The sequence below is a fragment of the Bacteroides sp. LFL-34 genome, from assembly GCF_027257075.1.
In the GTDB taxonomy this organism is placed as follows: Bacteria; Bacteroidota; Bacteroidia; order Bacteroidales; family Bacteroidaceae; genus Bacteroides; species Bacteroides ovatus.
On record NZ_JAPQKZ010000030.1, the window covers coordinates 1 to 57671 of the forward strand.

The window sequence follows — 57671 nt, forward strand, 5'->3', positions numbered from 1 at the left end:
GTGGATTGAAAATAAACTCAATAATCGACCTCGTAAAAGACTTGGATACCTCACGCCAAACGAAAAATTTAAACAAATTATTAATCAGAATTCTGTTGCATTTGCAAGTTGAATTCAGCTATGGTAAATTCTAAATATCTTTATTCTTATTTTATCTATCCTTTAATGAAATGACTAACTTAATCGTTATGGAAGAGTTTCTTTACCAATCTCCCCAGTCTCCCCAAGGATCATCATCATCGCCATCTCCTTCATCAGTTTTCGGTAGTTCCGGATAAGGTTTAATATCCCAATCTTCCGGTCCTTTGGCGATAGCTTCCAAATCAATATTATATTTTTTTAGATAGTTTGTCACAAAATCGAACTTAGTGCTTAGAAATGGATAGGTTGCCGAAGGAAACATTACTTCCCGTTCTTCTTTGGTATGACGCATGGCTATTTGCAGATAGCCGATAAATGTTTCTTTGGCTGTTGGAGGATTATCGGAATCGGGTTTAGAATGTTTACCTGATAATGAATTTACATTACCAGGATAGCCTCTTTTAAGATAATAATTAGGATCGGCTTTACTTTCGATGTCTTCACTTCTGACAATCGGAGTTAAATGGTCAAATCCTGCATCAAATTCATCTTCGGGTATGATAATATTTCCGTTGGCGATAGCTGTATTTATAACTTCATCAATTATTTTGAAGCGGCGTATGGTAAAACTATCCTTATTGCCGGCAATAGGAGTTTTCCATCCTGTGATTGGGTCATCGTAAGTACTGTGGGCTTTATCTCCCCAGAAACAAGTTATCCAGCAGTCGGTTTGGCCGTCATCATGCTCGGGCAGTGCAACATAATATTCCAGTACTCCCGGTATAATGGAAGTAAATACAGAATAATTGTATACCATATACCAGTACATGGGAAATACTCTATCCGTAACTTCCCGGTTGAGGTAAGGAAAAATGTGGTTCTTCATAAAAGTAATATAAAATGCTCCCATTTCGTCATTGAGACAATTCTCGAAGACTCTTGATGAACTACCGACTCCACCATTAGTCCAATTTTTATTGAGATCTTTTTCTGTGATATCTTTATATATTATTTTCACTCCGAAGTCTTGGTAGATTTTCATAACATCATTGTCCCATGAATTATTTCCCTGCGGAAACTCAAATCCTCCGGCAAGTGCAAGTGGATCTGGTGTCGGGTTGATAATATCTTCATTATAACAGGACGAGAATGTGAGACAGAATAGTAATATCCATACATTATATATTGGCTTCATGATTCTCTGTTGTTTAAAATTGACGATCATTATTTCTTATATTTATAGTTATTTTGTAACAGGAACTCCAGTCCGTTCCGGTCCGAACGGATTTTGTTCCAATAATAAGTTTCTTTGCAACACTTCTGTAGGAATAGGTAATACGTATGAAGGATCGTTTTTTGTTAGTGTATAAACTTTGCCTTCCCATTTGTGCTGTATGGAAGGCATACCATATCGACGTAAGTCGAACCAGCGTTGTCCTTCGTAGCAAAGTTCTTTTCTGCGTTCTTCACGTATTTGGGTGATCAAAGCATCTCCGCTCAATCCGGAAAAAGACGGTGCGTTTCCTCTATCATATCGTTTCTCCAGCAATGTATTCATAGCGGTGATGGCATCTCCTTCGGCTTGGCTCATGGCAGCGGCTTCTGCATAGTTTAGATAAGCTTCTGCTATTCGGAAGGAGAGTGCAAAATAATCACTGCTTCCGGAAGTGGGGACAGAACGTAGTGTCTTATATTTGCCATAGGGGAGATAAGTATCATAAAATGTGCTGTTCTCCGGAACCGCCTCGTTATATTGCATTTCCCTAGTAATATAACGGTCTTTGCGTAAGTCACCTTCTGAGAAACTGTTGATTAACCCGTCTGCTGCTTTGAACATTCTTCTGGTCTTTTCTTCATCGCTGTTTTCATCTTTCTTATCGATATAACCTTCGTATTCACCTGTCAAGTCTCTGATAGTTCCATAACTCCAGATGACTTCCGGCGAATCATATGTATTGAATGTGTAATAAGGTTCTTTTATACCTGCTTCCGGTGCAGGAATAGTATTCAGATCGCGTAGTGAGAAGTTCCAATCTTTGATAACTTTCTCCGCATACGTTTTAGCTTCTTCCCAATTTTCCATATATAGAGCTACACGTGATTTTAATAATTGTACCATAGGTAAACTGACAAGGTAGTTCGGTTCATATTGTTGTGTGGCGGAGAGAGTTAGGAATAAACGTTCTGCTTCGTTTAGGTCGGTAACAATCTGTCGGTATACTTCTTCTACCGTGTTCCGTCTCATCAATATATTGTCATCATCTCTCATTTTACTGTCCAGCTTGAGAGGAACTCCCAATGATTCTTTGTTATAATTATAGGGAAGTCCGTACTGATTGACTAACATATAATAATAAAAAGCCCGTAGGGCATAGGATTGTGCCTTAATATAATTCTTTTCAATTTCTGTACCGGATACTTCGTCAATATAGTCAAGTGTGGCATTAGCTCCTAAAATATATTCATAAAGGTTCTCCCAAGTATTGACTGTTTGTTGTCCCAATTTTTCTCGTATTTCGAACATATTGGGTTGCCAGCTATACAGTATCTCAAATATTTCCATATCTGCTTTGTCGTTTTCTGGGAATTCGTAACCTTCCACCTGATTCTGCTCGACATCATCTGCGAGTATTTCCTGATAGTTGAGAAATTTGGTATCCTTTTGTTGGGGATAGGCTTCTCCGATAAGCATCTCTTGCAATGCATTAGCGTCTTTAGGTATATATTGGCTCTGTGACTTTGGCTCTAAGAAATCTCCGCAAGCGGTGAGGCCGGTCAGTGTAATTGTATAAATTAAATATTTAAGTTTCATATCTCTCTTTGTTTATTGTTTAAAATCCTATATTAAGTCCCAATGAGAAAGAACGTGGCATGATGCTGTTTTCTAATTCCGGATCAAAACCATTAAAACGTTTGCTGGCTATTACAAATACATTGTCCATATTAAAGTTAATAGACAGGTTTTTAGCATGTATCTTGTCGCACCATTCTTTTTTCATCTGCCAGGATAATCCAATGTTACGGCAACGCAGGAATGAAGCGCTGACTACCATAGCATCTGATTTTTCCCACATATAAATGGGTGATTCTGCGGTCTCCGTGTTAGGCAAAGTCCAAGCGATCCCTAATGGCCATATCGGCAACCCGGGGATATTTGTGTAAGCTTCGTCTCCTGTTTTTTGCCAGCGATTCAATAAATCGCGGTTTATATTCTTGGTTGGATCGGGCATCATATTATGTTCTCCTCGGAAATCATTGTAAGGTGACGTCAAACGCTTTTTGCTACCTAACAAAAGGGAAAAGCTGGTATTTAGTGACAAAGATTTGTAGCGGAAACTCAAACCGAGACCTCCGGTGAAATACGGCTCTTTTTCTCCGGAATATACAAGGTAAGTGGTCGGGTCGATGCCTTTACTTTTTTCTTCTTCCGGGACTTCAACATAGTTGAACATCGGTTTGCCGTTACTTCCATCAAGACCGGCAAAGGAATATGACCAGAATCCGCTTAACGGATATCCTTCTTTTAATATCTGGGTGTTGCTTCCGGTCAAGTACATCCCCGTGGTTCTGTCAATCGTGGTTTCTCCGCCTTTGTTCCAGTTTTTAGAGGCATTCAGGTTAATATTCAGGCTGAAATCACGTTTCTGAACAGGTGTGAATGATAACGTGTATTCAATTCCCCGATTGTAAATAATTCCGCCGTTACGTTTCATGTCGTTAATTCCATATTCGAATGGTAAATCTACGGTGATTACCGCATTGGAACGTCGGGTGTAGTATTCCAGATTCATATAAAACATATGAAACAGTTCCAGGTCCACACCGAAATTCCAGTTTTTGGTACGTTCCCAGGAGAGATACGGATTGGGGATCTGGCTAATAGTGGAGTAATATCGATTATATCCTGCTTGTACTCCGTTCTGACTTAAGATTAGTTCAGGACTTTCACGTGTCAAAGCGTTTCCCTGAATACCAAATGTTCCTCTGAAATTGAGTGTTGTGATCCATTTCAGATGCTTTTGGAAGAAAGCTTCTTCCGATGCTCTCCAGGAAAAACCGAATGAATAAGTCGGGTCGATACGGTGATTGATATCCTGTCCGAAAACGTTGGAAGCATCATTTCGTACATTGGCATTGACTACATAGCGATTCTTGAATGAGTATGCAAAAGTAGCGAAGAACGAAAGGAAGTTGTTGGTATTGTTTGTTCTTTTCCAACCTCTGTCATAAAGTTCTTTTAATATTCCCCAGCCTGTTGGACTTCCGCCCGGTGATACTACTTGGCTTGGTATGGTAGGCGCTACAATACGTTCACCTCTGTCCGGTACATATCCCCAAACTGTATTGGCTGTTCCTTTAGCTGTAGACGAGCGAAGTTCCATACCCAATAGCGCATTCAATCGGTTATTAGGATTGAATGCTTTGCTGAATTGTAGCTTGTTCTGGATATTGTAAGAATACTGGTTATTGTCGTTTGTGTACAATCTACCTCCGAATGGAAGCTGTGCAGCTTTAAAATCGGCACTGGTGGGAGTAACAGAATTAAAATCGTAACCACGATACAGGTTGGCAATGTGGTACGTGTGTTCGGTAGCCCAGCTTTCATTTGTACTGTTATTAGTCGAATAACCGCCTGTAAATTGATAAGTTAACCAGTCAAGGACATGCCAGTTGACATCTAAGGAAGCGGACATGAAGTTGGAGCGTGCTTTTGAACCGCTGTTGTCCCGTTCATTGATAAAATTGTATGAAAGGGTTTCTTTATTTCCTGTTTTATAATAGTATCCGTTTTCTTGCATATAATAAGCATCCGGGTCGATGATACGGTTTGTATTGGTAGCATAACCCATTGGATTGATATCGTCGAAAAAGCCGTTAGTAGTAGAAACGCTACCGTTTAAAGTCATACTGATAGTCAGTTTTTCTATCGGACGTAACATCAGAGCGATGCGACCTGTCATACGTTCGTTATCATTGCCTATTTCCTGACCTTCGCTGTTGTTATATCCCATAGATGCCGAATAACTAAACTTGTTCGTTCCACCGGAAACACTAACGTTGTGACTATGGCTGAACGAACGGCGTGTCAGGCGTTTGAACCAGTCAGTATTGCGGGTTTCCATGTCGTTGTAAAGTTTTCTATATTCGATATCAGAAATGTCATGTTCCTGCAACATCCGTAATATACCTTCATAGGTGTTAGGATCCTTATAAGGCATTGTTGCGTAAGTGATTCCTGCATCGAACGCCTCTTGTGAGAAACGGATGCGTTCTTGAGAGTTCATAAAGTTGAACATTCCATAATTAGGGCGTTGCCCGATGTTAAAGTTGGCGGAATAGTTCACAGTCAATCTGTCAGTGGTATTCTTTTTGGTTGTGATTTCGATTACACCGTTAGATGCTTTTGAACCATAGATAGCAGTGGCGGAAGCATCTTTCAAAATTGTGATGTTTTCGATGTCAGCGGGGTTTAGCCATGAAATCTGGTTGCCGATGATATCCTTTAAACTTTTAGTCATCAGTTCGCCGCTATCTAGTGTTACTTGGAAATCTTCCTGAATAATACCGTCTACTACCCACAATGGATCACGATTTCCTTGTAGCGTACTGGTACCTCGAATCTGGATCTTAGGCGCCGTACCTACACGACTACTTGAGTTAGTAACCACCATACCTGCTACACGTCCTTGTAACATTTGGTCGATAGTAGTGTAGGAAGGTATTATAATGTCTTTCGCTTTTATCGTAGTAATGGAACCAACAAGGTCGCGGCGTTGAATATTCTGATAACCGGTAACCACCACTTCGTCAATTTCCGTACTGGAACTGGTCAGAGTGACATTGATTGTTTTCTTACCTGTATATTTCAACGTTTTCTTTTCCATTCCGATAAAAGAAAAAGTTAGAATCAATCCCTCTTGTGCCGGAATATTAAAAGTATAATGTCCGTCCAATCCGGCGATGGCTCCATGTTTGGAGCCTCGAATCGTAACAGTGGCACCGGGTAATGCTTCGCCACTGGCATCTCGAATCCAACCACTGATTGTAACTTTCTGGCTTTGCTTTTTCTTTATAACAATTGCGCTACCAGAGATTTCGTAAGTCAGGTTAGTGCCTTCCAGACATTCATCCAGAATTTCAGTAATTGTCTTATCTTTTGCCTTGATGGTGATATCGGTCACATTAGCAATGTCTTCCGTTCCATACATAAAGACAAATTTCGTACGATTCTGCAGATACCAGAGTGCTGCTTCCAGCGTTTCTCCTCTCAAGTCGATGGAGATTCTCTGATTGTCCTGTGCTTGAATCATGAGTGAAGAAAGGGAGAATATCCATAAAAGACAGAACTTCACAAAGTTTCTGCTTGCATAAGATACCACCCATGGCAGGGATTTTACTCGTTTTTTCATAATGCGTTAGTTATATTATGTATTATTACTGTTTGTAGGAAATGTGCAGGATGCCCTCCCGTTGTTTGATATTGACCAGATTTAATTCTGTAATCATGTCGATAATCGGGTTCATGTTGGCGTAGCGGTTAAGGTAAGCTCCGATACGCACCTGTTTGGCTGCTTCGTCTTCAAAAGAATATTGGAATCCATACCATTTGGACAGGTATGACATCACATTCTCAAGAGGGACATTTAAAAAGATAAATGATCCGGATTCCCAAGATGTATACAAATCAGTGTTTACGTTGGCGACGGTATTTGTACCGGTATTTTTATTATATGTATAGTGCTGGTTGGGAACTAATTCGAATTCTTCATTTCCACTGTTGATTCTTACTGTTCCACTGATTAAGGTTGTACTTTCCGTATCTTCATCAGCGTAGGCTCTTACGTTGAACGACGTTCCCGTTACCCGGATAGATGTATGCGATGTTTTTACGATAAACGGATGCTCCTTGTCCGGGGCAACATCAAAATAAGCCTCCCCTTCAATTTGCACAATACGTTCTTTGCTGCTGAAACAAACCGGATAAGTCAGCCGGGTTTCCGCATTGAGATGTACCCTCGTGCCGTCGGAAAGCGTGATAAGACATTCCATCCCCTGCAATGTGCGTAGTGTGTTTTGGATTTCTTTTACTTGCGGTTTGTTGGCGGGAATCTGATAGTTGATCCCTTTAGAATCGATCACAAATGCTCTGACTGCATTCTCAGGAAGATTATTGTCGGAAAGATTGAAAGATTTGCCGTCACTCAAGATCAGTTCCCCACCAAGGGTTCCCGGAGTGATGTCGCTAATCGTTTCTTCGGATATCCAATGATAGATAAAGTAAGAAGCAGGTACTAATAACAATAAGATGAGAGCTGCATATTTCAGACTCTTTTTCCACGAAAAAACAGTACCCGATTGATTGCCTCCTAATAACGGATAGACTTTCTCCCACGCTTTTTGTGAAGAGAAGCTTCTTATTAACCGGCTGTTTTCTTCATACGTTTCCTTATTTAATATCCGGTCGGCTATCTTTTGATGTTCCGGGTTTTCATCCAACCATGCACGATAGTTCTTTTCCTCTTCGGGGGTAGACGAATGAGTGAATAGAGAAGCTAAGATTTTTGCAATTTTAAATTTTTCTTTAAATGAATTCATCGTTTTTTCGATTTGTTATATAAGTAAAACAATCCAATCGAAAAAACGGGGTAATCAAAAAGTTACTTTATTTGCATAAAAATAGTAATAAGGTGTAATTTATGCCTTTGAGACTTTCGCGAAGTTTGCGATAGGCGAATTTCTTTAACGTATGGACAGTGCCTTCTGAAATTTGCAATTTGTCAGCAATCTCATGGTTTTTTAACCCTTTCATAGAATATAAGATGATATTTCGCATTTGGGTAGGCAATTCTTCTACCGCTTTGCGAACCATGTGGAATGTTTCCTGTTCGATAATGGCAGCTTCGAAGCCACTATCGAACTCTTCCTGTCCAGAAAAATAGGGAATATCTAATTGCTCATGTTTTAAGTGATTCAGACATTTATTTCGGGTGACGGTATAAAGGAAGCTTTTTACTTTCAAAATGTCGTCAAAATCTTCTTTCCGTTCCCAATAAGCTAACAATACATCTTGTGCGATGTCTTTGCAAACTTCTTTGTCTTCAATATAGTGGGATGCGAACACGCAAAGAATAGGATAGTAGTCATCAAATAGCTTTTTGAAAGCCTGTTTGTTGCCACGTTTTATGTCTGCAATTATATTTTCTATATGTATGTTCACTATTTAGGGTGGAACGATTGGTGCAGAAACTCTCTTACCCAATCTTGCTTATTTTCTTCAGCTTTTCTTCTTCGATGATTTTGATTTTTCTTCCGTCGATAGTAATCAGTCTTTCCGTAGCGAATTGCGACAAGGTACGGATAGCGTTCGAAGTAGTCATATTGGAAAGATTTGCCAGATCTTCACGTGAAAGATAAATGCTCAACGTAGAACCGTCTTCTTCCAGTCCATAACTTTCTTTCAGGAAGATGAGTGATTCGGCCAAACGTCCGCGAATATGTTTTTGTGTCAGATTAACGGTACGTTCGTCAGAGATACCCAAGTCAATGGAAAGTTGGCGGATAAAGAACATGGCCAAGTCATTATTTTGGGCAACCAGCGTAGTGATGGCACTCATAGGAATCAGGCAAACAACGGAAGGTTCGAAAGCTGCTGCGGCAGTTACAAAATCTTGTTTGGCAAAATAAGCACGATATGCAAAGTATTCGCGTGGTTTAATCATGCGGATAATTTGACTTCTACCCCCCACACCATCTTTGAAGATTTTCACTTTTCCACTGATGAGACACATCAGATGATGTGGCGTTTCTCCTTCACAGTAGATGGTTTCATTCTTTTTGTAGGTTTGTATCGTATAATTATTCATCAGAAACTCCTTTTGCTCATTGTTTAGAGGAGCTAACATATCGGATAATGGTTCCGAAATATCGATGTCTGACATATTCATTTTTACCATGAGTGCTACAAAACTGTGTTATACAGCACAAAAGTAAAAAGAAAAAATGAGAAAATGAACGAATCTATAAAAAGATTGCACAAAAGTGGGAGCTTTCGTGCAATCTTGCAGACATTTTATTTGGTAAACAACAGTTCTCTATATTTAGGCAACGGCCATATTTCGTCATCCACTTCCATCTCCAGGTGGTCGATGTGGTCGCGGATTTGGTCAAGATACGGGCGTACTTTTTCTTCGTATGCGAATGCCCTTTCTTTGTAGTTTTCCATGTGGTTGGCTACTTTTCTTGCTTCGGTCATGTCGCGCACGAGTACTTTGATAGAAGTGACCCGGTGTGAAATCTCACGAATCAGTTCTTTACGGTCGGCACTTAATACTTCATATTCTTCAGCCGGGAATATTTCTTTCAGTCCGCGAAGATTTTCGAGCAAACGGTTCTGATAGGCAACGGCAGTTGGTACGATGTGATTGATGGCGAGGTCGCCCAATACACGGCCTTCGATTTGCACCTTCATGGTGTATTTCTCCAGTTCCACTTCCAGACGGCTGTTCAATTCGGTCTCGTTGAAGATACGTTCGCCGATAAGTACTGATTTGGATTGGTTATCAATATAGTGCATCAGGGCTTCCGGTACGTGGCAGATATTAGTCAGTCCGCGGCGTGCAGCTTCTTGTTTCCATTCTTCGGAATAACCGTCCCCTTCGAAACGAATCGGTTCGGAGGCGATAATTGTTTCTTTCAGCAGGCGGAAGATAGCTTCGTCTTTGCCAACTCCTTCTTCCATCAGCTTTTCTACCGATGCCCGGAATTCGTTCAGCTGGTTTGCCATGGCCGCATTGATTGCAATCATAGAGGCAGCACAGTTGGAAGAAGAACCTGCGGCGCGGAATTCGAAACGGTTTCCGGTGAATGCGAAAGGAGAAGTACGGTTGCGGTCGGTGGTATCCAGTAAAATTTCGGGGATACGTCCGATGCCTAACTTCAGTGTGGTTTTTTCTTCCGGCGTCATTTTCTCATTTCCTACCTGGCGGACAATTTCGTCGAGAGTAGACGAGAGTTGTGAACCCAGAAAGCAAGAGAGGATGGCGGGAGGAGCTTCATTGGCTCCCAAACGATAGCTGTTGCTGGCGCTCATGATGGAGGCACGCAATAAATCCTGGTTTTTATAAACCATCATTAAGGCGTTTACCAGAAATGTGAGGAATAGCATATTGCCTTTCGGATTCTTTCCGGGAGCGAACAGATTGATACCGGTATCTGTGCAGAGTGACCAGTTGTTGTGCTTGCCCGAACCGTTTACTCCGCTATATGGCTTTTCGTGCAGGAGTACATTAAAATGATGCTTCCTGGCGATACGCTTCATCAAATCCATGACGAGCTGGTTGTGATCGTTGGCAAGGTTACAGTTTTCGAAAATAGGGGCCAACTCAAATTGGTTGGGAGCTACTTCGTTATGACGGGTTTTGGCAGGAATACCGAGTTTGTGACACTCGATTTCGAGTTCTTTCATAAATGCAGTGACACGTGGAGGGATAGAGCCGAAATAATGATCCTCCAACTGTTGGTCTTTGGCAGAAGAGTGCCCCATCAGTGTCCGTCCTGTCAGGCAGAGGTCGGGGCGTGCATTATATAAGGAGGAGTCTACAAGGAAATATTCCTGTTCCCATCCTAAATTGGTATATACGCGTGTGATGTTCTTGTCGAATAGCTGACAGACTTCCGTTGCTGCTTTATCTACAGCGGCAAGTGCTTTCAACAATGGAGTTTTGTAATCCAACGCTTCACCTGTATAAGAAATGAAGATAGTGGGGATACAAAGAGTGGTATCTACTACGAATGCCGGTGAAGAAACATCCCAGGCTGTATATCCTCGTGCTTCGAAAGTGTTGCGGATGCCGCCGTTAGGGAAAGAAGAAGCATCCGGCTCTTGCTGGATCAGTAGTTTTCCGGAGAAGCGTTCAATCACTCCGCCATCTTCGCCGAATTCGATAAAGCCGTCATGCTTTTCGGCTGTTCCGTCTGTCAGAGGCTGGAACCAGTGTGTGTAGTGAGTGACGTTGAGTGACTTAGCCCAACTTTTCATACCGTTAGCAATTAAATCTGCTATTTCACGGCTGATAGGCGTACCTTTTTCGATAGCGTCGGTTACAGCTTTGTAAGCTTCTTTGGGAAGATACTCCTGCATCTTCTTGCGGTCGAACACGTGGCTACCATAATAATCAGAGAGTTTGTTGGAAGGGGCAATAACTTCCAGAGGTTTCCGGTTGGAAAGCTCTTGTAAGGCAAAAAAACGCATTTTTGACATAAATGGTCTATTTTTTTATCGGTTGATGGCGCAAAATTATATGTTTTTTCTGAAAGTACCCCTATTTTAGAGGGGGTATTTTGAAAAATAATGTGTTTTTCTAAAAGTACCCCCTCTGTTGATTCTCCAACTTCTATTCTTATTGTTGCTGTTCGTTGATTTCTTTAGCCATCTGTTTAACCAAACTTTCCACTTGGATATAATGGTTGTGATAGTTCTTGAATAACAGTTTGAACACTGGGCTGTTCACAGCCATTTGGGTAAGAAATTGTAGGTGTTTACCCATAGAGGTGTTCATCTGCATACGCTCTTTTTTGCTCAAGTTGTCTTGTAGGGAGTAAACACCGCATGAAATTTGGATTTCTGCAATGCCTTCATCCCAAGGATGGGTGTTGAGGTGAGTCAATGCTGCCAGGATTTTTTTCAGGTCTTTCAGCAGAATGTTTAAAAGTTCGAATTCGGTGCGGTTTATGGAGCAGGAATCCGGGTTCAGGAGGAAAGCGAATTTAAGGTAGAAATCCTTTAATTTTTCTTTAGGAATAACAAATGAATCTTTGGAAGCCTTTATCATGCCTCCCACCGCTGGTTGAACGGTAACTTGTTTTGTTTCCATAATATAATTATGAATAAGGTGGTAGGCGAAGATTTTCTATGAAATAAGAGCGGTTCCGCCTTTCCCGTTACTCTTCACCAACCAGGCAGTGGGTGCATTAACACTCCACACGGGGGTACGAAACCGCCATATGAAGCATCAGGACAGGCATAAAAATGCCTGCCACGAAACGAGGCAGGTTCCCTGCCTGGTTGATATGAAGAGTATCGCAAAGATACGACAATTTTCTTCTTTGTCAAGAATAAAGTGATAAATAAAAAGATAGAAGGGTTGATTTAGTCATTAATATGTTTTCAGGGGGCTCTTATATTTACAGATATTGGAACTTTGTATTTTTCCCATTATTGTTGAAATCCCCTTCATATTATAACTTCTTCCATACAGGTTTTATTAATTCCTCTTTCAACCTATCACCGCTCTGTAAGTGCGATGAATAAAGAGTTTTAGAAAGGTGGTGATAGGTTGAAAGAGGATTTTCGTTTTTTATATATGAAGAGAATAACAGAATATGCAGAGCTTCCTGCATTTATTTCGAGACAACCGCGCCAAAGATTTAGTTCATCTCCATGTTATTTTGAATAATGTGAAGGTTTTCTTCTGATAACTCTTTTTAGTGTCCAACTTCTCTTGCTTTTCGATATTCTTTTTTATATTTGCCTACGTTAATGAAGGAGATACGACGATTGAGAGATAAAATATTGATAGGATGCATATTGTGTCTGTTCTCTTTTATACCAAAGGGGACAGCCAATAATTATATAATGAATCCTTATACCCATCAGGAAATCTCTGCTGACTCCATTATAGAACGTGTGATGACTTTTGCACCTTTGTATGAAACGATAGTCAGTGATTATCGCGCGAACCTATATATAAAAGGTAAGATGGACATTCAGAAGAAGAATTTTATTCTCCGTTATGTACCTTCTATGTTTCGTTTGCAAAAGGGTGTTCGCGAATATCTGCTTGAAACATACAGTGACCTTCATTATACGGCTCCCAATATTTACGATCAGAAAGTTAAGGCCTCCCAGGGAACTGTGAGAGGAAACAGGGGATTGCCTGGATTGCTCGAATACTTTAATGTAAATATCTACTCCTCTTCTTTATTGAATGATGAACGCTTATTGTCACCACTGGCTAAAAACGGACAGAAATATTATAAATACCGGATAGACAGTGTGATGGGAGATCCTAACAATCTGGATTATCGGGTTCGCTTTATCCCCCGCACCAAGAGCGATCAGTTGGTGGGTGGATATATGGTGGTCAGTAGTAACGTTTGGAGTGTTCGTGAAATTCGTTTTTCGGGGAGATCGGAACTGATAACATTTACCTGTTGGATTCAGATGGGAGATGTAGGCAAGAAAAATGAATTCCTGCCGGTGCGTTATGACGTAGAAGCTCTTTTCAAATTTCTCGGAAATAAGGTGGATGGTAATTACACCGCTTCTTTAGATTATAAATCCATCGAACTGAAAGAAAAAAAGGTGCGCAAGAAAGAGAAGAGAAAATATAATCTTTCGGAATCTTTCTCTTTACAGTGTGACACGAACGCTTATAAGACGGACGCCTCTACCTTTGCTATCATGCGGCCGATTCCTTTGAATGAAAGTGAGAAAAAACTATATCATGACTATACGCTTAGACGTGACACGACAACGGTAGAAAAGCCGTCCAAGAGTCAGGCCTTTTGGGGAACGATGGGTGATTTGATGGTAGAAGATTATAAATTCAACTTGTCCAACATCGGAAGCGTGCGGTTCTCTCCGTTTATCAATCCGCTCTTATTCAGTTATAGCGGAAGCAACGGTTTGTCTTATCGACAGGATTTCCGTTATAACCGTCTTTTCAGAGGGGATAAATTACTTCGCATTGTGCCTAAACTCGGATACAACTTTACGCGTAAGGAATTCTACTGGTCATTGAATGCCGATTTTGAATACTGGCCGCAGAAACGGGGTTTCTTCCGGTTGAATGTGGGTAACGGTAACCGTATTTATAGTAGTAAAGTGCTGGACGAACTGAAAGCTATGCCGGACAGTATCTTCAATTTCGATTTAATTCATCTCGATTATTTCAAGGACTTGTATTTCAATTTCCGTCATACCGTTGAAGTAGTCAACGGACTCGATATCGGTTTGGGTTTCTCTGCCCATAAAAGAACAGCGGTAGAGCCTTCCCGTTTTGTGATTACCGGTGACTATCCGATGCCGCCCCCGGAATTTATGGATAAATTCAAGAACACTTATATCAGTTTCGCTCCCCGCATCCGGATAGAGTGGACTCCGGGACTCTATTATTATATGAACGGAAAGCGAAAGATTAACCTCTATTCTTTATACCCGACTTTCTCGGTCGATTATGAACGGGGTATTAAAGGAGTGTTCAAGAGTACGGGCGAATATGAAAGAATAGAATTCGACCTTCAACATCAAATCCGGATGGGATTGATGCGTAACATTTATTATCGTTTCGGATTCGGAGCATTCACCAATCAGGATGAGTTGTATTTTGTGGACTTTGCCAATTTCTCCCGGCATAACCTTCCGGTGGGCTGGAATGATGAAATCGGTGGAGTGTTTCAGGTGCTTGACTCACGTTGGTATAACTCCTCCCGCCGTTATGTACGGGGGCATTTCACCTATGAAGCTCCGTTTCTTATTCTCCGGCATCTGATGAAGTACACCCGTTATGTGCAGAATGAACGTATTTATATCAGTGCCCTCTCTATGCCGCACCTTCAGCCTTATCTGGAAGTAGGATATGGCATCGGTACGCATATTTTTGACGTAGGAGTTTTTGTGAGCAGCGAAAACTGGAAATTTGGAGGAATAGGCTGTAAGTTCACGTTTGAGTTGTTCAACCGATAGTTTTCTTTGTTCCGATAGTTTTTCTCCTTCCGGTTGTTTTATCGAAAGATTTTAGTTATCTTTGTATAAGAGAGGATGAGGGCAGAATTTAGCATCAAAGAGGTGTAGTCGCCTCATAAGCACAGGTATTTTCCTAGAAAATAAATTCTAAGGTATAAATACCTAAATTTATTTTAGTAAATAACTCATCCTCTCTTCTCTCTTTTTTATATGTATATACAAAATGGACGGAATTTTAATAACGATCATTGTTATCACCGCTTTCCTGGTTTATAAGATGATTTCCTCAAGCAGGAAACAGGAGGGGTATAAAAGATGGAAAGCAACAAGCAGTGGTAAGGAAGAAAAAACTACTAAGATAAAATGGGAGCACGGAGCCTGGTTGAGGCATGCTATGGGGAACACCGTTCCAAGAACGCAGTATGTTCAAAAGTTTGATGAATCGGCTGTTGTTTGGTGCGCCAACTTGTTGGGAGTGGAAACGGCACGGTTGAAGGAAATTCTACGGGATGTTTCCGAACATTACCGGGAGTTCTGGATGAGAAAAAGAAAGGGAGGTTATCGGATGATTTCTGCTCCTGACAAAGAATTACAATCTATTCAAACCATTATTAATTCTCGAATATTATCATCTGTGACAATGATTCATCCGGCGGCAGTAGGTTTCCGGAGCGGTCATTCTGTGGTTGATAATGCCAGTCCCCATCTGGAAAAACGGTATGTCTTGAAAATGGATATTCATGATTTTTTCTTTTCGATACGGAGCCGGAGGGTGAAAAAGACATTTGAGAAGATTGGTTATCCGGAAAATGTGTCTAAAGTATTGGGAGTGTTGTGCTGCTTGTACAGGCACTTGCCGCAGGGAGCGCCTACAAGTCCGGCGTTAAGCAATATCGTGGGGTATGAGATGGACAAGAAATTGGCGGCACTGGCAGCGGAATACGGACTGACTTATACCCGCTATGCCGACGACCTGACTTTTTCGGGAGATGTATTCCCAAAAGAACAAATCATTCCCCGGATCAAACAAATCATCCGTGATGAGAAATTCGAACCGAATCATAAGAAGACCCGTTTTATCAATGAGTATGGCAGGAAGATTATTACAGGAGTATCTGTTTCTTCCGGTGCGAAACTGACAATCCCTAAAGCCAGAAAGAGAGAGATCCGGAAGAATGTCTATTTTATCCTGACAAAAGGCTTGGCGGAACATCAGCGCCGGATTGGCTCGAGTGATCCTGTCTATCTGAAACGGCTGATTGGAGAACTTTGTTATTGGCGGTCAATAGAACCGGACAATGCGTATGTATCCGATTCTATTAACCGTTTGAAATGTTTGGAGAAAGGGTATTAATCTAATTGGCAATCGTTACCCGTTCATTTTCTATCTTGGCGTAATTCCTTTTCACAGCTTCGCGAATACCTCTTTGCATGGCAGCGTCTATGTTCGATCCCATACGGGCAAAGCCGAACTGTTGTGCGCATGCTTTTATCAAATCTGCCGCAGGCAGGCTGATGGAGTCGGTCAATAGTTGCCGGATGGCATTGGCTATCTCTTCAGGTGGTATGTCTGTCGCTTCCCGGTCGGAAACCGGGCGATAGATTGAATAGGAAGCGCATTGCTCTTTGTCGTTCCAGCAGAAGACAAGTCCTTCGTATTCTGTGCGATAGATATTCAATGTGTCGAGTGCTGTTTCTATCTGTGCCTCTACCCGTGTTCCCAAGCGGCTGATTCCCCATTCGGACAGGATTTTCTTACAGAGCAGGGATTTACTGATTGGCGCCTCGCTTTCCATAATCTTCCGTATTTGGGAGAGGAGGATAGAGTAACTGTCCGTAAAGAAAAAGTCTTCCGGTGAATAACTGTATGGGGTAATCTTTGCAAACTTGTACTTTTGTTCTATCCGGTTTTGCGTAGAAAGAACGGAAGCAGCTTGCTTTTCAGGGGCAGCAGGCGATGCCTTGAGCACGAATGAAATTTCATTGTTGGTTATCTGTGCCGTCGGTGCAGGTGCTGCCACTTCTGTCGGAGTTGAGTTAATTCCGGCTGTTGTCATAGAGCCGACCTTTGAACTCTTTTTTCGGGCGATAGCCTCTTGGATAGTTGCTATTACTTCGTCCGGCTTTTCCCACCAGTCCATTGTCCATATCCGGTAGATGTCCCATCCGAGTGCTTTCAATACATTATTCTGCACAATTTCCCGGTCACGTGCGGTCTTGGTACGTTTGTAGTTTTTGCCGTCGCAGATAATACCTAACTGATAGTTAGAGGTGTTCTCGGTGTCGACGATACCTATGTCTATCTTGTATCCGGAGCAACCTATGTCTGTATGCACGGTGTAACCCAATGAGCGCAGTCTGTCGGCAATGATCGTTTCGATGGAGACTGTTGTTTCCGACAGTTGTCTTGTCACGCTGTTGATGGTGCTTCGGGTTCCCTTCTCCGCATATTCGAGGAAACGTTTTAGTCCGGCCACTCCAATGGAAGAAGTCCGGTTCAGGTCGATCATATCCGACCTTAGGGTGGAATAGATAATCATCTCATACCGGGCACGGGAAACGGCTACATTCAATCTTCTTTCGCCGCCTGCCCGGTTCAGTGGTCCGAAATTCATGCTGACGCGCCCTTCTGCATCCGGCCCATAGCCCACAGAGAAGAGAATAACATCGCGTTCGTCTCCCTGCACATTCTCCAGGTTCTTGATAAATAACGGTTCGTCGCATTCCAGCGCAAGAGTTTCCAGTTCGGGGTAAAAGATAAAAAGGTCGGATAATAAGTCTTCTATCAAGGCTTGTTGGACAATGCTGAAAGTGACTACACCGATACTTTTCTTTCTTAATTCCTCGCTTCTCAATCTTCTGGCTATTTCGTCCACCACAGCTTGAGCTTCCGCCCGGTTCTGGCGCGACTTGCCTTTATCATAGTAACCGTTGATGTTGACTATCCTGACTTTCGATTCAATGTTGTCCGGTGAGGGGAAAGTCATCAGTTTGTTATCGTAATATTCGGAGTTGCTGAAAGCGATGAGGCTCTCATGTTTGCTTCGGTAGTGCCATAATAAATATTTGGAAGGGATAGACAGAGCGAGACAGTCGTCAAGGATACTCTCCAAATCTTCCATTTCAATGTTGTCTTCATCAATGGTGTTGACCGAGAAGAAACTGGTAGGAGGCATTTGTTTCGGGTCGCCTACGATAATGACGTTTTTACCCCGTGCAATGGCGCCCACCGCTTCATAAGTAGGCATCTGTGAGGCTTCATCAAAGACAATCAAATCAAATTTATCAGCGTCCGTATCGATGAATTGAGCGACGGAAAGAGGACTCATCAGCATACACGGGCACATGCGCGACAACAAAGTGGGAATTTGGTCGAATAGCTTGCGAATAGATATGCCGCGGGCATTGTTGCGGATATTCTTTTGAAGGATACCCACTTCGGAACTTTGGATGGCTTCGTGAGTGAAAGACGGAATGTTGGAGGCCAACCGGGCAAATAATTCTCTTTGCGTCGTTTCTTCGAATTTGGCGGATATTTGTTTGTATTTAGCAATGATGTCATTGAATATCTTACCGTTGAATAATTCCAGAGTCGGCTCTTTGGCAATGATATACCGGATAGCTGCCTGATAGAAACTCTTGCGGAAGCTGTCTGTAAGTTGGCTGGTAGGAATATTCTTTTCCTTATATTCCGTCGCGATAAATCCTATTCCCAGGCTATGCAGGGTTTGGTAGGCTTGTAGCCACTGATACCAATCTTTGAGCTTGTCGAGGTTCTCTTTCCAGGTTCGGGCTTTTGACAAGGCAATCGTTATCCAGTCGGCTGAATCGGTATAAAGTTCTTCGATCGAGATACCCAACATGCCGGACAATTTCTTTTCGGTGGCTGTGAGTGTATCTGCGAGCTGATACAGTTCATTGAAAGAATGAGCATGAATATCTCTGAATGTTTGAATTCCTTCTGTGAGTTGTACGGACAAATTCTGCTTGATTTGCGAAACTTTGGCAATGTCTTTTGTGTAGTTCAACAAATGCGAGTGGAGGGAAGTCATGTCGTCGATTATCTGCTCAATGGTGTTCCAATCCTCGTTCTTGCCGGGACGTCCGAATAGGGAGGGAAGTTGCCCGGTGTATTTCTGGACGGCTTCAGCTTCTTCCTGATACCGGATAATGCGGTGGAGCAGAGGTTTGATATCTTCTGTTTCAATCGTTTTTAAAGTATATATGTTGATTGCCTTTCTGATTTTTCGCTGTCCGAAATATCTGGGAAGGAACCATTGGGCGGATACCCGGTTCCATTCGGCTATCATCTGCTTGGCGTTGATAGACAGGATTTCTTGTGTGAATCCGGTTTCTATCTCTTTCCTTTGTTCATCCCGTTTCTGTCCGTGAACCACTACTTCCCGGTATTCATTCAGTGTTTCGTTGAGCAACGGCAAAGTCAGCAATCCGGGAGTCAGTTCCGGAATGTCGAGTATTCTCCGGATGATGTGGGCGATTGTCTGGAAATCCTTGCGTGTAGGGTGTATATCTGTATCTTTTAGAAGTACGGAGAATACATCCTGCTTCTGCCGGATGGTGGTCAACAGGTCGATAAATCCGGTGAGCAGCTGGGAGGACTCCTCCTTAACGGCTGATGAATATTCGGTAATCGAGATGCCGGTTAATGGATGCTGATAAGGGTGTCCGCACGCATTGGCCGTCCGGACTAACAACTCGATGGCATCTTCCCATTGGGCGAATGTGTCTTTATCTAATGTATCCAGATAAACTTGTGGAATATCAAAACAAGATTCGACGTCCACGGATTGATAATGAATAATGGCGTCATATAATGAAACTCCGAACGGGTATTCTTTATGCAGGGCTTCGATATATTGATTCAATTCCGCCCGTAAATTCAGCAGGCGTTCCGCTTCCTTTCTGAATTCTTCGGGAGGTGTCTGCCTGATAATTTCCGTGGTTTCTTTCAGTTGAGAGATAACGGCGGATTTCTTTGTCTTGTTGGAATGAATTTCCAGACAGAACGGAGCCAGGCCGATAGCTGCCAATCTGTTTTGCACAACGGAGAGGGCAGCCATCTTTTCCGCTACAAATAAAACACGTTTTCCTTTGTAAAGTGCGTTGGCGATAATATTGGTAATCGTTTGCGATTTTCCTGTTCCCGGAGGCCCGTGCAGGATGAAAGTCTTGTCGTGTACGGCTTCGTAGATGGCTTCCAGTTGCGAAGAATCGGCGATGATGGGTAATACAATGTCTGCGGGCGACACTTGTTTGTCCATATCCGTTGCATCTATTTCCTCTGTGGCGGCTTCCCATTCTATCTTTCCGTTGATGAGGCTGGACACAATCTTGTTCTGAACCAGTTTGTTGGCATTGTTGTGAATGTCATTCCACATAATGAACTTGTTGAAAGAGAAGATACCCAGAATCGCTTGCTCTTCCACGTCCCATTTACGCTGGTTCTTAATGCTGTTGCGGATAATGGAATAAATCAGCTTGACGTTTACGCCGCTTTCGTCGGTAGGCAACGGGTCCAATCCTGATATGGTGATTCCGAAGTTTTGGCGAAGCATTTCCAATAAGGTGATGTTCATCATTGTTTCTTCTTCTCGGGAACGGATTACGTAACCTTTGGCTGCCGATTTGCGGATAATTTCAACCGGTAATAGCAAGATGGGGGCATATCGGGGGCGTTCGCTGGAAGGTGTCTCATACCATTTCAAAAGTCCGAGAGCCAGATAGAGCGTGTTGGCTCCATTCTCTTCGATAGAAGTACGCGAAGAGCGGTATAAGTGAGTCAGTGCCTTACCTAAATCGTTTTCGGGCAGATAGAAACGTAACCTTTTCTGTGAAAGTTCCGAGTTGATGAAACCAACCATGGGATCAGACTCCGGTATGGAGGAATAAATCCCGAAATCCATCGCCGGACTTTCCCAATCGGCAGGGCGGTGGAGGATGCGGAATTCTTCTCCGTCGGCCAATGCATCTTCCAGACAGGATAGATTAGCCGGGATGAGTTGGAGCGTGTTTTTGGTAATCCGGATATTCAGCAGGTTGTTGCGCAGGCTTAAATCCAGCAACCGTCTTTCCCATAACAGTTGTTTGGTAATCACGGCCTGGGTTTCATTGCCCGATAAATCATACGGATTGATACTTTGCGGAGTGGCATGAACGGCACTTCTTTGAATGTCGGTCTCCTTTTCTTCTACTTCCCATACCTGCCCGTGCAGAGTGCGTTGGGGGATGGGGCGGATGCCCGAATGTCTCGCTCTTTTCACATCTATGGCAAGAATGAAACTGTTTCCATCCGTCAGCTTTCCGTTCGCTTTCTTCACTGCATTGTCGAAATCGGACGAATGTCCCATGTTCATGCAGGTCGTTTCAACTAAAGTAATGTCGTATATTCCTTCGGCTGTCCGTTTGGTTAACAGGGAAACATCGTCAATGGTAGGATCCGGAAAAGTCTCCGGCACTAGCCAGGCTCCCGCAAAAGCATGCCCTTGAGTGATGATAATGAGTGCATTCAGACCGATTGCTTCCAGGCAGGAAGCATAGAGCAAGGCCATATCCAGACAGGTTCCCAGTTTTTGTGCCATTACGGAGTCGGCTAGCCGTACACGTTGCCCATATTCCTCGAAGCTGGCGGGGATGGTGCTGTATATAATCTGTTGTTCCGTGATAGCCGTGTAGATGGCGGCCATCTGTTTCCTTACCCGGTCCGGAGTGCGGCTTTGATATTCGTCGAGGGACGGATTATCAGTCCATTGTCCCAGGATGGAAGCGGCTCTCTTGATGATTGGCACAATGGCTGTATGATTGGGGGTGATGAAAGCGGCCAGCATTTCGGGCAATACATTGAGCCCTCCCCATTGGTCGTATGCCAGAATGTCGATAGGGTAGGTTTGGCAGAATACGGATTCTGCTTCGGAAGTAATTTCAATTTTCAGATTGCCGGATAAACGTTCGGTCAGCTGTGTGAAATAGTTGGCGGACAAAGTGAGATTGAATGACGACAGGCATATCGATTCATTGGGCGGAATCTGTGCCACAGCTATCGGAGCGGCGTTTCCGAAAGTCGGTTCTGTCGTGATTTGTACCTGAATGTCCTTCAGCGGGGCAGGCGTTGTATTCTCAATAGAAAGCTGATGAATGATTGATGCACCGTTTTGTTGTATCGCAAAATTAATAAGCGGTAAATAGTCGCATTGCACCTTGACTTTGTCCAATCTCTCGTCCATGGCAAAAACTGTATAAATTAAAGATTGCAATATTACAAAAAATACGGATATAATTCTCTTTTCTTCTGCCATTCTTTTGTCAATCAAGAAAATATTCCTACCTTTGCGCCCGATTTATAGATAATATAATGTCTTATTTAATTAAAGTATTAAACAATTTATTTATTAATGGAAAACTTAAAGAACGTAGCTCCTATTGAAGATTTCAACTGGGATGCTTATGAAAATGGCGAAACAGTAACCAACGTTAGCCACGATGAACTGGAAAAAGCTTACGACGGTACGCTTAACAAAGTGAACGACCGTGAGGTTGTTGACGGAACCGTAATCGCAATGAACAAGCGTGAAGTAGTTGTGAACATCGGTTACAAATCAGACGGTATCATCCCATTGAATGAGTTCCGTTACAATCCGGATCTGAAGATCGGTGATACTGTAGAAGTATACATCGAAAATCAGGAAGACAAAAAAGGACAGCTCGTTCTGTCACACAGAAAAGCTCGCGCTACTCGTTCTTGGGATCGCGTTAACGCTGCTCTGGAAAATGAAGAAATTATCAAGGGTTACATCAAGTGCCGCACTAAGGGTGGTATGATCGTAGACGTATTCGGAATCGAAGCATTCTTGCCGGGTTCTCAGATCGACGTTAAACCGATCCGCGACTATGATGTATTCGTTGGCAAAACAATGGAATTCAAAGTGGTTAAAATCAACCAGGAATTCAAAAACGTTGTTGTATCTCACAAGGCTCTTATCGAAGCTGAACTGGAACAACAGAAGAAAGAAATTATCGGTAAACTTGAAAAAGGACAAGTTCTTGAAGGAACTGTTAAAAATATCACCTCTTACGGTGTATTCATCGACCTTGGCGGCGTAGACGGTTTGATCCACATCACTGACCTTTCTTGGGGACGTGTTAGCGATCCGAAAGAAGTGGTTGAACTGGATCAGAAGCTCAACGTTGTTATCCTTGACTTCGATGATGAAAAGAAACGTATCGCTCTTGGCTTGAAACAACTGACTCCGCACCCATGGGATGCTCTTGACACTGACTTGAAGGTTGGTGACAAGGTGAAAGGTAAAGTGGTCGTTATGGCTGACTACGGTGCATTCATCGAAATCGCTCCGGGCGTAGAAGGTTTGATCCACGTTTCAGAAATGTCTTGGAGCCAACACCTGCGTTCTGCACAAGATTTCATGAAGGTAGGCGACGAAGTAGAAGCTGTTGTGCTGACACTTGATCGTGAAGAACGTAAGATGTCTTTGGGTATCAAACAACTGAAACAAGATCCATGGGAAACTATCGAAGAAAAGTATCCTGTAGGTTCTAAGCATACTGCAAAAGTTCGTAACTTCACTAACTTCGGTGTATTCGTAGAAATCGAAGAAGGTGTTGACGGCTTGATCCACATCTCTGACCTTTCTTGGACTAAGAAAGTAAAACACCCATCAGAATTTACTCAGATTGGTGCTGACATCGAAGTTCAGGTATTGGAAATCGACAAAGAAAACCGTCGTTTGAGCCTTGGGCACAAACAACTCGAAGAAAATCCTTGGGATGTATTCGAAACTGTGTTCACTGTAGGTTCTGTACACGAAGGTACAATCATCGAAATGTTGGATAAGGGTGCTGTTGTAGCTCTTCCTTACGGTGTAGAAGGTTTCGCAACTCCGAAACATCTTGTAAAAGAAGACGGCTCACAAGCACAGTTGGATGAGAAACTTGAATTCAAAGTGATCGAGTTCAACAAAGACGCTAAGAGAATCATCCTGTCTCACAGCCGTATCTTCGAAGATGTAGCTAAGGCTGAAGAAAGAGCAGAAAAGAAAGCTGCTTCTGGTGCTAAGAAGTCATCTTCTAGCAACAAGAGAGAAGATTCTCCGATGATCCAGAACCAGGCTGCTTCAACTACGCTGGGCGATATCGACGCTCTTGCTGCATTGAAAGAACAGTTGGAAGGAAAGAAATAATCTGAATAAAATATTTTCCAATGAAAGGCGCTCCCGTTTGGGGGCGCTTTTTTTATTCACCACAGATTTAAGAAATGAAGATAAGAGGGAATTTAATTCAGACATAAGAACAAAAGAATAAAAAATAAAATAGCAGTTCAATAAGCAACAGACATAATTTTCAAAGCGCTGCCTTTATGTTCTTTTGTTCTTATGTCTAAAAATAAATTATCAAAATCTGTATTAATCTGTGTAACCCTGGGGTGAAATATTTCCTTTTCCTTTGCAAGATTAAATGTGAAATGTCCTATCTTTGCATACCATGGAAAAATTTGAGTTACATATATTGGGATGCGGTTCTGCTTTGCCTACTACGCGACATTTTGCGACCTCTCAAGTCGTAAACTTGCGTGAAAAACTATTTATGATTGATTGTGGCGAGGGAGCACAGATGCAATTACGCCGCTCGCGACTGAAATTTTCCCGATTAAATCATATCTTCATCTCTCATCTACATGGTGACCATTGTTTCGGATTGTTGGGACTGATCTCTACATTCGGATTATTAGGGAGAACTGCTGATTTACATATTCATTCTCCAAGAGGACTGGAAGAGTTGTTTGCGCCGATGCTTGCTTTCTTTTGCAAGACTTTGACTTATAAGGTGTTCTTCCATGAATTCGAAACGAAAGAACCGATGCTCATTTACGATGACCGTTCGGTGACTGTAACCACAATCCCTTTAAAACATCGAATTCCCTGTTGTGGTTTCCTTTTTGAAGAAAAACAGCGTCCTAATCATATCATCAGGGACATGGTAGACTTTTATAAAGTCCCGGTCTATGAACTGAACCGCATCAAGAACGGAGCGGATTTTGTAACTCCCGAGGGAGAAGTAATACCCAATTTACGTTTAACCCGCCCTTCGGCTCCGGCGCGTAAATATGCTTATTGTTCCGATACAATCTATCGTCCGTCCCTTGCTGAACAAATTAAAAATGTAGATTTGCTTTTCCATGAGGCCACCTTTGCACAGACCGAGCAGGCACGCGCTAAGGAAACTTATCATACCACTGCTGCGCAAGCTGCGCAGCTTGCTTTGGATGCCAATGTGAGACAACTGGTGATCGGACATTTTTCCGCCCGTTATGAAGATGAATCTGTCTTACTTCATGAAGCGTCCGCCATTTTTCCACAAACCATTTTAGCGAAAGAAAATTTGTGTATTGACGTTGATGGAGGGACTGTCTATGAAAAGTAGTCGACTGCTTTGGGGAGTAATCATCCTGCTCTTCGGTTGCTTGGCAGCCTGTAAAAAAGAGAAACCTCAATCTCCGATACCGGATTCTTTGTCTTCCCTCCAGGAACTGTTCCATCCTGCTTATCAAATAAATGCAGACAGCATTCATCAGATGATTCGTATTTGCCTGAACGAAAATCCGGTAACTCCCTGGGATTCGGTTTTGCTGGCACATTATCAGGAAAAGGATGAATTCTTTTGGCTGAACGATTCTCTCATATCCGATAAACCTGCCGTACAGGTGGCAGACTCGATGTTATTCTGGTTAGGAAACATTTCACAACATGGAGTTAATCCGAATCTGTATCCTGTCGATAGCATCCGTGAGGAATTGCAACAGATACGAACCTTGAAACTGCGTGAAGGGAAAACGATGAACCGTCTGCTGGCAGACGTGGAGTATCAGTTAACAGCCGCCTATCTTTCGTATGTGTGTCAATTGAAATTCGGATTCTTGCCTCCGGAGCGCAGATGGAATGATTCGATCGACCACATTCCTTTAAAACAATGTGACGTGAAGTTTGCAATGGCCGCTCTCGACTCTTTGCGTGCAAATCCTAACGCCGCTTTTCACCGGGCGCAACCCGCTTCCCCGCTTTATCATAAGATGCAGGAAGAGCTGGTTCGTGTGAATGGCTGGGGAGTGACAGATACTACGGATTATTATCGCGACCGCCTATTGGTAAACATGGAGCGGGCACGTTGGCAATATGCATTGGATAAAGGACGAAAATATGTGATAGCTAATGTGGCGGCATTTATGTTGCAAGCCGTCAACGAAGAAACAGACTCTATCCTGGAGATGCGTATTTGTGTAGGGACTGTGAAGAATAAAACTCCTCTATTGTCAAGCAGGATTTATTATATGGAACTGAATCCTTACTGGAATGTGCCTCAAAGCATAATTCGGAAAGAGATCATTCCTACTTACCGCAGAGATACGACGTATTTTACCCGTAACCGCATGAAGGTATACGATAAGAATGGATTTCAGGTAGATCCCCACAGTATTAAATGGGCGAAGTATGCAGGAAGTGGCGTACCTTATACGGTGAAGCAGGACAATAAAACAGGGAACTCCTTGGGACGTATCATCTTCCGTTTTCCCAATCCTCATTCCGTATATCTGCATGACACTCCGTCACGGTGGGCTTTTACACGGAATAATCGTGCGGTGAGCCACGGTTGCGTCCGTCTTCAAAAAGCACTCGACTTCGCGTTCTTCCTGTTGAAAGAGCCGGATGAATTGTTGGAAGACCGTATTCGTATTGCAATGGATATCAAGCCGGTGAGTGAAGAGGGAAAGAAGCTGCCCATCAGTGCGGCTTATCGTGAATTGAAACATTATAGTTTGGAACAATATATACCTTTATTTATAGATTATCAGACGGTTTATCTGTCTGCCGATAATAATTTGAGGTATTGTGAGGACATTTATAAATATGATCCGTCCTTACTAGAGGCGATGAATAACCTGAATTTGAAACCATAAATAAACATACAGATACGAGAGATTATGATTCCTTATAACGAACGCGAAGTTCTGAAACTCCTTCAGGAGGAGAGTACACAGCGGAAAGGATTTGAAATGATTGTGGGGCAGTATAGCGAGCAATTGTATTGGCAAATCCGCCGGATGGTACTGTCGCATGAGGATGCGAACGATCTCCTGCAAAACACTTTCATCAAGGCATGGACGAATATCGATTATTTCCGTGCCGAGGCGAAGCTGTCGACCTGGCTCTATCGCATCGCGCTGAATGAGTGTCTTACCTTTCTGAATAAGCAGCGTGCCATGACTACCGTGGATATTGACGATCCCGAAGCAGTAGTTGTGCAAAAGCTGGAAAGTGACGCCTACTTTTCGGGCGACAAGATACAGATGTGCTTGCAAAAAGCCTTGCAGACTTTGCCCGAAAAGCAGCGTATGGTGTTCAACCTGAAATACTATCAGGAAATGAAGTACGAAGAGATGTCGGAGATCTTCGGCACGTCGGTCGGTGCACTGAAAGCATCTTATCATCATGCGGTGAAGAAAATTGAGAAGTTTTTAGAAGAAATAGATTAAACCTTTTAAATGAGACACTGTCTAATGAAAAGAGAGGAGAAAAACGTATGAAAGAAGAAGATATTTTATTGAAGAAGCTTGGAAAGGAAAATTCCTTCAAAGTGCCCGATGGTTACTTTGAGAACCTGACTTCGGAGGTAATGAATAAACTTCCTGAAAAAGAGAAAGTTGCTTTTAAGGAAGAACCTGTCAGCACATGGACAAGACTGAAACCATTGCTCTATATGGCAGCTATGTTCGTAGGGGCGGCCTTGATTATCCGGGTAGCGTCAACAGATCATAAACCTGCTGCAGCAGATGATGTAGCGGTGACAGAAGTGGATACTGAAGTAGTCGTATCTGACGAAATGATTGATGTAGCAGTGGATCGTGCCATGCTGGATGATTATTCGTTATATGTTTATTTGAGTGATGCAAGTGTAGAATGATTTATAAAAACTGATTGAATACAGAAAATGAGAAAACTTATCGCATTGGTCGTTTTGTTATGTGGCTTTATGCCTGTTCTTTGGGCTGCTGATGGATGTGATCAGCATTTATCCCGGGAGGAGTTCAGGGCAAAACAAAAAGCTTTCATTATCGAACAGGCTGGATTGAATAAAGAAGAAGCAGCCAAGTTCTTTCCCGTTTATTTTGAACTCCAGGATAAAAAGAAGAAACTGAATGATGAGTCATGGGATTTGATGCGCAAAGGCAAGGATGATAAAACGACGGAAGCTCAATATGCAGAAATCAATGAGAAGGTAGCCAACAACCGTATTGCTGCCGACCAGCTTGATAAAACTTATTTGGGTAAGTTTAAAAAGATTCTTTCAAGCAAGAAGATTTTTCTCGTGCAACGTGCAGAGATGCGTTTTCACCGCGAAATGATAAAAGGTATGAATCGTAGCAAAGACAAGGGAGACGATTCAAAGAAGAAATAAAGAAAACAGAGCGTCCGATTCGTATGAACAGACGCTCTGTTTGAGTAAAATGGAGGCTCTGTCCGGTGGGAATAGAGCCTCTGTTTTTTTATGTCGGTAAGGAAGTTACAGTCCTTTTTTCTTTGCTTCATTCCAAATGGCATCCATCTCTTCGAGAGACATATCTTTCAGACTTTTTCCTTCCTTGATGGTGTGCTCTTCCAGATAATTGAAACGGCGGATAAACTTCTGGTTGGTAAGTTCTAGTGCATTATCGGGATTGATTTTATAAAGGCGTGCCGCATTGATGAGGCTGAACATCACGTCGCCGAATTCAGCTTCCGCTTTCTCTTTATCCATGTTGGCCACTTCCTCCTGAAACTCACCTATTTCTTCTTTCACTTTATCCCAAACCTGTTCCCGTTCTTCCCAGTCGAAACCTACATTGCGGGCTTTGTCCTGAATACGGTAAGCCTTGATAAGCGAGGGCAGGGCAGCGGGCACACCGCTTAATACACTCTTATTTCCATCTTTCTCTTTAAGTTTCAACTGTTCCCAGTTCTCGGAAACTTGTCCGGCTGTATCTGCTTTCACCTCTCCGAAGACATGCGGATGGCGGAAAATCAGCTTATCGCACAGCTTGTCGCAAACATCTTTGATGTCAAAATCTCCTGTTTCCGAGCCTATCTTAGCATAGAAAGCGACGTGCAATAATACGTCTCCCAACTCTTTGCAGATTTCTTTCTTGTCATCCCTCATCAGGGCATCGCAAAGTTCGTAAGTCTCTTCTATGGTGTTGGGACGCAGACTTTCATTCGTCTGTTTACGGTCCCAGGGACATTTAACACGCAGTTCGTCGAGAATGTCCAGGAAGCGTCCAAAGGCTTCCATCTGTTCTTGTCTGGTATGTGACATAAATCTATCTATTTAATTCATTTTTTTCCATTCCTGGTAAGAAATCAATAACCCTACTACTTCCGAGTAGTTCTGGCGGCCACTTTCTATCTTGTTTCCTTTCAGGTAAAGATCGTATATCCAATCCTGTACGGCTCCCACTACCGGGCTATACTTGGCAGCCCAATAGGCTTGATTATTCTTGGCTAATTCAATAATTTCCGGTCGGATGCGTTGAAAGAGTTTTGCATATTCTTCTTCTGAAAGTAATCTTTTTGCATTCCCCAGTACATGCCCCAGTACAGAGAAATATCCGGAGAAACGGATACCCATTGCCTGTGAACGGGTACAAACCTGATAGGCATAGAAATTGGCTTCCGCTTCGCTGGTGATACCTAACAAGTGGGCTAGTTCATGAGCATAAGTGGCGGGATAGTTGGCGGGAAGCAAATCTCCGTTAAGGGTGAATTCGCAGAAGAAAGGCCCCATGCTACCGGTTACTCCTACCATGGAAATGAACGGAGTAAACAACATGGTCTTTACTCTCGGATGATCGTGTGGAGGTCGGTGCACGCCCAAGCTATCACTTAACTGATTATAGATTCGTACGGTTTCTTCCCGTATCAAATCCTGGTTGATACTATTTACAGGGGTGTACGAACGATTTAATTGGGTGATATAGTCGTCAACGAACTCCTGAAAATTTTCGGGAGTGTAGGCTGTATACGGGATTTCGGTTCGTTGGTAAAAGTTCTTTTGAGAATAATTCAGTCCCCAAGCCAGATAGAACCATACATAAATCCACAACAGATATTCGCCGTCGCGCAATAAAACTTTCTTCCAAGGCAACTTTTTGCGGAGACGGGCATAAATAGGATAAATAATCACGCCCGCGATACTAAGGAAGATAAATAAGTCTCCTATCGCAAAAGGAAATAAATTGGAAAAAAACGACAAAACGTAAGAGATAAAAGGGTAGATTGTTTGCGAATAGATTGTTGCCAGAGCAGGAATCCATTGCGTTAGCCACACCAGGATTAAGATTGCTCCTAAGGCTAAATATCTTACATTTGGCTTCTTTTTCATCATTTGTTTAATATCAGTCAACAAAAATATGCATTAAATAGACGTCGCGCGAAAAAATACCTCTATATTTGCAAAAAATCTGTTAACAATGGCTTTATAACTTGTATAATAGGGAAAGTCATTCAACATAAACCGGATAAAAGATGGCTACATCAGAAGAAATTGAAAAGTATTGCCGGAATTGCGTATCACGTGATTTCGTGAATGGTAAAGGTCTTGTTTGTAAGCGCACCAGAGAACTTCCTGCTTTTGAAGAAGAATGTGAAAGTTTTGAGAAAGATGAAGAGCTGGAAAGATTAGCCCCTCCCAAGCCGGAAGACTTCCCGGTATCTATGACAGAAGAAGAAATGCTTGCCGAAGAGAATCTCTCCAAAGGAGTACTGTACGCAGTCGCTGCCTGTATTGTGGGTGCGGTGGCATGGGGACTGATATCTGTTTCTACGGGTCGTCAGATTGGATTTATGCCCATTGCTATCGGATTTATGGTTGGCTTTGCCATGCGGAAAGGGAAAGGAATACGTCCCATTTTCGGAATTATCGGTGCGGCATTATCCCTGATTAGTTGTGTCCTGGGTGATTTCTTTTCCATTATCGGGTATATTTCCCAGGATTATGATATGTCCTATTTCGACGTTCTGGTAAGTGTGGACTATGGAGAAATATTCTCTATTATGCTGGAAAATGTGATGTCAATGACTGCTTTATTCTACGGATTCGCTCTTTATGAGGGGTATAAATTCTCTTTCCGTGCACAGAAACACCCCGAGGGTGGTAAGATTTGAATTTAAATTATTAATTTTGCACCCGTTATTTTTAGAATATACATTATCATATATACATAAAACAATATGGAATTAGCAAGTAAGTACAATCCCGCTGACGTGGAGGGAAAATGGTACCAGTATTGGCTGGACCATCATTTATTCAGTTCGAAACCCGATGGCCGTGAACCTTACACCATCGTCATTCCGCCCCCGAACGTCACCGGTGTGTTGCACATGGGACACATGCTTAATAATACCATTCAGGATATTTTAGTTCGTCGTGCCCGTATGGAAGGCAAGAATGCCTGCTGGGTACCGGGAACTGACCATGCTTCTATTGCTACTGAAGCTAAAGTAGTAAACAAACTTGCTGCTCAAGGCATCAAGAAAACCGACCTGACTCGTGACGAATTCCTGAAACATGCTTGGGATTGGACAGACGAACACGGAGGTATCATCCTGAAACAACTTCGTAAACTCGGTGCATCCTGCGACTGGGATCGTACTGCTTTCACTATGGACGAGAAACGCAGTGAAAGTGTACTGAAAGTTTTCGTAGACCTGTTCAATAAAGGATTGATCTACCGTGGTGTCCGTATGGTAAACTGGGACCCGAAGGCATTGACCGCTCTTTCTGACGAGGAAGTGATCTACAAAGAAGAGCACGGAAAACTATATTACCTCCGCTATAAAGTAGAAGGTGATCCGGAAGGACGCTATGCCGTAGTGGCAACTACCCGCCCTGAAACAATCATGGGTGACACAGCGATGTGTATCAACCCGAACGACCCGAAAAACGAATGGCTGAAAGGCAAGAAAGTGATCGTTCCGCTGGTAAACCGCGCCATCCCTGTGATTGAAGATGATTATGTAGACATCGAATTTGGTACAGGTTGCCTGAAAGTGACTCCTGCTCATGACGTAAACGACTATATGCTGGGTGAAAAGTACAACCTGCCTAGCATTGATATCTTCAACGATAACGGTACATTGAGCGAAGCTGCCGGTATGTATATCGGCATGGATCGTTTCGACGTTCGTAAACAGATAGAGAAAGACCTCGAAGCTGCCGGACTGCTGGACAAGACAGAAGCCTATACAAATAAGGTAGGTTACTCGGAACGTACCAACGTAGTGATCGAACCGAAACTATCTATGCAATGGTTCCTCAAGATGCAGCATTTTGCAGACATGGCATTGCCTCCGGTAATGAACGATGAACTGAAGTTCTATCCTGCAAAATACAAGAATACCTACCGTCACTGGATGGAGAACATCAAAGACTGGTGTATCAGTCGTCAGTTGTGGTGGGGACATCGTATCCCTGCTTACTTCCTCCCGGAGGGCGGTTATGTGGTAGCTGCTACAGCAGAAGAAGCATTGGCAAAAGCGAAAGAGAAAACCGGCAATGCCGCCTTGACAATCGAAGATCTCCGTCAGGACGAAGATTGTCTGGATACCTGGTTCTCTTCCTGGTTGTGGCCTATCTCTTTGTTCGACGGAATTAACAATCCGGGTAACGAAGAAATCAACTATTACTATCCGACCAGCGACCTTGTGACAGGACCGGATATTATCTTCTTCTGGGTAGCCCGTATGATTATGGCAGGCTACGAGTACGAAGGACAGATGCCGTTTAAGAACGTTTACTTCACAGGGATCGTTCGTGATAAACTGGGACGTAAAATGTCCAAGTCACTCGGTAATTCTCCCGACCCGTTGGAGTTGATCGAGAAATACGGAGCCGATGGAGTACGTATGGGTATGATGCTTTCTGCTCCTGCCGGAAACGATATTCTTTTCGATGACGCACTTTGCGAACAGGGACGTAACTTCTGCAACAAGATATGGAATGCTTTCCGTCTGATTAAGGGCTGGACAAATGCTAAAGGTACTATTGAGATTCCTACCGATGCACATCTGGCAGTTCAGTGGTTTGACCAAAGACTGGATGCGGCAGCTGTTGAAGTGGCCGATCTCTTCTCCAAATATCGTTTGAGCGAAGCGTTGATGCTGGTTTACAAACTGTTCTGGGATGAATTCTCTTCTTGGCTGTTGGAAATCGTGAAACCTGCTTATGGACAGCCTGTTAATGGCTTTATTTATAGTATGGTTCTTAGCTCTTTCGAGCGTCTGCTTGAATTGCTGCATCCTTTTATGCCATTTATCACAGAAGAATTGTGGCAACAACTGCGTGAGCGTGAACCGGGTGAAAGTTTGATGGTTACTCAACTGTTTGAACCGGTCGGAGCAAATGAACAATTCCTGGCAGAGTTTGAAGTAGCTAAGGAAATCATCAGTAATGTCCGTAGCATCCGTTTGCAGAAGAACATTGCTCTGAAAGAAGAACTCGAATTGCAGGTTGTAGGCACTCATCCGGTAGAGAAATTGAATCCGGTGATTATCAAGATGTGTAACCTGTCTTCCGTAACAGTGGTAGAAAGCAAATCAGAAGGTGCTTCTTCTTTCATGATAGGAACGACCGAATTTGCCGTGCCATTGGGTAATATGATTGACGTGGAAGCCGAAATCGCCCGTATGGAAGCCGAATTGAAGCATAAAGAAGGATTCTTGCAGGGAGTGATGAAGAAACTTAGCAACGAGAAATTCGTCAATAATGCTCCGGCTGCCGTTCTTGAACTGGAACGTAAGAAGCAAGCCGATGCAGAGAGCATCATTAATTCTTTGAAAGAAAGTATTGCGGCTTTGAAGAAATCATAATCCTTTGATACTTAATTTTATATAATAAAGGGCATCTCAATTCGTTTTGGGATGCCTTTTTTTTGCACTAAAGAAATTAATACTATCTTTGCTTCCGCTATTTATAGAATACCACAAATGAAACAATCGTTACGGATCATTCCATTCCTCCTTGGATTATTCCTTTTTATTGAAGGGTTCTTATCACCTGCGTCAGCCCGAACCGAAAATACAAATAAAGAAGTACTGGTTTTAAACTCGATTAATTTCAATCTGCCTTGGGCTAAAAACTTTTATTGGTGTCTTCATGATGCTCTTCAGAAACAAAGAATTTCTGTGAAGGCGGAATCGCTTTCCGTACCTGCTCTGGTGAATGAGATGGAGGCGAATGCCGTAGTCACCCATTTGCGTCAGAAGTATCCGGAACCTCCCACTGCTATCGTGATGATTGGAGATCCGGGATGGATTGTTTGCCGCGAATTATTTGATGATGTATGGAAAGAAGTTCCGGTAATCGTGACAAATGCCCGCGACCATTTACCTGCTTCTCTTGAGGTCTTATTATCTCATGCCCCGTTGACGGAAGCCAATACAGTTTCCGGCGATGAATGGAGGCGGGGATATAATATAACTATCTTGAAGCAATATTATTATGTAAAGGAGACAATCGATTTAATTTATAAACTGATACCTGATATGGAACGTCTGGCGTTTATCTCCGACGATAGGTATATCAGTGAAGAAACTCGCGGAGATGTAAAGGAAGCTGTAGAAGAGAACTTCCCGGACTTGAATCTGGATTTACTTTCCACCACTCAATTATCTACAGAAATGTTGTTGGATACTTTACGTTGTTATAAACCGAATACGGGAATCATTTATTATTCTTGGTTTGAGTCGCATAACAAAAATGATAATAACTATCTTTTTGATCATATTCAGGAAGTGATTGTCAATTTTACTCCATCTCCATTGTTTTTACTTTCTCCCGAAGACTTGTCGAATAATACTTTTGCAGGAGGATATTACGTTTCGACGGAATCGTTCTGTAAATCTTTGCTGGAAATACTTGGTCGTGTCTTGGATGGAGAACAGGCACGTGATATTCCCGGTGGGGCGGGAGGAGAAGGAAGTGCCAATCTCTGCTATCAAGTGTTGAAATCCTACAATATACCTTCTTCCCGCTATCCAGACGATGCGGTTTATGTCAATGAGCCCAAGACTTTTTTTCAACAGTATTACATTCAAATACTTTCCTGTTCATTCTTTTTGTTGATTTTGATTGTTGCTATCATATATTATATCAGCATTCTTCGGAAAGCATATAGTCGCCTGCATGAAGCAATGGAAAAAGCGGAACAGGCCAATCAATTGAAATCCGCATTCCTGGCTAATATGAGTCATGAGATACGTACCCCCTTGAATGCCATTGTAGGATTCTCCAATATGCTTCCTCATGTAGAAAACCGTGAAGAAATGTCCGAATATGTAGAACTCATTGGAACAAATACGGATTTGTTGCTCCAGTTGATTAATGATATTCTGGATTTGTCGAAGATTGAAGCCGGTACATTCGATTTCTATCCTGCCTTGATTGATGTGAACCAGACGCTTGAAGAAATCGAGCAAAGTATGCAGCTACGTCTTCGGCACAATAATGTGACTTTCACATTTGCGGAGAGACTGTCCCAATGTACATTGTATACGGATAAGAACCGTTTGATTCAGCTGCTTGCCAATTTTGCAGTTAACGCCATCAAATTTACAGAGGTGGGTACTATCCGTATGGGATATCGTTTGCTTGATCCTGAAACGATTTATTTTTATGTGTCGGATACAGGCTGTGGAATGTCTTCTGAACAGTGTATTCATGTCTTCGAACGGTTTGTGAAGTACAATTCCTTTGTGCAAGGTACCGGACTGGGACTTTCTATCTGCCATACGATTGTAGACCGCTTGGGAGGGAAAATAGGAGTGGAGTCGAAAGAGAACAAAGGATCTACTTTCTGGTTTACCTTACCTTATCGGCAGAATTAATGCTTTACTTCTTTCCAATCTATCAGTAGATAAGTTGCTATACTCTTATTGCAAACTTCCTTTCCCTTATTGGATAAGTTGTCTTTGACCAAGAAGAAACTATAAACGCAAGTTCTGATTGTATAATTGCAAGTTGCATTTATATAACCGGAACTTGCAGTTGTATAAATGAAGCTTGCAATTATAGTTTTCTCGTAGCCAAAAAGAAGTTTGGCAGTAGGGGAATGCAAGTTTACCTCTAATACAACGGAAGTTATCTATTAGTACTTTAATAGACAGATAGTAATAGATAAGAAAATAGATGGTTGGTTTTAAGGAAATAGAATCGGTAGTAATAATGGCAGATAATCCTTTAAATCTACGCGTAGTTGCTTTAATGCTTGTTGAATACGGTAATCTACTGTTTTGGGAGATATTCCCAGAATTTCCGCTATTTCTTTATAACTCATATCCCGGAACCTATGCATCACAAAAGCTTCCCGATAACTTTCCGGCAATGTGGCGATGGCATCCTTGATGCGTTGTGTCAACTCTTCAACTTGATAAAGATCCGTATCTTGCAGCATCTCCTGCATCTCTTCATAAAATCGAGTGTCGGCACGTTGGGTGGCATCAATATGTGCAAGCTTGTTCAGAGCTTTGCGGTATATCATTTTAAAGAGGTATGAACTAAGTGAAGTTTCGATAATCAGATTTTCTCTGTTTTCCCAAATCCATAAAAGAGAGTCCTGCACAATTTCTTCCGCATCTTCCAGATCTACAAAACGATGACCATAAGCACACAGTGCCGGATAATACCTCCGAAACAGTGCATCAAATGCTTTTTGGTCGCCTCGCTGTATAGCAGATAATAGGAAATTGCTTTCTGACAGGTGAACTTCTTTCATGTATTAGTTTGATATTTCACTGCAAATATAGCTTTTTTATAAGAAAACAAAGATTTTCTGAAAAAAAATGAGATTTGGTTTAGGAATTCCACAAGTCTCTCTTGTCTTATAGTAAAAGGCAATAAAATACGAATATGGATAAGACTGATAAAAATACAATAGAAGAATTGCTTCCCCGTTATTGTGAGGGACTGGCAACGGAAGAAGAGCGTCTGCAGGTTGAGATGTGGATGGATGAGTCGGAAGAAAACCGGCGGATGGCCAAACAGATACATGCTCTTTATCTTGCTACAGATACCGTTCACATCATGACGAAAGTTGACACAGAGAAAGCATTGACAAAGGTGAAAAGTAGAATGACAGGTAACAGACAAAGGAAAACGACATGGTGGGAATGGGCGCAACGTGCGGCAGCAGTGCTGTTCATTCCACTTCTCGTTACTCTGATGGTACAACATTGGGGAGGAAGCGAACAGGAATTGGCACAAATGATGGAAGTGAAAACAAATCCCGGAATGATGACTTCTCTGACATTGCCCGATGGCACATTGGTTTTCCTGAATTCCGAATCTACCTTGAGTTATCCCTCACGCTTCGATAGCGACACGAGAAATGTAACATTGCAGGGAGAGGCTTATTTTGAAGTAGCCAAGAACCCGGAAAAGAAGTTTATAGTTTCTACTTCCCACCAATCACAGATCGAAGTACTGGGAACTCATTTTAATGTAGAGGCTTATGAAAAAGAAGACCGGATTGCAGCAACATTGGTTGAAGGAAAAATAGGTTTTATTTATTCATCTGACAATGGTTCGAAAAAGGTGCTGATGGATCCCGGACAGAAGCTGGTCTATGATACAAGAGACAGTAAAGTGCAGCTTTATGCCACCTCCGGTGAGTCGGAAATAGCTTGGAAAGAGGGAAAGATTATATTTAGAAATACTCCTCTCGAAGAGGGATTACGAATGTTGGAGAAGCGGTATAATGTGGAATTCATTATTAAAAACGACCGTTTGAAAGGAGACTCATTTACAGGTACGTTTACAAATCAACGCCTCGAGCGTATTCTGGAATATTTCCAGCTTTCTTCTCAAATCCGTTGGCGTTATCTTGATTCGCCGGATATAAAAGATGAAAAGAGTAAAATAGAAATATATTGATTGATTAACCTTAAAACAAAAATGCAATGAAAGACAGACCCCCTTAAACAAAAACATACGGGAGGATATTGGCGTATCTTCCCGTATGGAAATCGGTAAATCTTTTTGATGCTTGTTTGGCGACAAGCTTAGATAAACTTTTTATTAACTTTAAGTCATTACAAAATTATGCAAAATTATTTTAGCATCCAATTTTTATGGGTGGTAAAGTCACTTTGGCTAACCTCAAAAAAAATCCCATTATCTATGAGACTATTGGTTTTGTTCTTAGTATGTTCTATTGGGCTGACCTATGCAGCCGATAGTTACGCTCAAAAGGCTTTAATCAGTATTGATGTACGTAATCAGCGGGTGGAGGACATTCTAAAAGAAATTGAAGAGCAGTCTGATTTTGATTTCTTCTTCAATAATAAGCATGTCGATTTGAATCGTCGCGTATCAGTTTCTGCTGATAAAAGCAACATTTTTAGTGTGTTGAAAGAAATCTTTTCCGGTACTAATGTAAAATATTCGGTACTAGACAAGAAGATTATATTATCCATTGAGGCACAGTCTCCTGAACAAGAAAAGAAAATAACCGTATCCGGTACTATATCAGATGCACAGGGGGAGCCGATTATCGGAGCCAGTGTATTAGAAAAAGGAGTACAGGGTAACGGTACGATAACAGATATTGACGGGAACTTCAAAATCTCCGTCTCTTCATCGAAGGCACAGCTCGATATCTCCTATATCGGCTATCAGTCTCAAACGGTTGCCGTGCAACCCGGAAAAAATATGAAAATCATTTTGCAGGAAGATTCCAAACAACTCGATGAAGTGGTAGTGGTGGGTTATGGTACACAGAGCAAGAAGACATTGACCGGTGCCGTTTCTATGGTAAACATGGGAGATGTGGAGATGAATACCGTACCGAATGTATCTCGTGCGTTGGCGGGTAAAGCAGCGGGGTTCCGTGTGAACCAGGTTTCTGCACAACCGGGTGGTGAGGCGAAGTTTCGTATTCGTGGAGAAGCGTCTACCGGTGCTGGTAATGAACCTTTATTTGTAATCGACGGCTTCCCGGTGTCTTCTACTTCCAATTTAAGTTCTGGTAATGGTTTCTATGAATCGGGTAATATTGATAATGTACTGGAATCATTGAATCCGGATGATATTGAATCCATTTCTGTGTTGAAAGATGCTGCTTCCACAGCTATTTATGGTGCGCGTGCCGGACATGGAGTTGTTTTGATTACCACTAAACGTGGTAAAAGTCAAAAGCCCAGAGTGACTTATTCCGGTATGGGGTCGGTGCAGGTAGCTCGTTCCAACTACAAGATGCTTGATACTCGTATGTATATGGATATGTATAATAAACAGATGCATGAAGAGTGGTTAAAGTTGAACGGAATGGGTATTTATGAAGGATATGTTGAGAAGCAGGACACTCCGCCTACTCAATATAAACCCACTTTCAATAATGATGAAATATTGACTGCTAGCGGTACCGATTGGTTGGATGCGGTGATGCGCAATGGATATACGCAACAGCACAATCTTTCTGTGAATGGTGGTACGGAGAAAACTCGTTATCTGGCTTCTGTCAACTATATGAACCAAGAAGGAATTGTCAAGAATAATGGTGTCAGTCGTTTTTCTGCCCGTTTGAATCTGGATCAAGAATTGAGTGAATATGTTTCTTTCGGACTGACTGCTACTTACTCGCAGAATAAGTATGACAATGTTCCTCTGGGAGACAATGCCAATGAATATTCCGGCGTATTGACCGGTGCTATCCAATCCAATCCTACAATTCCTATCTATGACTCTGAAGGAAATTATTTCATTGATCCGAAACGTCCCTTCGTTGCGAATCCGGTGTCTTTGTTGGATATTAAGGATAATACGGTAAAAGACCGGATCATAGGATCTGCATTCGTATCCGTGAAACCGTTGAAAGACTTGGAAGTGAAGTTGCAGTTAGGTGTCGACCGTAGTTTCCAGAAACGTTCCAGCTATTTGCCTAAGACAACTTTGCAGGGAAAGACCAAAAACGGAAGAGCGGATATTTCGCAGGAAACAAGTACTGCCTATCTGATGGAGCTGACAGCTCAATACTCCAAGAGCTTTGGCGATCATAACGTGAAAGCTATTGGTGGTTATTCGTTCCAAAAATTTAAAAATGATGGATTGAGTGCCGGAAATGAAGATTTTCTTGTAGATGGCTTTGGATATAATAGTTTGGGTTCAGGAAATTACAAGAAACCATCTGTAGGTTCATGGGCTTCTATTAACAGTATTGCTTCTTTGTTTGCCCGTGCCAATTACTCGTATAAAGGCAGATATTTACTGGAAGCTACAGTTCGTGCTGATGCTGCTTCCAATTTCGCCCCGGAAAATCGTTGGGGTTATTTCCCGTCCGTATCAGCCGGTTGGATGATAAGTGAAGAAAATTTCATGAAAGGGGCTTCAAACTGGTTGTCTATGTTGAAGTTAAGAACTTCTTATGGACAGACGGGTAACTCTAATGTCGGTTATCGCATTTACGACTATTATGAAGTGGGAAGAAGTGCCATTATCGGAGGTGCAGAATCAACAGGAGTATATGCTTCGGATTTGGGCAACAGGAGCCTGACTTGGGAAACGACTACGGAATTTAATGTAGGTGTGGATCTAGGTATACTCAACAACCGGTTTAAGTTGACAGCCGAATATTTCAAACGTAAGATTACAGACTTGTTGGTGACAAATAAACCATTGCCTTTTTATAATGAAATAAATAAAATAGCGGGTAATATAGGATCAACACAAAGTCAGGGTGTGGAAATCACTGTGAATACGGTGAATATCGTTACTAAAGATTTTGAATGGGATACGACATTAACCTTGTCACATTACAATGACCGTTGGCTGACACGTGACCCGAACTGGAAACCCAAACCTTATGAAAAAGAAAATGATCCGATTCGTGCATGGTGGGAATATGAAGCGCTTGGCATCCTGCAACCGGGAGAAAAAGTTCCAGACGCTCAAAAAGACTTGGTTCCGGGTATGATGAAGTTGAAAGACCGCGATGGAAACGGAGTATTGGGAGATGAGGATAAAGTATATATGGGTAATGGTGATCCTAAAATTATCTACGGTCTGAACAACTCGTTCAGATATAAGAACTTCGACTTGAATATCTATTTCTATGGAGAAGCCGGCAGAAAGAGAGGAGCCAGTTATTATGAGGGCTGGACACGTATGGACAATGGTATCAATGTTTCTACTTATGCCCTGAAAGCTTTTAATAGCAATAACCTGACAGCCACAGATCCGACATTTGTCAGAGGTGGAAGCGGATGGGGGGATTACTATGTGAAATCTATCTATTACGTTCGTTGTGGAAGCATTACATTAGGATATAAAGTGCCTATCAGCCAGAAGATTGCCAAGAATCTCCGTGTATATGTAGACGTGAATAATCCATTTGTGATTACTAACTGGACAGGTCTGGACCCGGAAACGGACAATGGAACCTATGCATATCCGAATGTAACCTCATATAATTTTGGTGTATCAATATCTTTCTAATAAGTGATGAATATGAAAAAGACAATTTATACTGCAATAGCAACTCTCTTGTTCCTCATTTCGTCTTGTACGCTGGAGCAGGAAGTATATAATAAAATTAATCCGGGAATGTTTCCCCAAAATGCTGAAGATGTAAATGCTTTGGTCAATTCGAGTGCTTATTATGTGTTTTCTCCGTGGGGAATTTTTGAAGTAGCGGCAGGCTATGTGACGACTTCGGAAATGGTAACCGATTATGTGGAAAACACTTGGGGATGGACTACCGTATACAATTCGTATGAAGCTAATGACTGGCATATCGACGGTGACTATCGTCGTGTGTATGACTATTCCCAGTATTTGGCTTCCATGACTTTGACAATGGATCGCATCAAGGACGTGAATATGGATGAAACCTTGAAAGCTCGCTATATGGCGGAATTGAAATGCGGACGTGGTTTCCTGGCTTTTCTGATGTATGATATGTATGGTCCGATACCTATCGCCGATCTGGAGACTTTGCAAAAACCGGAAGCAGAGATTGTTATTCCACGTTTGTCGGAAGAAGCTATGCGTGAATACATTGTTTCCAACTTGAAAGATGCAGCTAATGTGTTGCCCTATAAGTATGAAGATACAAATTACGGACGCTTCACCAAAGGATTGGCCAATACATTATTGCTGAAATTCTACATGATGACCAAGCAATGGGATGAGGCGGAGAAAATAGGACGTGAATTGACAAAACCGGAATACGGTTATAAATTGGTAGACGATTATAACTCTCTGTTCTCTTTATCTGGTGAAAAGAATTCGGAAGTCATATTCTCATGTGTGGCCGAGGCCGGTGTGATGGAACAGAAATGGTTCGCTCACGTACTGACTTCTGACTATCCGCTTCCTGCCGGAATGTCGGTGACTGCCTGGGGAGGATTTAAAATATCCTGGCCTGCATACGAATCTTATGATCCTAAAGACAAGAGACGTGAAAGAATTATTGGTGAATATACAGGTACAGAGGGCGTACACCATAGCCGGGCGCTTGACCGTGACGGTGGTACGACAGGTATACTCTTCTACGGTGCAATTCCGGTGAAATATAAAATTGAGGGGGTAGTAGGTGAGAAGTGCGAAATAGATATGCCCATCTATCGTTATGCGGATGTATTGACTTTACTTTCGGAAGCTATCGTTCGCAATGGAAACAGTATCACTCAAGAGGCGATTGGCCTGTTGAATCAGGTGCGGGTTACTCATGGTGGACTAAAAGCTTATCAATTGAGTGATTTTTCATCTGTAGAAGATTTTCTGGATAAATTGTTGGAAGAACGTGGACATGAATTTTATTTTGAAGGAGTGCGTCGTCAGGATTTGATCCGCCACGGAAAATTTATTGAAGCAGCACTTGCCAAAGCAAGATTTGCTGGACAGCCGACAGGTAAAATAGAAACGAAAGTGGATGGACAATATAAATATGAGAAATTCCCGTTGCCTACTCATCTGATTACTGAAGGACAAGGCATTATAATTCAAAATCCCGGTTACTAAAAAATAGATAGCATTATGAAACATTTATTATATAGTCTATTAGGAATCTTGTTGCTTGCCGGATGTAAGGAAGACAAGTACAATGTAATCATTCCGATGTCGGATATTTACTTGAGCGCGCCTCAAGATGGAGCGATCATTGATTTGAATGATTTATCGATTGAGAAATATAGTTTCTCTTGGGAGAAACCTCTGGAAAATGGAGCAAAGCTACTTATTTGTACTGACAGGAAATTCAAAGAACCGGTGATAATTGATGCAGGAAAATCGACTTCTGTTGCGATATCTGCACTGACTGCCGATCAGAGTTTTTCTCAATTGGGAATTAAAGCGGGGCAGGAAGCGGTACTGTATTGGACAGTCAAAGAAACCGGTAATATAACCGCAGCAGCTTCGGAAGCACGCACCATTCGGGTGAAACGTATGACTAGCAAATTAGTGCAGCCGGAAGATTTGACTAAGATTTCTTTGGCTGAAAATGCCCCGGAGACTGCTGTGCAGTTTGAATGGGATACCCAGGAATGGCCTGAATCTACCTCGTACTCGCTTTGTTTCTCACTGGATCCTGAAATGAAACAGACGGTTGCCGAACATAGTGTGGGAGTTGTGAATGGTAAATCATCATTGACTCATGAAGAACTTCAGGCACTGCTCGATAAACTTTCTATCAAACGTTGGACTTCCAATTCTGTGTATTGGAATGTGAAGACTGATGATGGGCAATGGGTGTCACGTTCTTCCGGAGTACTGAATATGACAGAAATGATGCGCTTCATAGATGTTCGTGGAGATGAAAAGATTACTTATCGTGTTGTTCGTATATTTTATAGTGACAAAACATCATTGGTTTGGTTGGCAGATAACCTGTGCGCAACTAAATATGCTGATGGTACAGATATTGAAGCGAATAATTTCAAAAAGACACCTGCATCGCTCGGAGAAGGTAGAGTGAAAGCCTATGGAGTGCATTATCATTACGATATTCGTGATAAGATAGCACCTAAGGGATGGCGTTTGCCGACCATACAGGAATATAAGAATTTGTTTGCAGAAGCCGGAACTGCCGAAGGTCAATGGAATGTATTGAAAGATCCTGAATATTATGAATCAGTAAAAGGACAGGCGCATTTGAACGACTGGAAATTCAATTTGTGTGCTTCCGGTCAATGGAGCGGTGATGCAATCACTAATCATACCGGACCGTACTGTTATCTGTTGGTCACTGATGATATGTCTCATCAATGTATTCTTCATGATGGAGGGGCAACATTGTGGAGTCCTTGGACAACCGGTGCTCCTGCACGTTTTATCTACAATGAAAATTAATCGGGTGAAAATTAAAAGTATATCAATCATGTTAATCAATATAAAGAAAACTATGACCATATTATCTACCTTATTATTAGGTATTATGTGTAGCTTTTGTTCTGATACAATAGATGTATATGCGGGACAATATGGAGAAGAAGACGGAACGAGTGAACCGGAAACTCCGGAGGTAACAGGAAATATTGTACCGATCGAGTCGCTAAGGAATCCCGATAGGGGATTCCACTTGGAATGTAATTTGCTTGCCGACCAAATGAAAAGTCCATATAATGATTATGAGGTTTATGGCAATGATTTGTATACGAAGAAAGTAGAGCAATTTGATGCAAAGGACGACAACCTGACTCTTGTACAGCAATATATCTACTTAACTAACTGGGTGAGTAAAGACCTGGATGCTGAAGCTCTGTCGAATATCCGCAAGATATTCGAGTTGATGAAAGCGCAGGGGTATAAAGCCATTCTTCGTTTTGCATACAATCACGCCGGACTGAATACTTCCGGTGGCGAATCCAAACAATGGATTCTTCGGCACATCGAGCAACTTACTCCTCTTTTGAATGAATACATTGGACAAATTGCTACCATGCAGGTTGGTTTTATCGGTGCTTGGGGAGAGTGGCATACTTCTCCGTTGATGAATGACCAGAGTGCGAAGAATGCAATCGTCAGTGCTTTATTGAGAGCCTTGCCTGCACCTTATTGTGTAGAAATGCGTTATCCGAATCATAAGAAAGCGTTGACACTGGAACAGGAAGGATCTCGTGGACGCATCGGATATGCGAATGATTATTTTACAGCCGGCGAACATCCGCTTGCACCGGGCAATGACTTTGTTCCTAATACGGATGATTACAAGCAGATAACGGAAGAGGTGAAAGTGAACAATTTCTATATGAGTGGTGAGATCCCTTATAATGAGGATACAGAATGGGGATTGGCAGAGTTGATTAGTCCGATAAAATCACTGCGTATTTTGCGCGAACACCGTTACTCGGCATTTGATGTGACGCAAAACTATGATTTGAATATCATGAGTTGGAAACGGGTAAAGGTAAATCCCGCTTTATTAAATGATAATCACATTCTGTTTGATGAGAGTTACTTCAAAGATGAGGAGGGCAATGAAGTTGTCCGTTCATTCTATGATTTTGTACGCGACCATTTGGGCTATCGTCTGAATCTTCAAAGTGAATCGAAAGTAGAAGCAAAAGGTGGAAACTTGGAATACGATCTGACGATTACAAATACCGGTTTTGCTACGGTGATTAATCCGAAAGAGGTATATCTCGTATTGGTTTCCGAAAGCGGCCAGGTAGTGAAAGAATTCAAACTGGATGTGGATCCTAAAACCTGGATTCCGGCTACCGAACAGGAACCGAATCAGGCTGCGAAATACACTATCAAAGGAAGTGTGGCAGCCGGTGTGAGCGGAACCTATAAAGTGGGAATCTGGATGCCCGAAAAAGTAGCCGATTGGAAATACAATTCGGTATATGCCATTAAGTTTGCTAAAACAGAGAATGTGACTCATTGGTATGATGATGCAGACAAATATGCCGTGAACCTGTTCGGAACAGTTACATTCTAAAAATAAATTGATGAATACTTCCGACCGTATAGAACAGATCTCATGTTGCGGTCGGAGTATTTGAAACTCACATCTTATTTGAATGAAGATGAACAAAAATCATAAAACCGTACTTGTTATACTTAACATCATAGTATCATTTCTAATTTCATCCTGTTCCTCCCCCAAGGAACAGGTTAGAATAGGAAATGGTACTTTTACTATCGAGGGAAAGGATATTCAGTTGATTTGTGGAGAAATGCACTATCCCCGCATTCCGCACGAGTATTGGCGCGACCGCCTGAAGAGAGCGCGTGCGATGGGTCTGAATACGGTGTCTGCCTACGTCTTCTGGAACTTCCATGAACGTCAGCCGGGAGAGTTTGACTTCAGTGGACAGGCTGATATTGCGGAATTTATCCGTACGGCACAGGAAGAGGGACTGTATGTGATTCTTCGTCCCGGTCCGTATGTATGTGCAGAATGGGATTTCGGAGGTTACCCGTCGTGGCTGCTGAAAGAAAAGGATATGACTTATCGCAGTAAAGATCCGCGTTTTCTGTCCTATTGTGAACGATATATCAAAGAGCTTGGCAAACAACTGTCTCCTTTGACCATCAATAATGGAGGTAATATTATTATGGTGCAGGTGGAGAATGAATATGGATCGTATGCAGCGGATAAAGGGTATCTTGCCGCTATCCGCGATATGATTAAAGAAGCAGGGTTCAATGTTCCGCTATTTACCTGCGACGGTGGTGGACAAGTGGAAGCCGGACATACTGAGGGCGCACTGCCTACATTGAACGGAGTGTTTGGTGAAGATATATTCAAAGTGATAGATAAGTATCAAAAGGGCGGTCCCTATTTTGTAGCGGAGTTTTATCCGGCCTGGTTTGATGAGTGGGGCAGACGACATTCCTCTGTTGCTTATGAACGTCCCGCCGAACAGCTGGACTGGATGTTGAGCCACGGTGTTTCTGTCAGCATGTATATGTTTCATGGTGGTACAAACTTTGAGTATACCAATGGAGCCAATACCGGAGGCGGTTATCAGCCCCAGCCCACAAGCTATGATTATGACGCTCCCTTGGGTGAATGGGGAAATTGTTATCCCAAATATCATGCATTCAGGGAAGTGATTCAGAAATACCTGCCTGCGGGAACAGTACTGCCGGAAGTTCCAGAAGATAATCCGACTACCACTTTTGCAACAGTCGAATTAAAGGAGAGTGCTTCATTGAGAACTGCATTTCATCAGACTACCCAGTCCGAAAATGTGCTGTCGATGGAAGATTTGGGAGTTGATTTCGGATATATTCATTATCAGACCACACTTCAAAAAGCGGGAAAACAGAAACTTGTCATACAGGATTTGCGTGACTATGCTGTGATCCTGATAGATGGTAAGCAGGTAGCCAGCCTGGATCGTCGTTACAATCAGAACAGTATGACCTTGAATGTGTCGAAGACACCTGCCACACTGGAGATTCTGGTAGAAAATACCGGACGTGTCAACTATGGCCCCGATATACTGTTTAACCGGAAAGGTATCACCAGCCAAGTTTTGTGGGGAAATGAAAAGTTGACCGGATGGTCTATTACTCCATTGCCTCTGTATAAAGAAAAAGTTTCGGAAATGGAGTTTGGCGAAACCATCAAAGGCGTTCCTGCTTTCCATAAAGGAACGTTTACAGTAGAGAAGAAAGGTGATTGCTTTGTGGATATGAGTCAATGGGGCAAAGGTGCTGTCTGGGTAAATGGCAAATCTCTGGGACGTTTCTGGAATATCGGCCCTCAACAAACACTCTATCTGCCCGCTCCATGGCTGAAAGAGGGAGAAAATGAAATTGTAGTGTTTGAAATGGAAGATACGGGTAAGCGTGTTTTGCAAGGATTGAATCAACCCATTCTGGATAGTTTGGGTATTGATAAGAATTATCAGAAAGGCCAGCGTCGTGCAGTGGTAGGCACTCCGATTCTGGAAGACGGTGATCTTGCATTAAAAACTACTTTGCAGGAGACTAATGAGTGGCAGTCATTCGATTTACCGGTTGCGACTACTCTTCGCCACTTCTGTATAGAGACTCTGTCTTCCTACACAGAGGATAATCAGGCCTGCATTTCGGAAGTGGAACTGATAGATGATAAGGGACAGCCGATTGACAAAACTAAATGGGAAGTCGTTTATGTAAGCAGCGAACAAGCTGATAAGAACTTGGGAATAGCAGAAAACCTGTTTGATGGAGATATCTCTTCTTTCTGGCATACGAATGCGGCTGTGGAGTCTAACCATCCTCACCGGGTTATTATAGACCTGAAAGAAATTTATAAGGTTTCGGCTTTTCGCGTGAAAGTTCGTAAAGGTTCATTCTTATCAGGAAAGGTGAAAGATATAAATATATATGGTCGTCCACAATTCTTCTTATTTCATTGAATAAAACGTAGTAAATAGATAAAATACGACTCTTAATTATTATATTTGACAAACTGTAAATAAAACTATGTATACACGTCTTTTATTCATTCTATTATTGGGGGCTACATGGATGTGTAGCTGCCAAACCGAACAGTCTCCTGTCAATACATTGGCAGATCGTGTGACGGAAGGTACTTCGAAAGATCGAATTCTTTTTCGGATGATTGCTGATGAAAACAATCCGTTAAAAGATTATTTTGAAATATCTTCTGAAGACGGTAAAGTGCTGATAACCGGAAACTCTGATTTGTCTCTGGCTACGGGGTTGAACTGGTATCTGAAATATGTAGCCGGTATTCATCTTTCCTGGAATAATCTTTCGCAGAAGTTACCGGAAATACTACCGCTTCCACAAGAAAAGATACGTAAGGAGACATCCATGCAGAACAGATATTATCTGAACTATTGCACTTATTCTTATTCCATGGTTTTCTGGGATTGGGAGCGTTGGGAAAAAGAAATAGACTGGATGGCAATGCATGGCATCAATATGCCTTTGAGCATCACCGGAATGGAGGTGGTCTGGTACAATTTGCTGAAACGTTTGGGATACACAACAGAAGAAGTCAATGAATTTATTTCCGGCCCGGCCTTTATGGCTTGGTGGCAAATGAATAATCTGGAGGGTTGGGGTGGACCGAATCCCGATAGCTGGTATCAGCAACAAGAAGCGCTTCAGAAGAAGATCGTAGCCCGTATGCGGGAGTTGGGTATTGAGCCTGTATTCCCCGGATATGCTGGAATGGTTCCCCGTAACATCGGTGAAAAACTCGGTTATCAGATTGCTGATCCCGGTAAGTGGTGCGGATTCCCCCGTCCGGCTTTCCTTTCTACGGAAGATGAACACTTCGATTCTTTTGCCGCTATGTATTATGAGGAATTGGAGAAACTCTATGGAAAAGCCAACTATTACAGCATGGATCCATTTCATGAGGGAGGTAACACGGAAGGAGTAGACTTGGCGAAAACCGGTGCTTCCATTATGGCAGCTATGAAGAAAGCCAATCCGGAGGCTGTTTGGATTATTCAGGCCTGGCAGGCAAATCCTCGGGAAGAAATGATTGCTTCTCTTAATCAGGGAGATTTGCTCGTTTTAGATTTATATAGTGAGAAACGTCCCCAATGGGGAGATCCGGATTCCATGTGGTATCGGGAAAAGGGCTTTGGCAAACACGACTGGCTTTATTGTATGTTGCTGAATTTTGGAGGTAATGTTGGTTTGCACGGCCGGATGAATCAGCTGGTGAACGGGTATTATGATGCTTGTGCACACACTAATGGGAAAATGTTGCATGGAGTAGGAGCAACCCCGGAGGGCATAGAGAATAATCCGGTGATGTTCGAACTCCTTTATGAACTTCCTTGGCGTGAAGAACGCTTTTCTTCCGATGAATGGTTGCAGACTTACTTGAAAGCTCGTTATGGCAGAGAAGTTTCACCGGAAATAATGGAGGCTTGGCGTGCATTGGAATACACCGTTTACAATGCTCCGAAAGATTATCAGGGTGAAGGAACCATTGAGTCTTTGTTATGTGCCCGTCCGGGTTTCCATCTGGATAGAACTTCCACTTGGGGATATTCCAAACTATTTTATGCTCCCGATTCTACTGCAAAGGCAGCCCGGCTATTTACTTCCGTTGCCGACCAGTATAAAGGAAACAACAATTTTGAGTATGACTTGGTAGACATCGTACGTCAGAGTAATGCCGATAAAGGAAATGTGTTACTTGAAGAAATATCACAGAGCTATGACCGAAAGGACAAAGAGGATTTCCGCAAACAAACACAGCAATTCCTGGACTTGATATTGGCACAGGATCGTTTGTTATCTACCCGGAAAGAATTTTCCGTTTCCTCTTGGTTGAATGCAGCTCGTTCTCTGGGAACTACAGAAGAAGAAAAGCGATTGTACGAATGGAATGCTTCCGCATTAATCACAGTCTGGGGAGATAGCATTGCTGCCAATCAAGGCGGACTACATGATTATTCGCATCGGGAATGGAGTGGACTTTTGAAAGACTTGTATTATCAGTGTTGGAAAGCCTTCTTTGAGCAGAAACAGGCGGAGCTGGATGGGAAGCCTGCAGGACAGGAAATAAACTTCTATGGGATGGAGAAAGCCTGGGCAGAGAAGAGTAAGGCACAGACATTGAAGAACTAAATAAAAGCAAGTGATATATAAGTAATATGCACGTAATATATAGCCGGGTATGAAATATTATCCGGCTATATTTGTCTTAGAACCCTTTCATAAAGAATTTCTAATTTCATTGCTAATAGGAAAATTCTTATATTTGCTGCAACTAATACTTAAACACAATAGTTGCAAATGGAATTTACAGAAGAGCAAATACTGTTGAGAGCTTTGTCACGAGGAGATGAGAAAGCTTTTGAGGTTTTGTTTATGCGTTATTTCCCGAGAGTGAAACGTTTTATATCCGGTTTGCTTCAGGATGATATAACGGCCGAGGACTTTGCACAAGATATTCTCCTCAAACTATGGCAGAAGCGTGAGGAGATGGCAAAAATCGAAAATCTGAATGCCTACCTTTATCGGACTTCCCGGAATGCTGTGTACCAGCATTTACGACATATACTTTTGGTGAATGAATATGGAGAAAAGCAACAGGAGAATCTTTCCCGTCAGCAGAATGAGGGTGCGGGAAACATCGAAGAAAATATGTTTGCTGAAGAATTACTGTTGTTGATACAGCATACGGTAGAGCAAATGCCCGCCCAACGAAAAAGAATTTATGAGATGAGCCGTAAAGAAGGCAAAAACAATGATGAGATAGCGCAACTGCTTGCAATAAACAAACGGACTGTAGAAAACCATCTCACACAAGCATTGGCTGATATCCGCAAGATGCTGAAGCACTTTTATCTTTTCTAAATAAAACCACTTCCTATTGACAAAAACTCTTCTTTTATTCTCCTTTCTCAAAAAAAGTAGAAAAAATAGCTTTTAGACTGTGTGTGTATTCTATCTCGTGCATCTTATTAATAAACGGATAAAATCATGAAGAAGAAAAGCATATCAGAACTAATACATTTTTTTGTTCGCCATCCCCTGCAAAACTCCTTGCAGATGAAGTTTTGGCGTTGGCTGGTTTCTCCTGCTGATGCAGAAGATAAAGAAGAAGCTATACAGGAAGAGTGGATGAATATCATCGCTGAACCTGATGAGGCTACCCGGCGTTCATGGTATGAGGTCCGGCGTAAAGCGGGACTTGCAAATCCGATAATAAAACCGCATTGGGAAATCAAACCACTTCTTCGCATTGCTTCTATGATATTAATCCCCTTATTTTCAGTGCTATTATCGTGGTATTATATAAATGATTATACTGATTCTTGCAAATTGGTAGAATATATTGTTCCCATGGGTGAACGGGGAGAATTGACTTTGCCGGATGGGACAAAGGTACAGATCAATTCGGAGAGCAGTATCATTTACCCGAAAAGCTTTCGAGGCGATACACGTACTGTTTATCTTTCCGGAGAGGCGAATTTTGATGTCCATAAGGATAAGAAACATCCGTTTATTGTCAAGACATCTTTGTTATCAGTTCGTGCTTTAGGTACGAAGTTTAATATACAGGCATATTCGGAAGACAGGAAAACGACTACAACTCTTGAAAATGGAAAAGTGCAAATCAATAACCTGCTGGCACCAGACAGCTGTTTTATTCTTACTCCCGGTGAACAACTTGAATACAATCACCTGACTAAGAATTATGAAAAACGAAAAATAGATGTGATGATGGCTTCCGGTTGGACACGTGGTGAATTGAATTTTGTCGATTGCCATCTGGAGGATATTCTGAACACATTGGGACGACATTATAATGTAGAAATAAAGGCAGAACCGCATTTATACACAAATGATTTATATACCATTAAGCTTAGAAAGGGCGAACCTCTTCAAGCAGCAATTCATATTGTAACAATGACCGTCGGAGGTATGGAAAGCAAGGTCACAGACAATAAGGTTGTGATACTGACAGCTGCTTCACCGGCGAATAAGAGTAAGAAAGGAGGTACCCATCCATAAAAAGGTTGGACAAAACTGATCCTTTTGTCCAACCCGAAATAAATACCGTTATCATTTAAAATTTTAGGAAATAGTGAACCTTAAATGTAGTATTCATTTAATATACAAAAGTATGAATTTTAATTCTTATTTTACTATAAAACATACCAGTAATTTGCGTATTTTATTGTTAACCTTATTCTTTATAGTCCCTTTGGGTACTATCTATGGGCAGAATCAGTTGATTACTATTGCCGGAAAAAACATAACTTTGTTGAAAGCTTTTGATGCTATTGAAAGTCAGACTCAATTAAGCATTACTTATAGTCGGACTAAAATAGATGTGAATCGGACATTGAGTGTTGATTTTAAGAAACAAAAACTCTCTATTGTTTTGGATAAGTTGCTCGCGGGAACGGGGTTTACTTACAAGATAGAAAAAGGGTATATCGTTCTGGTTCCCGTACCGGTAAAACAAGAGCAAACGGAAGCAACTTCGAAAAAGATACAAGGAGTGATTGTAGATACGAATGGAGATCCGGTGATTGGTGCCAGTATTCAGGAGAAAGGAGTGGTCGGGAAAGGTACAGTTTCTGATTTGGATGGAAAATTTAACCTGTCAGTTGCGTCAAATGCTGTATTACTGATTTCATATATCGGTTTTCAGTCTCTTGAAGTAAAGGTGGGAAATCGGACAAGCTTGTCTTTGGTATTAAAAGAAGATCATCAGTTGCTGGATGAAGTAGTCGTTATCGGTTATGGAACAATGGAGAAACGTGCTGTGACCAGCTCCATTACTTCCATATCTTCAAAAGATTTAGTGACTGGATTGGGAGGCTCTACCATTGCGACTGCTCTGAAAGGAAAAATCTCCGGTATGAATGTTTCCGAAACTTCCAGTCCGAATGCCTCTGCTAGTTTCCAGCTTCGTGGGGTAGCTTCCATCAATGCTTCTTCTTCCCCTTTGATTGTGATAGACGGAATTCCTGGTGGTGATTTGCGTTCTATCAGTCAGGAAGATATTCAATCCATTGATGTTTTGAAGGATGCCTCTGCAGGTGCTATTTACGGAACAAGGGCAGCTGGTGGTGTCATTCTCGTGACTACCAAGAAAGCGAAAGAAGGTCCTATCACATTATCATATACAGGCGAGCTGTCCACCGAACAAGTTTCCAGAAGACCACAGGTCCTGGATCGCGATGCTTTCGCGAGGTTCGGTGTAGGAACAGATTTGGGAGCGTCTACCGATTGGTACGGTGAACTTTTAAATGAGGGAGCACTTTCCCAGCGCCATGTTGTCACCCTTTCGGGAGGGGGACATACAGCCAGAATATATGCCACTATTATGGCACAGGATCAGAAAGGTATTGCGATAGGCGATAATCGTAAAGACTATTCGGGGCGTATCAATGCAAACTTTAATCTTCTCAATGACTTGCTGGAAATAGGCTTACATACAGAATATCGTGAAGCACATCGGGATCAGCGGAGCAGTAGTTCCTGTTTCGACATGGCATTGAAGATGAATCCAACGGAACATGTTTATGATAGTACTAGTGAAACAGGCTATAATGTATTGGTTGGTGGTAGTGAATATTACAATCCATTAGCGGAAGTTATGCTCAAGCAGACGGATAATGTTGATAAATGGCTCAAGGCGGATGCTACGGTAAAGCTCAATCTGCCTGCCGGATTTTCGGCACAAGCCACTCTCGGCTGGGAAGATCGCCAGTATCAACAGACGCATTATGTATCCGCATTACACAGAACGTCTTTGAATGGAAGTTATAAAGGAAAGGGATTTCACGGATATAGTAAAACAGTCAATGTTTCTTTTGAACCTACCATTAATTTCATGCGTGTTTTTGCAGATGACCATACAGTCAGTGCGGTGGCCGGATATAGCTATTGGGAAAACAATTCTGAAAATTTTGATATGTCTAACTACGATTTCCCTGTGGATGGAGTAGGAGCTTGGGATATGGGAACAGGCAGCTGGCTTTCTGATGGAAAAGCAGCTATGTCTTCTCACAAATATCCTCGTGAACGTCTTATCTCCTTCTTTGGTCGGGCGAATTATAGCTATAAAGATCGCTATATGGTTACCGGAAGTGTTCGTCATGAGGGATCTTCCAAATTTGGAAAGAATCATCGCTGGGGAACATTCTGGGCTGTATCAGGTGGATGGCGTATATCCAATGAAGCCTTTCTGCATGATGTCAGTTTTCTTGATGACCTCAAAGTACGTGTCGGTTATGGTGTGACGGGAAATAACAATTTCTCTGCAGGAGCATCCACAGCCATGTACTCCTCCAATTCAATGTGGCCTTATAACGGTACATGGATCACTTCTTATGGACCGGCTCGTAATGTCAATAATGACTTGCATTGGGAAAAGAAAGCAGAGCTTAACATCGGTTTGGATTATGCGTTTCTGAATAACCGGCTTTTTGGAAAGTTCGATATATATAAAAGAAGAGTTTCCGGAATGTTATACAATATCAGTGTACCCAATCCTCCCGCCGTTTACGAGAAAACGACCATGAATTATGGTAATCTTGAGAATACCGGATGGGAGTTTGAGATTGGCGGAGTGCCTGTTAAAACGAAAGACTTTAACTGGACAACTACCATGCGTCTATCCCATTCTTCTTCCAAAATTACCTCTTTGTGGGGGAATAATACTTACCAGGATCGTGTAGGATTCCCGTCACCGGGAACGAACGGATCAGCCGGAAGAATTGAAGCAGGAACAAAGATCGGAAGCTATTATATCTGGAAATATGCCGGTATCACGGATAATGGAAGATGGCTTCTGTATGATAAGAACGACAATGTGATTCTTAGCGATAAGAAGACCTATGATGACAAGCGGTACATCGGTAATGCTATTCCTGCATTGATGGTATCATGGGATCATACCTTCACTTACAAGAACCTCTCTTTAGGTATCAACCTGCGTAGCTGGATCGATTTCGACGTGTTTAATACCATAAATATGTACTATGGACTTTCTGAAGTAGCAGGCCAGAACGTTCTTCGCAATGCGTACATTGACAACCGGCACATCAAAGAAGTAAAGCAGCTTTGCGATTACTGGCTTGAGGACGGCACTTTCTTAAAGATAGACGCCATTAGTCTGGGATATTCTCTTAACATGAAAAAGTGGCAGAAATATATAGATAAGATTGATCTTTACCTGACCGTCCGGAATGTGGCATGTTTCACGAAATATTCAGGACTTAATCCGGAAGTGAATGTCAACGGACTGGACCCTGGTTATGAATGGTTTAATAATATTTATCCTGAAACTCGTAGATATACCGTTGGTATGAAAATCCAATTCTAATATTAAAGTACCTATAAACTAATAAAATGATATGAGACGAAATATTTTAATCATTATCTCCTTCCTCACCCTTCTGGTGTCATCCGGTTGTACAAATCTGGATGAGAAGTGGTATTCCGAAGTCACTCCGGACACTTATTTCACGTCTAAGGAAACTGTTTATTCTTTCTTGGTACGCTCTTTCACACATTGGCGTTGGTTTCACGGATTCGACCGTGCCACTCTTCAAGAATGTACAACAGATGAGATGTGTGTCACACAAAAAGGAATACATTACAATGATGTCAGATATTCCCAACTGCAGCATCACGACTGGACACCTCTTCACCCCAACAACGAAGAAACCTGGCGTGGGGTAGGCATGGGAGTGGCAATGGCTTTAGCTTGTAAGGAAGACTTATCCGGTGTGGATTATGTATCACTGGGCATGACGGAAGAATTGAAAGCAGATCATCAGATGCAACTTCAGACATTGGTTGCCTATTTTTATCTGCGGGGACTTGATTTCTATGGGGGTATGCCTATTTACCGGCGCTCTACTACCGAGGAAGTTCCACGTTCCACTGCACGCGAAACCTTTAATTATGTGGAAGAACTGTTGCTTGCCGCTATTCCCAAATTAGAGAAAAAAAGAGCAGATATGCTGGAAGAAGGCTATTTACGTCAAGGAACTGCCGCCGCCCTTCTTGCTCAGTTATATTTTAATGCGGAAGTCTACATGGGAGAGAACCGTTTTGCTGAATGTGCGCAGGTCTGCCAGGATCTATTAGATGGCAAATACGGTTATTACGAATTGGAGGAAGACTGGTTCGGTCCTTTCACTTTCGACAATAATAAATCTAAGGAAGTAATGTGGTCTGTTCAGTCGCAATATGCAAAAGGCACTTTGTTTCAATGGCAGTTCGAACGCTATAATCATTATAATGCAAAGAACTATTTTGATCTAAGCGGCTATTCCTCTACTAATGGTATGCATCTTCAGCCGTCTCTTAAACCCAATGGGGATCCCTATACGGATAAGCTCGGGCGACCCTTTGCCAAATTCAACAATAAAGATCTTCGTAAAAAATTGTACTTGTATAAAGGGAATGGAAAATACGAAGGAATGTTCCTTTATGGAAAATTACAGCGTACATCAAGAAGTGGTACAGAGGTGAAGTGTACGGGACTGTACGAATATCCGGGTGAGGTTCTTGAATTTGTCGATCAGGTGGCACAATTCAAGAAAGTGAAAGATGGAGAATATTCTTCAGTGAATGAGCTTCCCTCCAATATAAGTACTGGGGAAGAGAATTCCGGAATACGTTTGTGCAAACTACCGGTTCCCGACAATATCGACAAAACCATTGCTTTTAATCCGGATTATCCGGTTATTCGTTTTGCTGAAATCTATTATATGCTTGCTGAATGTAAATATAGAAGCGGCTATAAAAAAGAAGCAGCCAATCTTTTCAATGAAGTGCGTAAACGCAATTTCGAGAATAAAGCCGATCCTGATCCGGTGACCGAAACGAATATCGACAAGTACCGGATTCTTGATTAGTGGATGGTCGAGTTTCTGGGTGAACAGCGTCGTCGTACCGATCTTCGTCGTTGGGGGTTGTATACAACAGGTTCTTGGTGGGATCATAAACCTACTAACGACGATCATTATGAGCTTTTTCCTATTCCGGAAAAGTCAATTTCTGTCAGCAATGTCTTGAAGCAAAATCCGGGATACGGAGGCGGCAATGAAATGACTAAAGAAGAAGCCGGTATCTATAGTGTGAAACAAATCGATTAATCAACTATTAAAGAATAATATAATGAATAGCAAGATATTTTTTTTAGGAGCCATCATGTTGCTGCCTACATTCGCAAGTTGCCAACAAGAAAAGCCTTTTCCTGATGATGCAGTAGATAAAGTGTATGAATACCTTCCGGAGTGGCAGGCAGGTTATTTGGATATTCATCAGATTAGTACCGGAAGAGGTAATGCAGCCTATCTTATTTTTCCGGATGGGACTACCATGT

34 protein-coding genes and 2 pseudogenes (1 of these 36 running past the window's edge) are annotated in these 57671 nt (G+C 42.2%); 24 read left to right on the plus strand and 12 right to left on the minus strand.

The features are described 5' to 3' along the window. Positions 1-112: pseudogene (locus N5O98_RS17235) on the plus strand (IS30 family transposase); the annotation flags it as partial. 90 nt (positions 113-202) lie between these two features. Here N5O98_RS17235 and N5O98_RS17240 read toward each other — a convergent pair. From N5O98_RS17240 to N5O98_RS17275, 8 genes are all read right to left on the minus strand, one after another. Continuing rightward, positions 203-1276 (minus strand): hypothetical protein, encoded by a 1074-nt coding sequence (locus N5O98_RS17240; protein WP_004309837.1) that lies wholly within the window; start codon positions 1274-1276, stop codon positions 203-205. 48 nt (positions 1277-1324) lie between these two features. After that, complete coding sequence (locus tag N5O98_RS17245) at positions 1325-2893, minus strand: RagB/SusD family nutrient uptake outer membrane protein (protein WP_004309836.1); 1569 nt, start codon at positions 2891-2893, stop codon at positions 1325-1327. Positions 2894-2912: 19 nt separating this feature from the next. Beyond that, positions 2913-6491, minus strand: coding sequence for a SusC/RagA family TonB-linked outer membrane protein (locus N5O98_RS17250; RefSeq protein WP_004309835.1), 3579 nt, complete (start codon positions 6489-6491; stop codon positions 2913-2915). 25 nt (positions 6492-6516) lie between these two features. After that, the gene (locus N5O98_RS17255) at positions 6517-7677 is read right to left on the minus strand and encodes a FecR family protein (RefSeq protein WP_022199516.1); all 1161 of its coding nucleotides are present in this window, start codon (positions 7675-7677) and stop codon (positions 6517-6519) included. Positions 7678-7744: 67 nt separating this feature from the next. After that, positions 7745-8299, minus strand: coding sequence for an RNA polymerase sigma factor (locus N5O98_RS17260; RefSeq protein WP_004301831.1), 555 nt, complete (start codon positions 8297-8299; stop codon positions 7745-7747). Between the two features lie 34 nt (positions 8300-8333). Beyond that, the gene (locus N5O98_RS17265; RefSeq protein WP_004301832.1) at positions 8334-9035 is read right to left on the minus strand and encodes a Crp/Fnr family transcriptional regulator; all 702 of its coding nucleotides are present in this window, start codon (positions 9033-9035) and stop codon (positions 8334-8336) included. 116 nt (positions 9036-9151) lie between these two features. Further along, the gene (locus N5O98_RS17270) at positions 9152-11341 is read right to left on the minus strand and encodes a glutamine synthetase III family protein (protein ID WP_004301833.1); all 2190 of its coding nucleotides are present in this window, start codon (positions 11339-11341) and stop codon (positions 9152-9154) included. 139 nt (positions 11342-11480) lie between these two features. Continuing rightward, complete coding sequence (locus tag N5O98_RS17275) at positions 11481-11954, minus strand: hypothetical protein (protein ID WP_022200001.1); 474 nt, start codon at positions 11952-11954, stop codon at positions 11481-11483. 665 nt (positions 11955-12619) lie between these two features. On the opposite strand from N5O98_RS17275, the gene N5O98_RS17280 reads away from it, so the two are divergent. Then, positions 12620-14827, plus strand: coding sequence for a DUF5686 family protein (locus N5O98_RS17280; RefSeq protein WP_182423469.1), 2208 nt, complete (start codon positions 12620-12622; stop codon positions 14825-14827). 223 nt (positions 14828-15050) lie between these two features. After that, positions 15051-16181, plus strand: coding sequence for a retron St85 family RNA-directed DNA polymerase (locus N5O98_RS17285; protein ID WP_022199044.1), 1131 nt, complete (start codon positions 15051-15053; stop codon positions 16179-16181). Between the two features lies 1 nt (position 16182). On the opposite strand, the gene N5O98_RS17290 is transcribed toward N5O98_RS17285, so the two are convergent. Beyond that, the gene (locus N5O98_RS17290; RefSeq protein WP_118161370.1) at positions 16183-22140 is read right to left on the minus strand and encodes a DUF3320 domain-containing protein; all 5958 of its coding nucleotides are present in this window, start codon (positions 22138-22140) and stop codon (positions 16183-16185) included. Between the two features lie 96 nt (positions 22141-22236). Here N5O98_RS17290 and rpsA point away from each other — a divergent pair, with 96 nt between their 5' ends. The 6 genes from rpsA to N5O98_RS17320 all read left to right on the plus strand — a co-directional run bounded on the left by rpsA (position 22237) and on the right by N5O98_RS17320 (position 28309). Beyond that, positions 22237-24039 (plus strand): 30S ribosomal protein S1, encoded by a 1803-nt coding sequence (gene rpsA / locus N5O98_RS17295; protein ID WP_004301842.1) that lies wholly within the window; start codon positions 22237-22239, stop codon positions 24037-24039. A 301-nt stretch (positions 24040-24340) separates the two neighbouring features. Beyond that, complete coding sequence (locus tag N5O98_RS17300; RefSeq protein ID WP_008775508.1) at positions 24341-25279, plus strand: ribonuclease Z; 939 nt, start codon at positions 24341-24343, stop codon at positions 25277-25279. After that, positions 25269-26810: a L,D-transpeptidase family protein gene (locus N5O98_RS17305; RefSeq protein WP_004309827.1), complete on the plus strand. Its 1542-nt coding sequence runs from the start codon at positions 25269-25271 to the stop codon at positions 26808-26810. The genes N5O98_RS17300 and N5O98_RS17305 overlap by 11 nt, the downstream gene beginning before the upstream one ends. 24 nt (positions 26811-26834) lie before the next feature. Then, positions 26835-27386: an RNA polymerase sigma factor gene (locus N5O98_RS17310; RefSeq protein ID WP_004304634.1), complete on the plus strand. Its 552-nt coding sequence runs from the start codon at positions 26835-26837 to the stop codon at positions 27384-27386. A gap of 47 nt (positions 27387-27433) precedes the next feature. Then, positions 27434-27814: a hypothetical protein gene (locus N5O98_RS17315; RefSeq protein WP_004301846.1), complete on the plus strand. Its 381-nt coding sequence runs from the start codon at positions 27434-27436 to the stop codon at positions 27812-27814. Between the two features lie 27 nt (positions 27815-27841). After that, complete coding sequence (locus N5O98_RS17320) at positions 27842-28309, plus strand: hypothetical protein (protein ID WP_004301847.1); 468 nt, start codon at positions 27842-27844, stop codon at positions 28307-28309. A 105-nt stretch (positions 28310-28414) separates the two neighbouring features. On the opposite strand, the gene mazG is transcribed toward N5O98_RS17320, so the two are convergent. Together mazG and N5O98_RS17330 are read right to left on the minus strand one after the other, a co-directional pair. After that, the gene (gene mazG, locus N5O98_RS17325) at positions 28415-29203 is read right to left on the minus strand and encodes a nucleoside triphosphate pyrophosphohydrolase (protein WP_004304635.1); all 789 of its coding nucleotides are present in this window, start codon (positions 29201-29203) and stop codon (positions 28415-28417) included. 12 nt (positions 29204-29215) lie between these two features. Further along, a complete protein-coding gene (locus N5O98_RS17330) occupies positions 29216-30271 on the minus strand; it encodes a DUF3810 domain-containing protein (RefSeq protein WP_004304636.1) in 1056 nt (351 codons plus the stop codon). Between the two features lie 140 nt (positions 30272-30411). On the opposite strand from N5O98_RS17330, the gene N5O98_RS17335 reads away from it, so the two are divergent. The 3 genes from N5O98_RS17335 to N5O98_RS17345 all read left to right on the plus strand — a co-directional run bounded on the left by N5O98_RS17335 (position 30412) and on the right by N5O98_RS17345 (position 35769). Beyond that, complete coding sequence (locus tag N5O98_RS17335) at positions 30412-31050, plus strand: hypothetical protein (protein ID WP_004309825.1); 639 nt, start codon at positions 30412-30414, stop codon at positions 31048-31050. A gap of 66 nt (positions 31051-31116) precedes the next feature. After that, positions 31117-33753 carry a valine--tRNA ligase gene (locus N5O98_RS17340; RefSeq protein WP_022199119.1) on the plus strand — a complete coding sequence of 879 codons (2637 nt, stop codon included), beginning with the start codon at positions 31117-31119 and terminating at the stop codon, positions 33751-33753. Positions 33754-33870: 117 nt separating this feature from the next. Then, positions 33871-35769 carry a sensor histidine kinase gene (locus N5O98_RS17345; protein ID WP_004304639.1) on the plus strand — a complete coding sequence of 633 codons (1899 nt, stop codon included), beginning with the start codon at positions 33871-33873 and terminating at the stop codon, positions 35767-35769. 311 nt (positions 35770-36080) lie between these two features. Here the strand turns inward: N5O98_RS17345 and N5O98_RS17350 are convergent, their stop codons facing one another. Beyond that, on the minus strand, positions 36081-36656 hold the full coding sequence (locus N5O98_RS17350; protein ID WP_004304640.1) for an RNA polymerase sigma-70 factor: 576 nt from the start codon (positions 36654-36656) through the stop codon (positions 36081-36083). Between the two features lie 134 nt (positions 36657-36790). Here N5O98_RS17350 and N5O98_RS17355 point away from each other — a divergent pair, with 134 nt between their 5' ends. From N5O98_RS17355 to N5O98_RS17410, 12 genes and pseudogenes are all read left to right on the plus strand, one after another. Beyond that, entirely contained in the window at positions 36791-37813 is a 1023-nt protein-coding gene (locus tag N5O98_RS17355; RefSeq protein ID WP_004304641.1) for a FecR family protein, read from the plus strand. A 168-nt stretch (positions 37814-37981) separates the two neighbouring features. Next, entirely contained in the window at positions 37982-41371 is a 3390-nt protein-coding gene (locus N5O98_RS17360; protein WP_008775515.1) for a TonB-dependent receptor, read from the plus strand. Between the two features lie 12 nt (positions 41372-41383). Beyond that, positions 41384-42898, plus strand: coding sequence for a RagB/SusD family nutrient uptake outer membrane protein (locus N5O98_RS17365; RefSeq protein WP_004325012.1), 1515 nt, complete (start codon positions 41384-41386; stop codon positions 42896-42898). Between the two features lie 15 nt (positions 42899-42913). Further along, positions 42914-44224: a SusE domain-containing protein gene (locus N5O98_RS17370; protein WP_118161371.1), complete on the plus strand. Its 1311-nt coding sequence runs from the start codon at positions 42914-42916 to the stop codon at positions 44222-44224. Positions 44225-44252: 28 nt separating this feature from the next. Next, on the plus strand, positions 44253-45818 hold the full coding sequence (locus tag N5O98_RS17375; RefSeq protein ID WP_004325013.1) for a DUF4874 domain-containing protein: 1566 nt from the start codon (positions 44253-44255) through the stop codon (positions 45816-45818). A gap of 88 nt (positions 45819-45906) precedes the next feature. Next, positions 45907-48234, plus strand: a complete 2328-nt coding sequence (locus tag N5O98_RS17380) for a beta-galactosidase (RefSeq protein WP_022199121.1) — start codon at positions 45907-45909, stop codon at positions 48232-48234. Between the two features lie 67 nt (positions 48235-48301). Continuing rightward, complete coding sequence (locus tag N5O98_RS17385) at positions 48302-50437, plus strand: alpha-N-acetylglucosaminidase (protein WP_004309819.1); 2136 nt, start codon at positions 48302-48304, stop codon at positions 50435-50437. 168 nt (positions 50438-50605) lie between these two features. Beyond that, positions 50606-51169 (plus strand): RNA polymerase sigma-70 factor, encoded by a 564-nt coding sequence (locus N5O98_RS17390; RefSeq protein ID WP_004304646.1) that lies wholly within the window; start codon positions 50606-50608, stop codon positions 51167-51169. Positions 51170-51295: 126 nt separating this feature from the next. Next, positions 51296-52330, plus strand: a complete 1035-nt coding sequence (locus tag N5O98_RS17395) for a FecR family protein (protein WP_004309818.1) — start codon at positions 51296-51298, stop codon at positions 52328-52330. Positions 52331-52442: 112 nt separating this feature from the next. Next, positions 52443-55658: a SusC/RagA family TonB-linked outer membrane protein gene (locus tag N5O98_RS17400; protein ID WP_032855968.1), complete on the plus strand. Its 3216-nt coding sequence runs from the start codon at positions 52443-52445 to the stop codon at positions 55656-55658. Positions 55659-55689: 31 nt separating this feature from the next. Then, positions 55690-57441, plus strand: a pseudogene (locus N5O98_RS27610) (RagB/SusD family nutrient uptake outer membrane protein). A gap of 22 nt (positions 57442-57463) precedes the next feature. Further along, positions 57464-57671, plus strand: partial view of a ComEC/Rec2 family competence protein gene (locus tag N5O98_RS17410; RefSeq protein ID WP_004304648.1) — the 5' end (the start) only. The gene runs 1061 nt beyond the window's last position; only the first 208 of its 1269 coding nucleotides appear in the window; it begins with the start codon at positions 57464-57466; the stop codon falls past the right edge of the window.

Coding starts and splice junctions, on each gene's coding strand:
- N5O98_RS17375 (WP_004325013.1), top strand. CDS start 44,253: ATGTTAATCAATATAAAGAAAACTATGACCATATTATCTACCTTATTA.
- N5O98_RS17400 (WP_032855968.1), top strand. CDS start 52,443: ATGAATTTTAATTCTTATTTTACTATAAAACATACCAGTAATTTGCGT.
- N5O98_RS17265 (WP_004301832.1), bottom strand. CDS start 9,035: ATGGTAAAAATGAATATGTCAGACATCGATATTTCGGAACCATTATCC.
- N5O98_RS17320 (WP_004301847.1), top strand. CDS start 27,842: ATGAGAAAACTTATCGCATTGGTCGTTTTGTTATGTGGCTTTATGCCT.
- N5O98_RS17385 (WP_004309819.1), top strand. CDS start 48,302: ATGTATACACGTCTTTTATTCATTCTATTATTGGGGGCTACATGGATG.
- N5O98_RS17290 (WP_118161370.1), bottom strand. CDS start 22,140: ATGGCAGAAGAAAAGAGAATTATATCCGTATTTTTTGTAATATTGCAA.
- N5O98_RS17365 (WP_004325012.1), top strand. CDS start 41,384: ATGAAAAAGACAATTTATACTGCAATAGCAACTCTCTTGTTCCTCATT.
- N5O98_RS17370 (WP_118161371.1), top strand. CDS start 42,914: ATGAAACATTTATTATATAGTCTATTAGGAATCTTGTTGCTTGCCGGA.
- N5O98_RS17335 (WP_004309825.1), top strand. CDS start 30,412: ATGGCTACATCAGAAGAAATTGAAAAGTATTGCCGGAATTGCGTATCA.
- N5O98_RS17355 (WP_004304641.1), top strand. CDS start 36,791: ATGGATAAGACTGATAAAAATACAATAGAAGAATTGCTTCCCCGTTAT.
- N5O98_RS17380 (WP_022199121.1), top strand. CDS start 45,907: ATGAACAAAAATCATAAAACCGTACTTGTTATACTTAACATCATAGTA.
- N5O98_RS17340 (WP_022199119.1), top strand. CDS start 31,117: ATGGAATTAGCAAGTAAGTACAATCCCGCTGACGTGGAGGGAAAATGG.
- N5O98_RS17275 (WP_022200001.1), bottom strand. CDS start 11,954: ATGGAAACAAAACAAGTTACCGTTCAACCAGCGGTGGGAGGCATGATA.
- N5O98_RS17285 (WP_022199044.1), top strand. CDS start 15,051: ATGGACGGAATTTTAATAACGATCATTGTTATCACCGCTTTCCTGGTT.
- N5O98_RS17345 (WP_004304639.1), top strand. CDS start 33,871: ATGAAACAATCGTTACGGATCATTCCATTCCTCCTTGGATTATTCCTT.
- rpsA (WP_004301842.1), top strand. CDS start 22,237: ATGGAAAACTTAAAGAACGTAGCTCCTATTGAAGATTTCAACTGGGAT.
- N5O98_RS17250 (WP_004309835.1), bottom strand. CDS start 6,491: ATGAAAAAACGAGTAAAATCCCTGCCATGGGTGGTATCTTATGCAAGC.
- N5O98_RS17395 (WP_004309818.1), top strand. CDS start 51,296: ATGAAGAAGAAAAGCATATCAGAACTAATACATTTTTTTGTTCGCCAT.
- N5O98_RS17310 (WP_004304634.1), top strand. CDS start 26,835: ATGATTCCTTATAACGAACGCGAAGTTCTGAAACTCCTTCAGGAGGAG.
- N5O98_RS17350 (WP_004304640.1), bottom strand. CDS start 36,656: ATGAAAGAAGTTCACCTGTCAGAAAGCAATTTCCTATTATCTGCTATA.
- N5O98_RS17360 (WP_008775515.1), top strand. CDS start 37,982: ATGCAAAATTATTTTAGCATCCAATTTTTATGGGTGGTAAAGTCACTT.
- N5O98_RS17300 (WP_008775508.1), top strand. CDS start 24,341: ATGGAAAAATTTGAGTTACATATATTGGGATGCGGTTCTGCTTTGCCT.
- N5O98_RS17245 (WP_004309836.1), bottom strand. CDS start 2,893: ATGAAACTTAAATATTTAATTTATACAATTACACTGACCGGCCTCACC.
- N5O98_RS17280 (WP_182423469.1), top strand. CDS start 12,620: ATGAAGGAGATACGACGATTGAGAGATAAAATATTGATAGGATGCATA.
- N5O98_RS17390 (WP_004304646.1), top strand. CDS start 50,606: ATGGAATTTACAGAAGAGCAAATACTGTTGAGAGCTTTGTCACGAGGA.
- N5O98_RS17240 (WP_004309837.1), bottom strand. CDS start 1,276: ATGAAGCCAATATATAATGTATGGATATTACTATTCTGTCTCACATTC.
- N5O98_RS17270 (WP_004301833.1), bottom strand. CDS start 11,341: ATGTCAAAAATGCGTTTTTTTGCCTTACAAGAGCTTTCCAACCGGAAA.
- N5O98_RS17305 (WP_004309827.1), top strand. CDS start 25,269: ATGAAAAGTAGTCGACTGCTTTGGGGAGTAATCATCCTGCTCTTCGGT.
- N5O98_RS17315 (WP_004301846.1), top strand. CDS start 27,434: ATGAAAGAAGAAGATATTTTATTGAAGAAGCTTGGAAAGGAAAATTCC.
- mazG (WP_004304635.1), bottom strand. CDS start 29,203: ATGTCACATACCAGACAAGAACAGATGGAAGCCTTTGGACGCTTCCTG.
- N5O98_RS17330 (WP_004304636.1), bottom strand. CDS start 30,271: ATGATGAAAAAGAAGCCAAATGTAAGATATTTAGCCTTAGGAGCAATC.
- N5O98_RS17255 (WP_022199516.1), bottom strand. CDS start 7,677: ATGAATTCATTTAAAGAAAAATTTAAAATTGCAAAAATCTTAGCTTCT.